Below are 56788 nucleotides of genomic sequence, written 5' to 3' on the forward strand. Positions count from 1 at the left end.
GGCTTCATCCCGCATACGCTGTCGGGCGACGGCGATCCCTGCGACGTGCTGGTCGCCAACACCCGCGCGATCGTGCCGGGCGCCGTCATGAGCGTGCGGCCGGTCGGCGTGCTCTTGATGGAAGACGAGGCCGGCGGCGACGAGAAGATCATCGCGGTGCCGACGTCGAAACTGACGCAGCGCTATGACAAGGTGAAGAACTACGACGACCTTCCCGACATCACGCTGCAGCAGATCCAGCACTTCTTCGAGCACTACAAGGATCTCGAACCCGGCAAATGGGTCAAGGTGCTGCGCTGGGGCGATGCCAACGACGCCCAAAGGTTGATCATCGAAGGCATCGAACGGGCGCAGGGGAAGAAGTAGGCAGCGGAGAGGCGTCGGCTATACTCCTGCCTCATGGTTCGAGACTGCGCAGGGGCGCCTCCTCACCATGAGGTGAGGGAATCCCGATGCGCCGGCTGGTCAGAATTATCCGCAATCTCGCGCTGCTCCTGATCGCTGTTATTGTCATCCTCGCCGGCGTGCTGGCGTTCAACGTCATCAGCCATGGTTCGCGGCAAATTCAGGTGGCGGCGATCCCGCGCGTGGCGGTTGACGCGCAAGCCGTTGCGGCGCGCCTCAGCGAGGCGATCCGCTTCCGCACCATTTCGAGCCACGAAAAGCCCGACCAGCACGCCGAGGCCTTGCGCGGCATGCAGGCGCATATCGAGAAGAGCTTTCCGGCATTCCACGCCGCGGCGAAGCGCGAGATCGTCGGCCAGTACAGCCTGCTCTACACGTGGGAAGGCTCAGACCCCAAGAACTTGGACCCAAAGCTTCCGCCGATCGCGCTGCTCGCGCATCAGGACGTGGTGCCGGTCGCGCCCGGCACCGAGAAGGACTGGCAGCAGCCGCCTTTCGATGGCGTCATTGCCGATGGTTTCATCTGGGGCCGCGGCTCCTGGGATGACAAGGGCAACCTCTATTCGATGCTGGAGGCCGCCGAGACGATGACCAAGGGCGGCTTCCGGCCGAAGCGACCGATCTACTTTGCCTTTGGCCATGATGAGGAAACTGCCGGCACCGCGGGCGCCAAGGGCATCGCGGCGTTGCTGGCCTCGCGCGGCGTCCGCCTCGATTTCGTCGTCGACGAGGGCCTCCTGATCACCGAAGGCATGATCAAGGGCCTCGACAAATCAGCGGCGCTGATCGGCGTTGCCGAAAAGGGCTACGCCACGCTGGTCCTGAACGCGCAGGCAACGCCCGGTCATTCCTCGATGCCGCCGCGCGACACCGCGATCGGCATGCTGAGCGCGGCGCTGGCGCGGCTCGAAGACCATCGCCTGCCGATGTATATCCGCGGCACGGTCGCCGAAATGTTCGACACGCTGGCGCCGGAGATGAACGGCTTCAACCGCGTCGTGCTGTCGAACCTGTGGCTGTTCAAGCCGCTGTTGCTCCGCGAGTTCGAGAAGAACGGCCCGAGCGAGGCGACAATCCGCACCACCACGGCGCTGACGATTTTCAATGCCGGCGACAAGGACAACGTGCTGCCCGGCAACGCCGAAGCCACCGTCAACTTCCGCATGATCCCGGGCGACACCCAGGCCAGCGTCACCGACCACGTGCGCAGCACGATCCGCAACGATCGCATTTCGATCAAACCGTTCCCCGACAACACCGATCCGCCACCCGTGACGGGCACCGCGAGCCCGTCGTTCCAGATGTTCAACCGTACCATCCGCGAGGTTTTTCCGGATGTCATCGTGGCGCCCGGACTGATGGTGGGCGCGACCGATTCGCGCCACTTTGCCGGGATCACCGACAAGATTTTCCGCTTCTCGCCGGTGCGCGCCAATTCCGACGATCTGAAGCGCTTCCACGGCACCAACGAGCGCCTCAGCCTGGAAGGCTATGCCGACATGATCCGGTTTTATCGGCGGCTGATCGAGAACGCGGCGGGGTGACGCGCTCTTTCGTCATTGCGAGCGAAGCGAAGCAATCCATAGCGCAGCATAACGGATAGGTGGATTGCTTCGTCGCCTTGCTCCTCGCAATGACGGAGCAAAAATTGCGCGTCCCTCACACCGCCGGCTTCGGCAGCCCATGAATCGCACACGCTGCGCGCAGCGTGTTCACCAAGAGACACGCCACCGTCATTTGCCCGACGCCGCCCGGCACCGGCGTGATCGCACCGGCGACGTTGAGCGCTTCGGCATAGGCGACGTCGCCGACCAGGCGCGTCTTGCCGTCGGCGGCCGGCAGGCGGTTGATGCCGACGTCGATCACGGTAGCGCCCGGCTTGATCCAGTCGCCGCGCACCATTTCCGGCTTGCCGACGGCCGCATAGACCAGATCGGCGCGGGCGCATGATTGCGCCAGATCGCGCGAGCGCGAATGCGCGATCGTCACCGTCGCGTTTTCATTGAGCAGCAACTGCACCAGGGGACGGCCAACCAGGTTGGAGCGGCCGATCACGATGGCGTTCATGCCCTCGAGCGAGGCATGCACGCTCTTGGTGAGAATAATGCAGCCGAGCGGCGTGCACGGCGACAGCGCGGCAAAGCCGCCGGCGAGGCGCCCGGCATTGTTCGGATGCAGCCCGTCGACATCCTTGGCGGGATCGATCGCATTGATGACGGTCTCGGTATGCAGCGATTTCGGCAGCGGCAATTGCACGAGAATGCCGTGCACAGCGGGATCGCAATTGAGTTGCGCGATCAACGCCAGCAAGTCCGCCTGCGCGACGTCTTCGGGCAGCACGTGCTCGAACGATGCCATGCCGGCTTCCTGGGTCTGCTTGTGCTTGCTGCGGACATAGACCTGGCTCGCCGGGTCGCTGCCGACCAGCACCACCGCGAGCCCCGGAATTATCTGATGCGCGGCCTTGATCCGTGCGACCTCGCCGGCAACGCGGCCGCGGAGCTCTGCTGCAATGATCTTTCCATCGATGATGCGGGCGGTCATCTCAATCCTTCGTATCCGGTTTGACTGCGGTCAGCCTGCGCAAGGAATCGCCGAGCGATTTGGGATCGCCGTCGACGGCGACCTGCTTGAGGCGCGATGTCGTGCCGGACAGGATCCTGACCCTGGCCTTGGGCACGCCGAGCGCCTTTGCCATCAGTTCCGTGACCGCGCGGTTGGCCTCGCCGCCCTCGGCGATGGCGCGAACCCGTACCTTGACCACGGAACGCCCGTTGGCGAGCGTTTCAATCCCGTCGATGTCGTCGCGGCCGCCGCGCGGTGTGACCCGCAGCGCCACACTGATGCCCTCGGTGGAATAACGCCAAGGAACCCTCGAAGCATCCATCAATTCGCGGCGCCCTCGATCAGATGACGTTGGGATAGATGTAGTAGGCGATCACGCGCTGGATGAACATGATGATCAGGATCAGGATGATCGGCGAGATATCGAGGCCGCCCAGACTGGGCAGCATCCGGCGTATCGGCGCCAGCACCGGCTCGGTGATCCGGTACAGGAATTCGGCCACGGCCGCGACGAACTGGTTGCGCGTGTTCACGACATTGAAGGCGATCAGCCAGGACAGGATGGCGGAGGCGATCAAGAGCCAGATATAGAGGTCGAGGACGATGGAGATGATGTCGAGGACAGCGCGCATGATGGAGGGGGCTCGCAGGTGGGGTAACCTGCTAGATATCGGTTCATCCCCCCGCAAACAAGGGAAGTTCCCATCAAAAAGACCCCGGAATCGGCGCTTTAACCGTTCTTGACTTGACCTTGGGCCGGACTGTAAATGGCGCCGATTGTCGGTCGCCTGTTCTCAGTTTGGGCGGCCGCGACGGGGCCATAGCTCAGCTGGGAGAGCGCGTCGTTCGCAATGACGAGGTCGGCGGTTCGATCCCGCCTGGCTCCACCACGCTTCGCCCTTCGGGCTACGCGTGGCGCAGCCACGACGGAGCCTGATGGGCGAAGCGTGGTGCCCGGCATAGCCCGAAGGGCGACGGCGGGCCTGGGCAAGCCTCAATTTCCCCGAAGTAGGTAACCCGCATGAGCGTAGCGACATGCGTGCGCCCCCTAGGCCATTAATCATGGCGTTCTAAGCATCATAGAACCAACCATGCACTAGGAGGTGACCATGCGGCTATCGTCGCTGTTCACGGGATTGCGGCGGCAGAAGCCACCTCGGTCGGAAATTTGGCCAATCCACAATGATCTCGTAGCCGCCGAAACAAGGTTGCGAAAGCTAAGGCGAGGTTTTCAAAGGGTCTCGCGACGCTGGGACCGGCCTATCAAGCTTCGAAAGCTTTATCGCACTGTTACGATTGCGGCGATTGTCGCTACCGCAAGCTTCGCATTGACTTGGTATTTTCTGACCAGTCCGTGGCCACTTATCCCAACGGTCAAACACCTTGCAGCATTTCCAAACTGTGGTGCAACGAGGTTGGTAGGTCTGGCTCCTGCGTACATGCGACAACCCGGATACTGGACTCACAATGATCGGGACGGCGACGGGATCGCATGCGAACCGTACAGACCACCATTACGGCATTAAATAGTGCGGTACCGCTATGAATGCGCTTCACCCTTCGGCTACACGTGGTACCCAGCACAGGCGAAGGGCGACGACGGGCTGTTTCAACACACAGAGTACGTAGCGGGGTCTGCCGGAAAGTCCCGGATATCGCTTCGCTCATCCAACACCCCTCACCTCCCCGTAAACCGCGGCGGCCGCTTCTCCATGAAGCTCGCCACGCCCTCTTTGAAATCGCTGCCCTTGAGCGCGATCTGCATTTCCCGGTTGGCGTCGATGGTGGCTTCGGCGAGCGTCTGGAACGGCACGTCGTAGAGCTGGCGCTTGATCACCGAGATCGCGCTGGGCGAGACGAAATCGGCGAGGTCGCGGGCATAGGCGTAGGTCTGCTCGCGCAACTGATCCGGCGCATAGAGCCGGTTGACCAGGCCGATGCGCAGCGCTTCCTCGCTGGAGACGCGCCGCGAGGACATCAGCAAATCGAGCGCGTTGGCATGGCCGACGATCCGCGGCAGCATCCAGCTGATGCCATGCTCGGCGATCAGCCCGCGGCGCGAGAACGCGGTCGTGAACACGGTGTTGTCGGCGGCAAAGCGCAGATCGCAATACAGCGCATGGACGAGGCCGATGCCGGCGGTGGCGCCGTTGAGCATGCCGATCACGGGCTTTGGAATCGCCGGATAATAAGCGTAGCGCGTCTGCCAGTCGGCGCGCCGGTTCATGTCGAACGGCGTGTTCTCGACGCGCCTGATTTCGTTGGGATCGATCCCCTTCAGCCCTTCCATATCGGCGCCGGCGCAGAACGCGCGACCCGCGCCTGTCAGCACGATGACGCGCACATTGTCATCGGCAGCCGCCGTTTCCATCGCATGGCGCACGTCGCGCTCCATGATCGCTGTCCACGCGTTCATGCGGTCCGGCCGGTTGAGCGTGACGGTCGCGACCTTGTCGCTCACTTCGTACAGAATGTGTTGGTAGGTCACCGCGATCTCCCTGTTGTTTTCTGTTGTTGAATTTCGCGCGCGCGCCTTTTCGGCCACGCCATGCGGACAGATTAGCACATCTGATGATTTTGAAAGGCGTGTGGAGGCGCGGGGAAATTCCGCGTGGCGGCTATTCCGCAGCTGCCGACATGATCGACATCGGCATGCGCTTGAGCCAGCCGGCGATGAATTGCTGCAGCCACGCGCGCTCAGCGACGTCGTGCACCGCGCGATCGGCAAAGTGCGAATGCGGCGCCCGCGCACCCGGCAAATCCATTGTCTCGCAGCGCGTGGTCCAGCGATGCATCATCGCGTAGGTCACGTCGGGGTGAAACTGGAAGCCGAAGGCATGGCCGGACTGGAATGCCTGCACCGGAAAGTCGTCGCCCTCCGCCAGCAATTCGGCGTCGGCCGGCAGCTCGAACCCCTCGCGGTGCCAGTGGTAAACCTGATCCGGCCAGTTCGGGCAGACCGCGTGGCCGGCTTTCGTCGGACGAATCGGGTAGTAGCCGATCTGGGTACGGCCTTGCGGATGGGGTGCTACCGGCGCGCCCAATTGTTTGGCGAGCATCTGGGCGCCGAGGCAGACGCCGAGGAACGGCCGCTGCTCGCGCAGGGGAACCTCGATCCAGTCGATCTCCCGGCGCACATATTCGTCGCCGTCATTGGCGCTCATCGGGCCGCCGAAGATCACCGCGCCGGCATGCAGATCCAGCGTCTCCGGCAGAGGGTCGCCAAACCTCGGGCGGCGAATGTCGAGGGTATGCCCCAGCGCACGCAGCGCGTTGCCGACCCGGCCCGGCGCTGACGTCTCCTGGTGCAGGACGATCAGGACCGGCAGCAGAGGTGGCAGCAGGGTTTCTGGCGCGGCAGCCAGCGCCCTTCGCCCCGGAAAGGGCAGGACGTTTTCGCCATTTTTTCGCGACCGGAACGACATCGACGTGCTCAGGGCCTCAAACCAAAACCATACCTAAGTGAGTATTAATTTCAGGTGAGTTCATGCGGACTTGCAAAAATTTGTAAGCAAATCGCGGGCCAGAGCGTCTGTGAGGCGTATCACGCCGCCTTTTAGCGCTTGCGCAGCTGGAAACGGCAGACCGCCGCCAGAATGAAAGAGCGCGGAAACAGCCGGAGCAGGAACGGCACGATCTTGATGCCGAGACCGGGCAGCACCGCGCGCTTGTTGGCCATCAACCCGTCATAGGCCTGCCTGGCGACATCGGCGGGCATGACGTTGAGGATCGCCGAATCAAATCCGGGCGCGAAGCCGGCTCGGGCCTGGAACTCCGACGGTACCGGGCCGGGACACACCACGGTCACGCGCACGCCACGCGGCGCCAGTTCCGCCCGCATCGCTTCGGTGAACGACAATACATAGGCCTTGGACGCGTAATAGACCGCCATGCCCGGGCCCGGCAGAAAACCCGCGATCGAGCCCAAATTGAGCAGGCCGCCGCGATGGCGGATCAGCTGATCGGCAAACCGCAGCGACAGATCCGTCAGCGCGCGGATGTTGACCGTGATAATGTCGAGCTGATCGGCGCGATCGCGCTGGATCGCCTTGCCGAACACGCCGAAGCCCGCATTGTTGACGACATATTCCACTTCGACGCCGGCCGCCGTCAGTGCGTCGGCAATCTTGTCACCCGCACCCGTTTGGGTGAGATCGCAGGGAATCACGATCGGCGCCGCACCGCCTGCCGCGGTGATTTCAGCCGCCAATGCCGTCAGCCGGTCCGCGCGCCGCGCCACCAGCGCCACACGATGACCCCTGGAAGCAAACACGCGCGCCAGTTCGGCGCCTATGCCCGCCGATGCACCGGTAATCAGCGCCACACGCTCAGTCACGATCGAATACTCTTAAATGAATTACGGAAATGCCGCCCTGCGGCAGAACGAGAGCATAGGCTTGTGGTGCGACGCAAGCCACCCCGCAAGCATATCGCCATGCAAAGGCACGCGCTCGCTGAATCGAAGTCCAGTATTTTCAGGTCTATCGCACGCCGGGATCGCGGGCCGCGCTCCACATTAAAGTTTCGTCATCTGCGGCTAGGCACAGCCCTTACGTTGTCGCGTCGGCCGCCTTCGAAGCGCCCGCGAGGGGCTTGCCTTGAGACTTGCCTTCAGAATTTCCTTGCCGCTCCGCGACACGGTGCTTGAGATCGATCCGGTCGCGCGACGAGACGCCCAGGAGATCTGCGGCGCGCCAGAGCACGTTATCCTCGAACTCGGTGACGTCACCGTCGGCATAGACCATTTCCCACATCATCTCGACGATGCGGAGCCGCCCCTCCTCATTCACCGACCGCATGATGACGCTGGTGAAATGGTAGAGATCGACCGCGTCGCCTTCGACCCGCGTCGCCGAGGCAATCAATCGGTCCGCGGTGCCGGGATCGAGCTCAAAGCGGCTTTCGATCAGGCTGTGCAACTTGCGCTTCTCCAGCGCCGTCGGCTCGCCGTCGAGCGAGACGACATGAACCAGCAGCGCCGTCGCCGCCAGAAGATACCCGGTATCATCGAACGCCCGATCCCGATCCGCATCGGGAGAGACAATGTCGGCGATGAATTGGCGAAGTCCGTCGAGCATCGACACCTCTATGGAACGAAGATTGATAGCGGTTATATGGCGTGGAAAATCAGGCCGCGCAATGCGCGGGGGCTGCCGGGGAAGCATTACGTTTAGGCAATCTGGATATGACGTCGTCATTCCGGGATGGTCCGAAGGACCAGACCCGGAATCTCGAGATTCCGGGTTCGATGCGTTGCATCGCCCCGGAATGACGGACTCACCTCACGGTATTTCGTACACCACGATCTTGTCGGCGATGCCGCGTAGCGCCGCCTGTTTCTGGATCGGCTTGATCGCTTCCCTCTCGAGGATGCCGGCAACCGCAGGCGACTCGATCACCGGACCGGTGATGTGCATCTCCTGCGAGGTCGACAGGCTCTGCACACGGGCGGCGATATTCACGGTCTGGCCGAAATAGTCCTGCCGCTCGTTGAGCATGACGGCAAGACACGGGCCCTCGTGAATGCCGATCTTGACGACGAGGTCCTCGGTGCCGCGCGCAGCATTGAGGGCGTCCATCGCGGAGCGCATGCGCAAGCCCGCAACGATCGCATGTTCGGGCTTGATGAACGTCGCCATCACGGCATCGCCAATCGTTTTGACGACGGCGCCCTTTTCCGACGAGATGATTTCCAGCAGCGCGTGGAAATGCGCGCGCACCAGGTCGAACGCGGCGAGATCGCCGACCCGCTCGTACAAGGCGGTGGATCCTTTCAGATCGGTGAACAGGAAGGTCAGCGACGTGATCTTGAGGCGTTGATCGACGCTGAGATTGTCGGCCTTGAACACGTCGCGGAAGGTCTGGTTCGACAGCATCCGCTTGGCCGTGAGAAACGGCTTCCGCTTGCCGATCAGGTGATGCATCACATCACCCGCGATAAAGACCGTAGGCAACGTCCGCACATCGGCCTGATTGTCGAGCGACAATCGCAGCGGTCCCGGACGCATGGTCCTGGTTCCGCCTGTCGGCGTCGGGGTCTTGTTGTAGACCAGCGACAGCTGCTGGCGTTCCTTGGTCGGCTCGCCCTGAACGTCGATGAACTCAGCCGAATGTGTCACCGGTTCGAACACGATGATGAATTCTTTCGGCAATTGCAGCGACAGCACCGCCTTCTCGCCCGCCGGCAGTTCGAGCGTATCCAGCGTCACTTCGTCGGCCAGCGTCGCGACATCAGCCTCATCGAAATCGATGCCCGAACTCCAGAATATCTGCTTGTAGTATTCCCAGACTGGCAGCGTATTGGGATCGTGCGCGGCGATCCGCCTGACCCGGGGGCTGACGGTAAAGGCCACCTCGACCTGCTCGTCGACCGAGGCCTCGTAACCGCAGGCGCAAAGACCGCAATGGTAGTCGTCCGGACTGAGCGATTTCAGCGTGCTGTGGGCGCCGAGCACGCCGCCGCAACCGGGGCACAACACGTTCCAGGTCAGGTCGAACAATCCAAGCCGCGACGCGTGCAGAAAGCCCGAAATCACCCGCTCTTCGTCAAGCCCGCTCCGCTTCGCAAAATCCAGCACGTTGATGCGGTTGAGCTCATGATCCTGGCCGTTCTCGACCGCAAGCCGGATCGCATCGGCCACCGCGGGATCGGCGGTCTGATTGAGCATGGAAAATTGCGCTTTGACGTCACTCATGATCGCAACCTAGAGCAGATTGGGTGGGCCTCCAAGCGAGGCGTTGAGCCATGCCGCATCACCGCGGCACGATGGCAAACAGCGGTGAGCGGTCCGGCTGGGTCGTCACCACGCCGACCGGCATCACCGGCGCCTTGTCGACCATGCCGACACGGAACGCGCCGATCATCTTGGCCAGCGCCAGCACCGCCTCGACCAGCGCGAAATGCGCGCCGATGCAGACGCGCGCGCCGACGCCGAAGGGCAGATAGGCGAAGCGATCGGGCGGCGTCCCCGTCATGAACCGCGAGGGCACAAACGCGTTCGGATCACGCCAGAGCTTTTCGTGCCGGTGCAGCAGCCACGGCGCGATCAGCACGACGTCGTTTTTCTTCACCGGCATGCCGCCGATCGTATCGGGCCCGGCTGCCGCGCGTATGATCAGGAAAGCGGGCGGGTAAAGCCGCATGGTCTCGTCGACCACCGCGCGGGTGAATTTCAACCGCTCGATCTCAAGCTCGCCATTGACGCTCGCGCCCTGCACCTCGGCCGCAACTTGTTCCTGGGTCGTGGGGTCGAGTGCCAGAAGATAGAGCGACCAGAACAGCGCGGTGGCAGTCGTCTCGTGGCCGGCGAGAATCATGGTCGCGACTTCATCGCCGAGCTGTTCGTCGGTGAAGGCCTCGCCGGTTTCGGGATCGCGCGCCGCGCCCATCAGGTCGAACAGATCGCTCGGCGGGGCGCCTTCGGTCTTGCCGGCGGCGCGGCGCTCGGCCATCAGCATGCCGACAAAGGCCGTCCAGCGCTTGCGGAAGCGGGCGCGCGCGAAATCCTGCGGGCTTGGCCAGCGCGGCGGCAGCAGCATGTCGAGAAAATGCGGCGATGCCAGCCGCTCGCCATACTCCGTCACGAAATTGCGCAAGGCGGCGCCGTGGCGGTCCATACCGAACGAAAACATCGTGCGTCCGGCAATCTCGAGCGTCATCCGCTGCATCGCTTCGCGCAAATCGACCGGCGCATTGCTGGCGGCCCTGAGCTTGGCGATGGTCTGATCGGTTGCCGACAGCATGTGCGGAACCAGCGTCGTCACCGCGCGCGGCGTGAAGGCCGGCGACAGCGTTCGGCGCTGATGTTTCCAGGCGCGTCCCTCGGCGGTCAACAATCCGTCGCCGACCAGCGGCCGCAGCACCCGGAAGCTGGCCGGCGTGCGCGTATAATTCTCGTAATTGTCGACCAGGACATGCCGGATGGCGTCCGGCGTGTTGAGAATGAAAGTGCTGCGCCTGAAGAAACGGCCGCGGACGATGTCCTCTTCATAGGCCCGCTGGCCCCAGCTGCCGATCACGTTCTCGCGGATCGCCTTGATCCGCCGCAGCATCGTCATGTCGTCGGGCGCACGCGGCGGGCTCGGTGGCACCAGCGGCCGCGCGAGCGGCATGTCGTAGGCTTCGGCAATGCTCATAGGCGCCACTTTCGTAGCCCGGATGAGCGAAGCGATATCCGGGATGGTGCCAAAGCCCCGCATATCGCTGCGCTCATGCGGGCCAAAATCTATCCAAGATCTATCTATGTCTCCGATCCCGGCATGACAAAGGCGCCGGCACCGGTAATAGTCGAGAAAACAGCTAATAAGTCAGCTCAGCTACCGCAATCCGGTTTTCCGCTGCCGGCCAGGCCCGCGCCACAATTCGCTCCTGGTTGAACAGCGCCACCACGGCGCGGCCAGCCTCCTCGGCCGGAAGCCGCAAGGTGGTGACCGAATCGGTCGGCACGCCCGGTTTCACGTCCTTGGGCTCCTTGCCGTCGAACAGCACCACGTCGCGCGGCAGGCCGAAATAGCCCCGCGGCCGCGACATCAGCACGACAGCGCCGGCACCGGAATCGGCAGACCCGAGCGGCCGGGCGGCCCGCAAATGCAGGATGTCGGAGGAGCGCGGGAATGGCGAGCGGTAAAAATGCGTCGTGGTCGCGTGCGGCGAGGTCAGCACGATTTCGAGATACCAGCTGGGGTCGACCTGCGCCGGACCCCAGCGGCCATCGGCGCCGGTCTGCGAAGAATGAATCGGCCCGCCATTGCGTTCGCCGGTCTCGGCGGAGACGCGATAGACATCGACCGATGCGCCGGACACCGGACGGTTGGTCTGAACGCCGGTCGGCGTGCCCGTCACCAGCCCGCTCAGCTTGACCTGCGCTTCCGGCACGATGTCGAGACGCGACGGTTCGCGGCCGGCAATGAATTTGTAGATCTCGCGGAACGCGCGCGGATGGTACGCGGTCTCGCGATGATCGATTGCCCCGAGCGCCAGATTGGTTGCACCCTTCAGCGCCGGACCTTCTGTGGTCACGCCGGTTGGCGTGCCCGGCTTGCCGACGAAGCGGCCGTCGGCTTGCGCGAATTTGTCGATGCCGTCGCTGCGCAGCGTCAGAAACGCCGTGCCCGCCGTGACTTCGTTTTCGCCCTCGTTCAGGCCGCGCAGAAAGGGCCCGCGGCCGTTGAACTCGCCGCCGAGGCCGTCGTCCCAGTCATAGACGCCGTGGTTGGGAACGCCGCACAGCACGGCATGGCTGACATCGCCGCCGCCGCCGTTCTTGACATAATTGCGGATCGAATTGCCGCCGCGCGAATTGCCGACCAGCGCGACGCGCGGCGCACCGGTGCGACGCTTCAGTTCCTTGATGGCCTCGGCGAGTTCGCGGCGCTGGTCTTCGGTCGACGAACGGTTCGGCTGCTCCACCTTGTCGTCGCTGCGCGCCAGGGGATCGGTGAAATTGATCGCGAACATCCGCTCGTGCGGCACGCCGTTCGACTCCATCCGCCACAGCGTGGTGATCCAGAGCGCCGCATGATCGCCATTGCCATGCACGAACAGGATCGGCGGAATCTCGGCGGCGGCAGGCACAGCCGGCGCAGCCTGTGCCAACACCTGAAATCCGAAGGGGCCGCCCAGCAAGGATAGCGCGCCGGCGCTTTTCAGGATCGATCGCCGCGATAGGCTCATTTTGTGACCTTCCGTTACTTTTCAGTACTTTAGCTGTGTCCTAGCACCACCGAGGGCGGTGTAACTACTGGACAGGGCAGGGTTTTCGCAGGCATCACTTTAAAATCAAATGGAATCAAACCGGTGACAGGGGACAGGCGGAACGGACCATGACCGACCAGGCGAAGCGCTCGCGTTTTGCCGCCGACAGCATCGCAGCGCCGCTGCGGCACGCGGTGTTCCGGCGGATCTGGCTCGCCAGCCTGGTGTCCAACCTCGGCCTGTTGATCCAGGGCGTCGGCGCGGCCTGGGCGATGACGCAGATGACGTCCTCGGCCGACAAGGTCGCATTGGTGCAAACCGCCCTGATGCTCCCCATCATGCTGATCTCGATGCCGGCCGGCGCCATCGCCGACATGCACGACCGGCGCGTCGTGGCGCTGGTCTCGCTGTCGATCGCACTGGTCGGCGCCACCGCGCTGACCGTGCTGGCGTGGTTCAACCTCGTCACCCCGAATGTGCTGCTGGCGCTGTGCTTCATCGTCGGCTGCGGGATGGCGTTGTTCGGGCCGGCCTGGCAGGCCTCGGTCAGCGAGCAGGTGCCGGCGGAAACGCTGCCGCAGGCCGTCGCGCTCAACGGCATCAGCTATAACATCGCGCGAAGCTTTGGACCGGCGGTCGGCGGCATCGTGGTCGCGACCGCGGGTGCGGTCGCAGCGTTCGCGGTCAACGCGGTGCTCTATCTGCCGCTGATGGTCGTGCTGTTTCTGTGGAACCGCACCCACGAGCCGTCGCGCCTGCCGCGCGAGCGCCTCAACCGCGCGATGGTCTCCGGCGTGCGCTATATCGCCAACTCGCCGTCGATCCGCATCGTGCTGATACGAACATTGGTCACCGGACTGATCGGCGGTTCGGTCTCTGCGCTGATGCCGCTGGTGGCGCGCGATCTGCTGCATGGCGGCGCGCAAACCTACGGCATCATGTTGGGCGCCTTCGGCATGGGCGCCGTTATCGGGGCGCTCAACATCACCGAAGTGCGCAAGCGGCTGAGCGGCGAAGCCGCGGTGCGCGCCTGCGCGATATCGATGGCCGGCGCGATTGCCGCGGTGGCGTTCAGCAAGAACGCGGCGCTGACCGCAGCGGCCCTCGTGCTTGCCGGCGGCGTGTGGATGCTGGCCGTCGCGCTGTTCAACATCGGCGTGCAGCTGTCGGCGCCGCGCTGGGTCGCGGGCCGCTCGCTGGCGGCATTCCAGGCCGCGATCGCCGGCGGCATCGCGGTCGGAAGTTGGGGCTGGGGCCATCTGACGGACTACGCCGGCGTCGAGGCCGCATTGCTGGTCTCCGCAGGCCTGATGCTGGTTTCGCCAATCCTCGGCATCTGGCTGCGCATGCCGCCGGTCGGCGCGCGCAACGAGGCTGCCACCGAGGTGCTGGCCGATCCCGAAGTGCGGCTGTCACTGACCGGACGCAGCGGACCGCTGGTGGTCGAGATCGAATATCGCGTGGCGCAGGACAACGCCCGGCTGTTCCACAATGTGATGCAGGAAGTGCAGCTGAGCCGCCAGCGCAACGGCGCCTATGGCTGGTCGATCGCGCGCGACATCGCCGATCCCGAATTGTGGACCGAACGCTATCACTGCCCGACCTGGCTGGATTATCTGCGCCAGCGCAACCGCGCGACGCAATCCGAACGCGCGTTGCACCAGCGCGCGATCGACTTCCACCTCGGACCCGAGCCGATCCGCGTGCGCCGCATGCTGGAGCGGCCGTTCGGATCGGTGCGCTGGAAGGAAGATACGCCCGACCGCGCCGCCAACGAGGTCTTGCCGGTCGCGACCGTGGCGGGGAGTAGTACGTAGATATCTCAGCTGTCATTCCGGGGCGATGCGCAGCATCGAACCTCAGATGCGCAATTGCGCATCGGGGAATCTCGAGATTCCGGGTCTGCGCTTCGCGCATCCCGGAATGACGGAGATAAAGATTAATTACCGCCCGTGGCTGGCCAGCGTTTGCTGACAGCCCTTGCTGATACGGGCGCGGTTCTGCTGCAGGCATGCCAGCACGACCATGTCGCCGTCATTCATCTGGGCGCGGCAGAAGCGCGAGACGTCGCGGGCGCAGGCGTCATGGCCCGGCTGCTGCTGCGCCGAAGCCGTCGACGTCATGAGAACCAACGGAATAATGAAAAGAAATCTGGTCATCTTAGTTGCCTTCACACACAGCAATAAACGATCCCCGCCTTCTATCGCGTTTTCAGGCGAAAGCCAGCCCGGACCTGGTCCGGCCAAAAACGGTTTGGCGCGGGAAATCGGCGGCCGGCGAACGCAAAAAACGCCTGCGTCGCATCGACGCAAGCGCTTTTCTAGAGAGCCGAGGCGGAATGGGATTATTGCGCGGCGACCTTGCTGGACTTCTGCGCGGCGAAATCGCGGTCCATCACAGCGCGGCAACCGCCGGAGAGGTTGGCGCGATTCTTGACCATGCAGGCGGTGATCTTCGGAATGTTCGGGATTTCGGAGCTGCAGAGGCGGAAGGCATCGCCTGTACACTGCGAGCGCGCCTCTTCGCTGAAGGCATAGCCAGCGGTCGAGGTAACAGCGGAAAGCGAGGCGGCAACGGCCAGCGCAATGCTGACGTTGCGAACGGTGGTGAAGAAAGCGGTCATTTTCGGCTCCCATTGGCGCCGCGGATGCGGGGCCCGTTGTTGATGACCGACCGTGCACTCCGCCCACCATTCCCGCTGTGACGTTCATCACACAGAGATAAGCCCCTAATTTTCCTGAACTCCCGGCGCCGTGTTGGGGAGGCGTTAAGACCTTATTGGCATTAATGGCCCGTTGCGTTGTGTCCCTTGCGTTATGTGGAAAGTGTAGCGATGCGTAATGCGTTAGGCCTGATGCTGGCCACTGTTGTTTCGGCGGCTGTGATCGCCGGTGTTTGGTTCTGGACCTCCTCGCCGCGTGCTGATGCGGCCCCTCAAACTGTCGCCGCCCGCAAGGCCGAGCCGTTGCCGGCCGCCGCCAAGCCGAAGGATGACGTCGAGGTAACGGCGTCGCTCACCAAGCCGGCCCCGCCGCCCGCACCTGCAGCGCCGGTGGCCGCAAAACCGGTTTGCGCCAATCCCGATGCGCTCGGCGTCAGCCGCACGGTCATTATCGACACCACGGGCGGACCGGGCTTCGGCTTCCTGCAATACAAGCAATTCGACTTCCTGACCGAGAAGGAGGTCGTGCTGACCTTCGACGACGGTCCGTGGCCGACCACACCTGCAGTGCTGAAGGCGCTGGCGGACGAATGCACCAAGGCGGTGTTCTTCCCGGTCGGCAAGCACACCACCTATCACCCGGAAATCCTCCGCCAGGTTTACGTAGCCGGGCACACCGTCGGCTCGCACACCTGGTCGCACGCGCATCTCGACAGCAAGAAGATGACGGAAGCGCAGGCCAAGGAAGAGATCGAGAAGGGCTTCAGCGCCGTGAAGATGGCGATCGGCGCTGCACCCGCGCCGTTCTTCCGCTTCCCCGGGCTCGGACACACCCAACCCACGCTGACCTATCTCGGCACGCGAAACATCTCGATGTTCTCGGTCGACGTCGATTCCAACGACTTCAAATCGAGCGGTCCCGATCAGGTGATCCAGAACGTCATGACCAAGCTCGACAAGCAGGGCAAGGGCGTCATCCTGATGCACGATCTGCAGAAGCACACGGCGACCGCCTTGCCGACGCTGCTGCGCCGCCTCAAGGCCGGTGGCTACAAGGTCGTGCTGATGAAGGCCAAGGTGCAGATCGAGACGATGGCCGAGTATGACGCGATGCTGGTCAAGGACCTCAAGGTCCCGACCGTCGCCAGCCGCCCGATCGCCAGCGTGGTGCAGACGGCTCAGGACTAAGGCGATAGCGGCAGCGCCGCCAACGCAATCATCCCAAGCAGCAACGCGCCCCCGGATTGATCCGGGGGCGCGTCTTCTTTTCCAAGGTTACCAGTAGATGCCGTGCCGACGCAGTTCGTTGATGATGCGCGCTTCGTTCCAGTAACGCTTCTTCCGGGGCTTATCGTAGCGCGGACCTTCGTCATACGGCCGACGCGAGTCGGTGTATCGGGGTTCGTCCTTGTATTTCGGCTCATCCCGATATCGCGGTTCGTCTTTAAACCGTGGTTCGTCCTTGTATCGCGGCTCGTCCCTGGTGCGTTCGGGCTTGGGTTCGACGATCGCCGGACGCTCGACATATTTCGGAGCCTCGGTCTTCGGCGCGTCCGCCTTTGGCGCTTCGGCTGCTTGCGGGACTTCCGCCACGCGCGGGGCTTCGGCGGTCTGCGAAATTGTGTTTGCCTTGGCGGCAGGTGCCGGCGCGGTCGTCTGCAGGCCGCTTCCGGCCAGCGAGAGGCTCCGGTTATCCCCTCCTTGCGCGGTGGCAGATGCCAAAACGAACCCTGCGATCAGAATGATTTTGCGCATGATGTGTCTCCCGTTTTTGGTGGCGGGAAAACTAGGCAAGGACCGCGGATCGTTATGTGAGATAGGTCACGCAAGGGCGTGCGACGTGCGGGGTGACAGCATTCGAACCAGTGAGCCCGCAAAACACTACCGGGGCCGTGCTGCGTCGTCGGCCAGTTCCAGGGGATCTTGAGCGGCCTCAAAACGGGGAATGAGGTCGGCGGGAAGTGCAACCAGCTTGGCTGCACGGTTGGCGGACGATCCAAACACGGTGGCTGCCGCGACGTGCTTTGCGAGTTGCGTATAGTCGTTCCAAATCAAATAGAACATCAGCGGTGGCTGCTCTCCATTATCAAGCAATTGGCTGGCACGTTCGCCGGCTCCCTCGGTTAGCCACCATTGGTGCGCCAACGTGACTATCCTTCGAAAATTACGAATCGTGCCGGACTGCTTGCTGGGGTGAACGCCGGACAACTGTGCGCAATGTGTCAACCAATTGAGGCCGGCCAAAATAGCAATCGCAAAATCGGTCGTCGCAGTTCCGGTGAAATCGATCACGGTCTCGTCGTGAGGGCGCTGAAACAAGTAAGCGTTCATCATCTCGATCTGGCGGTCCGCACCGGTCAGCAACTCGAATTGCGGGCTTGGCACCATCGTGACATATCGCATCGCTTCGAGCCGGGTGTGATCCCAAACCGAGCCGATGTCGCCATCCAGATCCGAAAGCGCACGCTTGCAGGCCGGATAGATCAGTTTGCCGTTATCGGCATCATCGAGGTATCGCGGAACGCGGCGGCGTATTTCTTCAAGGATCGCGTGCGATCCACCGACGCGTTCCTGGTCGGCGGACTTCGTCGAAGGCTTTTTCGATTTCCACCAGTCAAACACTGCCTTGCCCTCTGGCCAGGCGAAGAAATCAGGAGCAAAGCCAGATAATAGCAACCGCCATTGGCAAGCCCAAGACCAGGGCAACGGCAATTGTCGATGTGAATGCGGAAAGCAAATTTACCCCCAGTTGCACCTTGCCCGGTTCAGACATGGCTCTACTCCACGGTTCGGAATGGCAAAAAGCCGTCACCGGGACAGCGGAGACGGCTTCTCGCCGCACACTCGTTTCCAGAAGGGACGGACGAAGGGTGCGCCGACATGGTTAATGGAGGGTTAACGGCGCAGCATAGGCAGGGGAAATGCTGCCGCGGCGATTGCTTGCGCCCTACTCAGTCTTGGTTTCAACGAAATACTGGTGCCGCAAACAGGACTCGAACCTGTGACCCCGTCATTACGAATGACGTGCTCTACCAACTGAGCTATTGCGGCGGACCAGACGCAGCGTTCGGCAACTGGGCCGAAAACGCGTGCCACCTGATATCGGGCAGCGCCCGCCTTGGCAAGAAAAACGCTTGCCCCCGCGCCTACTCCCCGCCCCAGCGTGACAAAAATCCCCGCCAGCCGCCGGCCTGGGCCTTGGGCGGGCCGATTTGCTGGGCGAATTCGTCCGGAGGGCCGTCTTCGTCGATTCCCGGATCGTCCGGCGCCCGGACGATGGGAATCACGGCCGGAATCGGCGCCGGAACCGCCTTCGGAATGTCCTGGCGGGCGCGAAACAGCGGCGCGGCAACGGCAGGCGCCGGTTGGGCGGGCGACGGCGCCGGTGCGGGTGACGGCTCAGGCTCCGCGGCAGGGGCCGGTTCCGGTTCGACGCTGGCGGCCGGCGGCGCGTTGTCCTGGGCAGCCGCAGCTGCGGGCGCGGCAACAGGCTCCGGCGCGACGGGCGCTACCGGTTCCGCCGGCTCGCTTTCGACCGGGGCTGCAGCCGGCGGCTCGAGCACGACCGCGCGGCGCGGCGTCGCCAGCATCGCCTCTTCGAACGGCGAGGATTCGATGGCAGGGCCCTTGTCGGACGGCAAGGCCGCGACCGGCGTCTGCCACTGGAAGGCGTCGAGGCGGCCGGTGACCGGCGAGACCGGCCGCCAGCGATCGCTGACATAGCCATCCGCGGTCCAGGCCGGATCGTGCAGCGCGCGCACCGCGCGCAAGGTCCACGCCCGCGCCCGGCCGCTGTCGCCGTGTTCGGTGCGCTCGATCTCCGCCATCAGCAGCGCCACCCGCTGCGTCGGCGCTGTGATGAACGGCGCCAGCGCTTCGCGCGCTTTCGTGAATTCGGAGGCGTCGATCGCGGCGCGCGCGATCGCAAGCGCGCCCTCGATATGGCCGGGCGCTTTCGCCGCCAGCGTTTCGACGCGCACCAGCCGCTGGCGCGCGGAATCGCCGAGCTTCACATGGGCATAGGCGTCGGCCAGATCAGGATGCGGCTGCGCCAGCCACGCGGTTTCGACCAGACGCATCGAACGCCGCACCTGATGCGCCTCGCTTTCGAATTTGCTCGCGAGCACCGCGGCCGGCACCAGCGTCGGCGCCAGCTTGACCGCCTCCATCACGCTCTGACGCGCGAGGTCGCGATCGACCTTCTCCAGTTCAAGCGCGCGCGCCGTCAGCAACACGCCGCGGTGACGACGATAGGTCGCCTTGTCGATCAGTCCCGAGGATTGATTGTTGTCGAGAATGCGGAGCGCGCCGGTCCAGTCGCTCTTGGCGCAGCAGAACCCGAGCACGGCATGCGACGCCCATGACGATGACGGCGACAGTTTCAGCGCTTCCTCGGCGACCATCACCGCCGCGACCGGATCATCCGCGCGCTGCGCCTCGATGAACAGGCCGCGCAGGCCGAGTAGCCGCGTATCCTCGCGCTCGGCCATGGCGTGGAAGGCGCGCTGCGCGCCTTCGCGATCGCCATCGAGCTGCGCCGATTGCGCTTCCAGCAGCAGCGCCAGCGGATCCTGCGCCGCATGGCGCCGCGCGACTTCGGCATGCGCGCGGGCGGCGGTGGAATCGCCGTGACCGATCGCGAGCAATCCCTGCGTGATCGCATGCCGGCCGCGGGCGTGGCGCTTCTCGCGCCGGTTGCGACGCAGGCGCGCCGGCGTGCGCCACAATCCGCGCAGGATCGCCCACAGCATGACAGCCGCAACGATGACGATGCCGAGCCCCGCCACGAACCTCGGCAACGTGGTCGATATTTTCAGATTGCCCGACAACAGCACGACATCGCCGGGCTGCTCGGCTACCCACGACGCGCCGGCCGCACCAAGCGCGATCAACAGCAGAAACAGAATGATCCGGACCATCGGATTCCTTATTGCGCCGGTTTGGCGAGCACGGCCATGGCGTCGGCCGCAAATTGACGGGAGGCGGCCAGCGCGGCATCGCGCGCATCGGCCTTGTCGAGCCAGGCTTGCGCCGGGGCGCGATCGGCCGGCGCCAGCGTTTTCAATTCGCGCCGCGCTTCATTGGCATCGTTGCGCAACGCCGCCGCGGTCGCCCGCGCCACCACCGCGCCGCGATCACTGCCGGCGGTATCGGTGCGTTCGATGCGGACCAGTTTGGCGGCGCCGGCCTGCAACCGCTCGACGATGCCCGAACCGGTCGTGGCGGTGTCCTGCGGCACCGCCGGCGACAATTTCGGCACCAGCGTCAGCAATTCGCCCGAGAGCTTGCTGGCGTTCGGCACGCCAGTGGCCGCGAACGGCTCGAGCGGCTTCAGCGCGTCGGCGTTGGGCGCCAGTGCCTTCGCCGTGGTCAGCGCCGCGGGATAGGGATCGCCGGTTCGGACGAGAACATCGAGCAGGGCCGCCGCCACCACCCGGCGCAGCGGCTGATCGTCGGCAGGTTTCGGATCGACCGGCTTTTCGGCGATCTTGCTGCCCTGCTGCGCGATCTCCGCAGCCTGCGCCCGTACGGCGTTTTCGATCTTCGCGATCTGTTCGTTGATCCCGGAGAGATCAGGTGCGGCTGCGGGAGGACCGTCGGCGCGCGGCGCGGATTTCACCTCGTTAAGCGCGGAAGCAAGTTTTTCGTTTTGCGTGCGCGCGGTTGTGAGTTCGCCGCGCAGCGCGGTGAGTGATTTTTCCAGCGTATCAATCCGCGCCAGGGAAGCGGGATCGGCCACCGGCGCGGCGGGCTTGCTGGTTTTGGTTTCGAGGCCCGCGATACGCCCAGTGAGATTGTCGATCGCGGCATTGAGTTGCGGGGCGGGAGGCGCTGCCGCCGGCTGAACGGCGGGCCAGCCCAGCATCCAGCCGACGCCGATCACGAGCGCGGCCGCCACCGCGCCGGAGACGGGTGCAACGATCCAGGGCGAGACCGGTGCCGGCGCGGGCACCGGTTGCGGCGCCGGTTCCGCCGCAGCCGCCGCGGTTGCAGTCTCGGTGTCGGCCGCCGCAGCCTCAGACGCAGCGGTCTCGGGCGCCGCGTTATCCGCGCTCGTTGCATCGTCTGCTTTCGCGGTCTCGCTGGTCACTTCGGTCGCCTCGAGATCGATCGTCGGCGGCTCGCGCTTAGGCCGCTCCGATTCGGGCAGTGATCCCTGATTTTCGGGCCTGTCGTCGACCATCGCAGCGGTTCCCTTAGCGTGAGTTGCCCTGAACCTATCAGAATCGGGCGGGGTTAGGCCAATCGGGTCCGCAAAGCACGGCTCAAAGCCTCGAACAAGGCATTTTCGTCGGCCTGGGCGGCCGCCGTGACCTGCGTCGCGCCGGCATCGCGCAAGACGGCGGCAACGGCAGCGGAAATGCAGCATTGTGGCAGCGCCAGCGCCGATATTTCGACGCCGCCCGACCGCGCCGCGTTCAAAAAGGCGCGCGCGCTGCGGCGTGAATAGTGCAACACCGCCTCGACCTGGTTCGCCACGAAAGCGTCACATATTTCCTGCGGCAGGCTGGACGCCGGAATCATCCGGTAGGTCGTGTGCGTCACGACGGTAAACCCCTTCTCGCCCAATTCGCCCGCGAGATCGCGCGCGAGATCGGCGCCGGCCAGATAGAGCAGCGTGCTGGCTTTCTTGAGTTGCTTCGATTTCACAGCTCCCAGCACCAGATCGCGCAGCGCACCGGCGTCGCCCCTGGCCGCAATCACCTCGCTGAAACCAGCGTCGCGGGCAGCCGAGGCGGTGTGTTCGCCGACCGCGAACAGCGGCAATTTCAACAGCCGGCTATCGGCCAGATGCGGCGCGATGGCGCGCAGCGCATTGGCTGACGTGACGATGATGGCGCCGTAACGGGCAACGGCATCGTCATGGAACGGCACCGCCTCAAATCGCAGCATCGGCGCCCGGAGCACTTCAAACCCCCTGGCGCGAAGGGCTGTGGCGGTGGCCTCATCGTCCGGATGCGGGCGCGTGACGAGAACGGCCATGCCTCAGATCTCCAAAAATGTCTTGGCGCAACCCTTGGCGCAAGAAAAAGCCTTGGCGCAAAGATTTCGGCTTTAGCCGGCGATTGCACCTAGAGACCTCGTAATGCTACCGGGTTACGGAAGCGTTGTTTTGACCTGACGCGCAAGGGATCAAATTGGATAACGACACGCCGATGCTGGTGCTGGGTATCGAGACCACCTGCGACGAGACCGCGGCGGCGGTGATCGAGCGGGCGAGCGACGGCAGCGGCCGGATCCTGTCCAATATCGTGCGCTCGCAGACCGAGGAGCACGCCCGCTTCGGCGGCGTGGTGCCGGAAATCGCGGCGCGCGCCCATGTCGATCTGCTCGACGGCATTGTCGATAGCGCGATGAAAGAGGCCGGAATCGGCTACACGCAATTGTCGGCGGTCGCGGCCGCCGCGGGGCCCGGCCTGATCGGCGGGGTGATCGTCGGCCTCACCACCGCAAAGGCGATCGCGATGGTGCACGACACGCCGCTGATCGCGGTCAACCATCTCGAGGCCCACGCGCTGACGCCGCGGCTGACTTGCGCGCTGGCGTTTCCCTATTGCCTGTTCCTTGCCTCGGGCGGTCACACCCAGATCGTCGCGGTGGTCGGCGTCGGCAAATATGTCCGGCTCGGCACCACCGTCGACGACGCCATGGGCGAAGCCTTCGACAAGGTCGCAAAGATGCTGTCGCTGCCCTATCCCGGCGGGCCAGAGGTAGAGCGCGCGGCCGCCGGCGGCGATCCAAAGCGATTTGCGTTTCCGCGCCCGATGCTCGGGCGGCCGGATGCGAATTTCTCGCTGTCGGGACTGAAGACCGCCGTGCGCAACGAAGCCAGCCGGATGATGCCGTTGGAGCCGCAGGATGTCAGCGATCTCTGCGCCAGTTTCCAGGCCGCGGTGCTGGAATCCACCGCCGATCGATTGAGCGTCGGCCTGCGGCTGTTCCACGAGCAGTTCGGTCCACCGCGCGCCCTGGTCGCGGCCGGCGGCGTCGCCGCCAATCACGCGATCCGCGACGCCCTGCAGGATGTGGCGGCGAAAGCGCAGACCACGCTGATCATTCCGCCGCCGGCGCTCTGCACCGATAACGGCGCGATGATCGCCTGGGCCGGCGCCGAGCGGATGGCGCTCGGGCTGACCGATACGATGGATGCGCCGCCGCGCGCGCGCTGGCTGCTCGATGCCAATGCCGCCGCACCGGCGGGCTACGCCAACACCAGGGCGGGATTTTAAAGATGCCGTCTGAGAACACCGTCGCGGTGATCGGCGCTGGCGCCTGGGGCACGGCGCTTGCGGCCGTCGCGGCGCGCGCGGGCCGCGATGTCATCCTCTATGCACGCAACGCCGAAAACGCCGCGCAAATGAAGATGGCGCATGCCAATCCGCGGCTGCCGGGCATGCGCCTGGACCAGCGCATCGAAATTACCAACCGCATCGCGGCCGCGGCCGGCGCCCACATTATCCTGATCGCAACGCCCGCGCAGAATTTGCGTGAAGCGGCCCTGGCGCTGGCCCCGCATCTGAAGAAGGCGACGCCGGTTATCGCCACCGCCAAGGGCATCGAGCGCGGCACGCATAAATTCATGACCGAAGTGATCGCGGAAGCCGCCCCCGACGCGATACCTGCGATCCTGTCGGGACCGAGCTTCGCCGACGATGTGGCGCGCGGACTTCCGACCGCCGTGACGCTGGCGGCAAAGGACGAAGCACTGGCAAGCGCGCTGGTGCAGGCGCTCGGCTCATCCACCTTCCGGCCCTATCACACCACGGATATCCGCGGCGTCGAGATCGGCGGGGCGGCGAAGAACGTGCTGGCAATCGCGGCCGGCATCGTTGAAGGACGCAAGCTCGGCGCCTCGGCGCTGGCTGCCTTGACCACGCGCGGCTTCAGCGAACTGGCACGGCTCGGTCGCGCCTGCGGCGCGCGCGCCGAAACCCTGGCGGGGCTTTCCGGATTGGGCGATCTGATCCTGAGCTGCTCCAGCCTGCAATCGCGCAATTTCGCGCTCGGCATCGCGCTCGGACGCGGCGAGCAACCGGCGCGCGACAAGCTTGCGGAGGGCGCATTCACCGCGCCCGTGCTGATCGAGCTGGCGGCTTCGCAAAATGTCGACATGCCGGTATCAAATGCGGTCGCGGCGATCCTGGCCGGCAAGGTGACGATCGATGCCGCGATCGAAGGCCTGCTGACGCGGCCGTTCAAGGCGGAGGAATAGATGGCGTACTGGCTGGTGAAGTCCGAGCCCTCGGTGTGGTCGTGGGATATGCAGGTTGCGAAAGGCGCCAAGGGCGAAGCCTGGACCGGCGTGCGCAATTTCACCGCGCGGCAGAATCTCGTGGCGATGAAAAAAGGCGACCGGGCCTTCTTCTACCACTCCAACGAGGGCAAGGAGATCGTCGGCATCGCGGAGATTATCAAGGAAGCCTATCCCGATCCGACCGACAAGACCGGAAAGTTCGTCTGCGTCGACATCAAGGCCGACAAGCCGCTGAAGACCCCGGTGACGATGGCCGCGATCAAGGCCGACAAGAAACTCGCCGCGATGGCGCTGGTGAAATATTCGCGGCTGTCGGTCCAGCCGGTCACCGCGGACGAATGGAAGATGGTCTGCAAGATGGGCGGATTGTAGGGCCTCGCGTTTGCCGCACAGCGTGGCGGTCAGCGCGTTCACGCCGGTCTTCGACGCGCCAGCGGCGGTATCCAGCGGGTCAGACACAAAATCGCGAAAACAACCCCATGCAAAGTATCGGGATCCCTGCTGGAAGGTAATATAGCACCGCGTCCCGGGACCTTAACCATTCCTTATCCCGTAGTACTCCCCGATTCCTTTTGCAGGAGAAATTTAGCATTTCGGGCGCTAACTCCGCGACGTGCGGCAAGCACGCCAGCGGGAGAGATACGCCTTGAGATCGGGTTCCAGCAGCCTGAACGCGACGCCGCTCGACGACGCGGCGGACGTGCTCGTGACGCCGGCGCTCGAAGCCGAGACCGAGCGGCTGCTGTCCCAGCGCACGCGCGACATCCAGTTCTCTCCCGAAATGATCCGCGCCTACCGCAAGAAGGACTGGCCGCAACGCAGCAAGATTGCGCGCGCCTGGATGGTCTGGGTCGCCGCCATCAGCGTGGCCTTTGTGCCGCTCAGTTACCTTCTCGCTCCCGATTTCCTCATCCTCACCACCGCCATCAGCGGATTGCTGGTTCCGGCGCTGCACGCCTGCGCCTATCTGGTCTGGCGCAAGCCCCGCAGCGCCGCGGTCGAAGGCCTGTCGCTGCTGCTCTTGATGACCAGCGTCATGATGGCGTACGGCGTCATCGCCGTCGCGGCCGGTGGCAGCAATTATGAGCGCTTCCTGATCTGCATCATGTACGTGAACACGATCGCGATCGTGGTGTTCAGCGTCGACTATATCTGGACGCTGGCCCTGATGATCTGCTCCACCGCGATCTTCTTTGGCTTTGAGATCTTCAATCCAGCGACCGAACTCAAGGAGGCGGTCGGGACGTCGATCTTTTATGCGATGGGAATCTATGCGGCGACGATCGCGCGCAAGACACAATCGATCCTTGGGCAAAAAGCCTTCCTGCTGTCCTTGCGCAACCAGTATCGCAGCGACGCCCTGAGGCGCGCCAACCATCAATTGGAAATACTGGCGACGCGCGATCCGCTCACCGGCCTCGGCAACCGCCGTTCGGCGACCGATCTGATCGATCGGCTCTGGCGCGACCCGACGGTTCCGAAAGCCAGTATCGCGTTCATCATGGCCGATATCGACTTGTTCAAACATCTGAACGATACCGCCGGCCACGCCGCTGGCGACGCCTGCATCAGGCGGGTGGCAGATACGATCGAGGAATCGGTCCGGTTGGGCCTGGATGCGGTGTTCCGCTATGGCGGCGAGGAATTCCTCGTCGTTCTCGCGCATGCTACGCCCGATCTGGCCTGGACCATCGCGCAACGCATCCGCAGCGCGGTGGAGGCGCTCGGCATCGTCAATCCCGGAATTCATCCTGCAAACGATTCTGCCAGCGTGGTGACGATCAGCCTCGGCGTTGCGTTCGCGCAGGAAAACGCCGCACCGGAGATGGTCGCCAAATGGGCTGACGACGCCCTCTACGACGCCAAGCGCGGCGGCAGGAATATTGTGTTTTTGTCGAATGCGCATGCTGCCGCGGAGGATGTGCGCGACGCACCGCTCGTCAACGGACAGCCGGCGCAGAAGATTCACGTTCGATAAGAGGCGATCGTAGGGTGGGCAAAGCGAAGCGTGCCCACCATTCAGTTGCAACGATTGGATTAGATGGTGGGCACGGCGCATAGGCGCCTTTGCCCACCCTACGGCAGCCGGCGACTACGCCGCCGCGGCGGCCGTCACCACTTGCGCCAGCAGCGCTTCGCGCTTCGACTGCGAGCGGTAGCCCTTCATCGTCGCCGCGAAGCGTTCGAGGATGCCGTCCTCGAAGGCGGTGACGATGGTGTCGTGGACGTAGCTCTTGCGGCAGATCGCCGGCGTATTCGACAACTCGTCGGCAGCAGCCCGAACCGCCTCCAGCACCTGCTTCTTGCGGCCACGGGCGCTGGCCGCCGGTGAAATCCGCGACAGCGATTCCAGCACCACGGCCGACGCCATCAGGGTGCGGAAATCCTTCAGCGAAATCTTGATGCCGGCGATCTCGCGCAGGAACCCGTTCACCGTCGTGGTCGAGACGGTACGCACGGTGCCGGAATTGTCGCGATACTGGAACATGCGCTTGCCCGGCACGCCGCGCAGGATGCCGATCGCGCGCACGAGCTTGGCCGCGTCGCATTCCTTGCGCACGGCCTTGCCGCCCTTGGCCTTGAAAGTCAGGACGAAGCTGTCGTCTTCCAGCGAGACGTTGGACTTCAGCAGCGTCGTGGCGCCGCGGGTGCCGTTCAATCGCGCGTAGGATTCATTGCCCGGCCGGATCGCGGTGCGCGCGATCAGTTCGATCACCGCCGAGAGCGCGAACTCGCGGGTCGGCTCGTCGCCGGACAGATGCATCGAGACGTTGCGGCGGATCTTCGGCAAGGCCGCGACCAGGCGCGCCAGGCGATGGGCCTTGCGCTGCTCGCGGACCTTTTCCCAATCGGCGTGGTAGCGGTATTGCAGGCGGCCGGCGGCATCGACGCCGACCGCCTGCAGATGCGAGGTCGGATCGGGCGAATAACGCACCTGCTGATAGGCCGGCGGCACCGCCATCGAATTCAGGCGCCGGATGGTGCCGGCGTGGCGAATCGCCGTGCCGTTGGCGCGAACAAATGAATAGGCCTTGCCACGCTTGATGCGGCGGATGGTCAGCTCGTTCTGGTCGCCGAGCTTGAGGCCGAGTTCCTGCGCCAGCGATTCGACCGAAATCTTCGGCTCATGTTTCGCGAGCTTTTCCTTCGGCGAGGGGATTTTGGCGGGCGCCTTCAGCGGCGCTTTCGGCAATTGGCCAAGCGCTTCTGCCAAAGCGACGGCAGGATCAGCGGAATTGGGCCGCGTAGCCTCGAAATTCACCTGATCCATCATGACCGTCGTTGTCCTGCTCCGCCTGTTCGTCCGGTAATGCCGCTTGCTACGGCTTGGTTCCGGCGGGGCCCTGTCACCCCGGAAACGCCATTTAGGGGGTAACGAACCCCTTTGCGAGTCCCGATTCCGGGATTACCGGTTATTAGATACCGGTCATGGGAGCCATTCGCGCGATAACGTTGATTTTGGGTCGCACCAAAACGCGAAAGTGATGGCCGGACGGGGCTGGCAGGGCACCGCGGGAGCGCGGGAACCGACCAAGGTCGCAGATGTTTCCGCCTTGTCCGGGCCCCCTGCGACGCCTAATCATCGTAATAATCAAGACGGCTTGCGACCGCTTACGGGTAGGGCTCGCAATCAGCGGAGGGGAAAATGTCCGAGAAGATTTACGACGTGTCGGCAGACTGGTCGAAGCGCGCTTTCGTCGACGACGCCAAGTATCGCGAGATGTATGCGAGCTCGGTCGCCGACCCCAATGCCTTCTGGGCCGAACAGGGCAAGCGGATCGGCTGGATCAAGCCGTTCCACAAGGTCGAGAACGCCTCCTTCGCTCCCGGCAATATTTCGATCAAATGGTTCGAGGACGGCGTCCTGAACGTCGCCTGGAACTGCATCGACCGCCACCTCGACAAGCGCGGCGACCAGACCGCGATCATCTGGGAGGGCGACGATCCCAATGAGTCCAAACACATCACCTACCGCCAGCTGCACGACGAAGTCTGCAAGATGGCCAACATCCTGCGCACCAGGAACGTCAAGAAGGGCGACCGCGTCACCATCTACCTGCCGATGATCCCGGAAGCGGCGTATGCGATGCTGGCCTGCGCGCGGATCGGCGCCATTCATTCGGTGGTGTTCGGCGGTTTCTCGCCTGAGAGCCTCGCCCAGCGCATCACCGATTGCCAGTCCAAGATCGTCATCACCGCCGACGAAGGCCTGCGCGGCGGCAAGAAGGTGCCGTTGAAGGCCAATGTCGACGCCGCGATTGCCAAGAGCGGCGGCGTCGACTGGGTCGTCGTCGTCAAGCGCACCGGCGGCGCAGTCGACATGAACCCGACCCGCGACTTCTGGTATCACGACGCCGCCAAAATGGTGACGACGGAATGCCCGTGCGAGCCGATGCACGCGGAAGATCCGCTGTTCATCCTGTATACGTCCGGCTCCACCGGCCAGCCCAAGGGCGTGCTGCACACTTCGGGCGGCTATCTCGTCTTCGCGTCGATGACGCATCAATACGTGTTCGACTATCACGACGGCGACATCTACTGGTGCACCGCCGACGTCGGCTGGGTCACCGGCCACAGCTACATCCTCTATGGACCGCTGGCGAACGGCGCGACCACGCTGATGTTCGAAGGCGTGCCGAACTATCCGGACAATTCGCGGTTCTGGAACGTCATCGACAAGCACAAGGTCAACATCTTCTACACCGCGCCGACTGCGATCCGCGCGCTGATGCAGGGCGGCGACGAGCCGGTGAAGAAAACCTCGCGCAAGAGTCTGCGTTTGCTCGGCTCGGTCGGCGAACCCATCAATCCGGAAGCCTGGGAATGGTATCACCGCGTGGTCGGCGACGAGCGTTGCCCGATCGTCGACACCTGGTGGCAGACCGAGACCGGCGGCATTTTGATCACGCCGCTGCCGGGCGCGACAAAACTCAAACCCGGATCGGCAACGCGGCCGTTCTTCGGCGTGGTGCCCGAGATCGTCGATGCCGACGGCAAGGTGCTGGACGGCGAAACCTCCGGCAATCTCTGCATCGCCAAGTCCTGGCCGGGCCAGATGCGCACGGTCTATGGCGACCACGCCCGTTACGAGCAGACCTATTTCTCGACCTACAAGAACAAGTACTTCACCGGCGACGGCTGCCGCCGCGACGCCGACGGCTATTACTGGATCACCGGCCGCGTCGACGACGTCATCAACGTATCAGGCCATCGCATGGGCACTGCCGAAGTCGAAAGCTCGCTGGTGGCGCATGAGGCGGTCTCGGAAGCCGCCGTGGTCGGCTATCCCCACGACATCAAGGGCCAGGGCATCTACGCCTACGTAACGCTGATGAACGGCAAGGAGCCGACCGAAGCGCTGCGCAAGGAACTGGTGGCGTGGGTGCGCAAGGACATCGGGCCGATCGCCTCGCCCGATTTGATCCAGTTCGCCCCGGGCCTGCCGAAGACACGCTCCGGCAAGATCATGCGCCGCATCCTGCGCAAGATCGCCGAGGACGAACCGTCGAGCCTCGGCGATACCTCGACCCTGGCCGATCCCGCCGTGGTCGACGATCTCGTCCACAACCGGCAGAACAAGAAGGGCGCGCCGGCGTAGCGCGCGGCGACTGGCAAGTTGGAGCGCTGTGGCGGCAGGCTCGCTGCACCTCTCCCGCTTGCGGGGGAGGTCGTATCGCATCGAAGATGCGATGCGGGTGGGGGCTCTCTCCACACAATGACTCGCGGATAGACCCCCACCCCGCCCTCCCCCGCAAGCGGGAGAGGGAGCGCAGTACCTTCGCGGTTGCTACGTAACTTCATTACGGTCGAGCCACACTCACCGTCCGAGCGTCTTCCTCTCCGGCAACGTAGTCGGCAGCGGCCGGGGCGCAGGCTGCGGTGCAGAGCCGATGGTCGTCTTGTTGAGGCCACCGCTAGGCGCCATGACCACCGGACTGGGATTCGGCCGCATCGGCGCTGAAGTCGTTGGCGGCAGCCGGCTCGGCAACTGCACCGGCTCCTTGATCCGCACATTGTCACCCGAACCGTGGGGACGGATCACGCTCGGAATCCGCACATCGGGTTTGCCTGCCCCGGATGCGCCGCCAACCGGGTTGTGTCCGGTATGACCGCCGTTCGACGACGGTGGATTGCCGGCCGGCCGGCCGTCGCCGGTACCCGTAACCGGACCCGTCACCGGCGGTTTGCCGTCGCCGTCATGTGGCCGGTGGGCGTGGAGGCAGCGCCGCAGCGCAATGCCGCTGAGCCCGGCGCAGGGATTTTCGGTCACCGGCGGCTTCGGCAACGGATCGGGCCTCGTCGGGAAGACGCACAGATGGCCCACCCGCACCATTCCCGGGCGGCAGTAGTCCGGCAACCGGCAGACGCCATGATCCATGACCGTGCCGCGCGGGCACACCGGTGGGACCACGACGACGACCGGCGGACCATTGTCGATCGGCATGGCGGGACGCGGCGGCAGCGGCGACACAGGGTTGTGGACCGGCAACGGTTTGTATCCGCCGCCCTGCTTTGGACTCACTGGCGGGCAGTCCGGAGCCACCGCGCTCATGACGGCGAGGTTGTTCCAGATGAAATTCCAGTCGATCAAATTCTGCGCCAGGAACCAGGCCGGCCACGGCGAGAAGAAGATGTCGAGGTCGATCCACGGGCCGACCACGTATCCCGGCAACACGATCACGTGATTCCATACACGAGCCTGACGTCGGTGACGTAGGTCGTCTGCGTCAGCAGCACCGGGATCTGCTGCGGCGGCGCCGCGCCGTTGCAGCCTTGTGCAAACTTCTGCGTCTCGACAAAAATCCAGTAGGCGGCACTGTTGAAGTCGACGGTGGAAACCGTCTGGACGTCTTGGTCGGGCAGCATCGGCGCCCAGCCGACCCATTCCGGCGACGTGCGCCAGACAACCCAACCCGGGCTGAACTCCGCACCTGGTGTCCATATCCACCCCATCTGCGCATCCGACACCCAACGTCCGTAGTGGTGGACGATCGCACCCCACGGCGTCTTGTCGTCGTAGTACCAGCCATATTTGCGGGTCTTGACCCAGTTGCAGGGCGGATACGGACGCCATCCCTGCGGCGTCACCGTGGGGATCCACACTTCTCCGTATTTGGCGTGCTGGACAAACCGGCCGTACTGCGTGAGCACGCCGCGGAATTCGTCCTGTATCTTCGCAGCGCTTTGCTGCGGCACAACGTTCGCAGAATTTTGGGCAGATTCCTGCGCGGGCGCTTGCGCGAAAGCTGATGGCGTCGATGCGGAGAACACGAGGACGGCAAGCGCTGCGGCGAACATCGCCGTGAGCATCGTCCTGGTGTTGATCGAGATTTTCCGAGCAATGGTCATGATGATTGCTCCTCACTTCGCGTTCGACGGCGTGCAGGCTTGCGCGACGTTGAAGTTCAACGTCTTCTGCCACACGAAATTGGAATTCTTCATCATCTGGACCATGAACCACGCCGGCCACGGACCGAATCCGATCTGCACATGGACGAACGGCCCGATCAGATAAGGCGGCAGCACGATGACGACGATGCCGTCGACGAATTCGAGCGTGGTGATCCATTTGGTCTGGCGCAGCAGCACCGGGATGCGCTCGACCGGCGCTGTCTGCGTCGCGTCGCAACCCGCGTTGAACTTCGCGGTCTCGACGAAAATCCACTGATCGCTGTTGTTGAACTGATCGGCCGAGATGTTCTGGAAAGCCTGGTCCGGCGGCATCGGCGCCCAGCCCGTCCATTCGGGGCTGGACCGCCACACCACCCATCCGGGGCTGAATTGAGAACCGGGATCCCAGGCCCAGCCGATCTGCTGATCCCAGAACCAGCGGCCATAGTGATGCACGATCTGGCCCCACGGCGTCTTGTCGTCGTAGTACCAGCCATATTGTTTGGTCTTGACCCACTGGCACGGCGGATAGGGATGCCAGCCTTGCGGCGTGACCGTCGGCACCCACACTTCGCCGAAGCGGGCGTGCTGGACGAAACGTCCATACTGCGACAGCACCGCGCGGGCTTCGGCCTGCACCGGTTCGTCGCGAACGTCCTCCCTGACATCGTAGGAGGGTTGCGCCACGGCGGTTGCCGAAAGCGCGAACAGGCCCAGCAGCAATGCGGCCAGCATTCCCGCGAGGCGACCACCGCCGGCGCGGACGCCACGGCGCAGCAAAATAATCTCAACCAATGCTCGCATGAGCCGAACTCCTGCGCCCCGGAAATGGGCCGCAGCCAGTAGCCGCGTCGTCGCGACGCCGCGTTCGGGTTTCCCGGTTTAATTTTTCGTCATGTTCGGGGGCTGGTACCTGGCGACACCGGCGGCGGAGCATTTGGGCAATTCGTGGGTACCCCGCCCGGACCTGGTCGGCTCACGCAATCGTCAGGGCGGCGACCGCTCCCTGGGACGTTTCCTGACAAGTGTTGTTTTCAAGTCATTTACTTTAATTCGAACATTTCCTTTGGTTCCGCCATCGAAACGGGTCTCACGGCCGGCTTGGAAACCATCCGGTTAAGACACGCGGTTAAAAATGCGTGGGTGAGACGGCAAACCCCTATTTCTGATAGGTTTGCGTTGGCATTTGAGGACCCCCTGACGGGGGCGAGTGGGCGGGAGAAATTGATGTCGATGAGGATTGCGGTGGCGCTGGCCGCCACCATCGGTGCGGGCATTTTGATGTCATCGCCGGCAGAAGCGCGGCCGGAGATCGTCGGCGTCCGCGGCGATTACACGCCGGGTACGATCGTCGTGAAGACCAGCGAGCGCCGCCTTTATCTCATTCTCGATCAGGGCCGCGCCGTGCGCTATCCGGTCGGCGTCGGCCGCGCCGGCAAGCAGTGGGAAGGCACCACCCGCATCGACGGCAAGTATCAGAACCCGGCCTGGTCGCCGCCCGCCGAAGTGAAGCGCGACAAGCCGAACATGCCCAACGTCATTCCCGGCGGCTCGCCGAGCAACCCGATGGGCGTCGCGGCAATGACGCTCGCCGGCGGCGAATACGCCATCCACGGCACCAACGCGCCGGGCTCGGTCGGCGGTTTTGTCTCTTATGGCTGCATCCGCATGCTCAACGCTGACATCACCGATTTGTACCAGCGCGTTTCGGTCGGCACGCAGGTGACGGTGACGCGCTAACGACAGCCCTCGTCATTCCGGGATGGTCCGAAGGACCAGACCCGGAATCTCGAGATTCTCAGATGCGCAATTGCGCATCATGGTTCACTCGCTTCGCTCGCGCCCCGGAATGACAAACGGGATAAATCAGCCGCGCAACAGCGCGGCTTTTTCTTTTACTTGCCCACGTTCGCGCACCAGCCGTTGCGGTGGCCGCCGCTGTAGCTGCGCGCATGGCCGGCCGCGAGCAGCGCGGCCGAAACGCTGGTGGTCTTCTTGGTCGCCACGTCGGCCACGACCCGGCCGCTATATTTGTCTGGCCCGATATTTGAGATCGTGACCGCGCCTTCGCGGAGCAGGCCGCGCAACGCGTCGCTCGCGGCTTCCGCCATCTGCAATTCCTGCGGACAGGACGCCTTCAACTCCGGCGCATCGATGCCGCGCAGGCGGACCCGCGTGTTCAGCGCAAGGCCGGCAGACAAATGCACCCGCGCCTCGAACGTGTCGCCGTCGACGGTCCGGATCACGTCGACGGCGTGACGCACATCGGGACTGCCGGCGCTTCTCCAGATCATCTCGGCATCGCGCGCGGCCTGGCTGTCAGCCGTATGCGGAAACGGCCAATGCACCCAATGCCGCAAAGGCAGCATCGTCCCCGCGGCGACGGCGATCACGAACACCCAGGGCAACGCCGCCGAGAACCGGCGTCGCCAGGGACTGCGAGGCACCCTGTAAGTATTTATTCTCTCGTATGGGGACATATTCCCAGAATCTGGCTGAGTCGCGGTATTCCGGCAAGTTACCAAATCGCCTCAGAAGTCCGAGGCGATGCCTTTGCGCTCCCAGTCGCCGTAACGGGTGGGTTCGGGCCCCTTCGGACCCTGCAATTCCTTTTGTGCCGGTTGAGCGGCGTTGGCCTCAGCGGCTTTCCGGCGCGCTTCGGCCTCGGCGAGCGCACGCTGGGCGGCCGGCGTCAGCGGCTTGCGGGCCGCGCCGGGAAGCGCTGCAGACGGTGATGGGGGATCGTCGGTCATGGCAAAATTTCCGGCAAAACTTTCCTCAGGCCCATCTCATCAGAAAACCGATGAACGCAATGCCGGCATCACAATCGTGAAATCCGCGCCCGCGATTCTTACATTTGGCATATTCGCATGCCAAAGGAGTTTTTCATTTCCAAGTTCTTCACTTCGATGGCATGCGCCGAAACCCTGCTCAGCACCTTCCGAGATATTCCTTCTCCATGCCTCCTTCAAGATTCGCAGTTCCTGCCGAAGTTCCCGGTCTCGCGGCGCGGCGTATTGCGGCCGACATTCTCGACGGCGTGCTGCACAAACACCGCACCCTCGACGAGCAGCTCGACGGCGCCGGCGCCCATCCCGGATTGAAATCGCTCGCCGATCGCGACCGCGCGCTGATGCGGCGGCTGGTCGCAACGATTCTGCGGCGGCTCGGCACGCTCGGTCATTTGTTGTCGCGGCTGCTCGATCGCGGCGTTCCGACCGACGCGCCGCGCGCGCAAAGCGCGCTGTTGATCGGCGCCGCGCAGATTCTCTGGATGGACGTGCCCGATCATGCCGCCGTCGACCTGTCGGTGCGGCTGGTGCAATCGGACCGACGCGCCGCGAAATATGCCGGCCTCGTCAATGCCGTGCTGCGGCGTTGTGCGCGCGAAGGCCAGCCGCTGATCGACGAAGTCAAGGCGCAGACGCTGGACATTCCGCCGTGGCTGCTGGCGCGCTGGATCGCAGCCTATGGCGAGACCACCGCGCGCGAGATGGCAATTGCGATCGGCCATGAACCGTCGCTCGACATCACCGTGAAGTCGGACGCGCCGCAATGGGCGACCCGCCTGCACGGCGAAACGCTGCCGACCGGGACGGTGCGCACCCTGTTGCAGGGTTCCGTGACGATGCTGCCCGGTTTCACCGAAGGCCAGTGGTGGGTACAGGACGCCGCCGCCGCACTGCCGGCGCGGCTGTTCGGTGACCTCAACGGCAAGAGCATCGTCGATCTCTGCGCCGCGCCCGGCGGCAAGACCGCCCAGCTCGCACAAGGCGGCGCACGCGTCACCGCGGTCGATCGTTCGGCGCCGCGGATGACGCGGCTGCGCGACAATCTTTCGCGGCTGTCGCTGCAGGCCAACGACGTGGTGGCCGATGGCGCCGAATGGCCGGGCGGCGACGGCACGTTCGACGGCGTCCTGGTCGACGCGCCCTGCACCTCGACCGGCACCATCCGGCGCCATCCCGACGTGGCCTGGCTGCGGCAGGAAACCGACATCGCGGCGCTGAGCGCGTTGCAGGTCCGCTTGCTGAAAAAGGCGGTCGCCCTGCTCAAGCCCGGCGGGACGCTGGTCTATTGCACCTGTTCGCTGGAACCGGAAGAAGGCGAGCAGGCGGTGGCGGCGCTGCTCGCGACCGAATCAGGCGTGCGCCGCGCGCCGGTCGACGCCGGCGAAGTCGCCGGCCTTGCCGAGATCGTCACGGCGGACGGCGATTTGCGTACGCTGCCCTGCCATCTGCCCCACGACGACCCGCGGCTTGGCGGGCTGGATGGATTTTACGCCGCGCGGCTGGTTAAATCCTGATTTTGCACCGGAATTTCGCGACCTTCGGGTGATTCGCGCGCTTTCAAGATGGTGTCTTGGACGCGTTTCCGGATTAAAAGGATTCGCCACAAGATCTCCTCCCATCAAGGTCAGGCGTGTCGGTCGCTCAACGCAGACGCATTACGACGCTGGTCGCGAGCCGCTTTGCGCGGGGCGTGATGGCGCGCGCCAGCGGCAGTACCGTCGGGCTGTCGCGGCTGTGGCCGGGCCGCGCCGACCGTCTGATTATCGCGCCGCATGATTTGCGCACCGCCGACGCCACCCGCGCCGCCGAAATCTATGCCGGCCGCTTCGTGTTCGCCGGCAAGATCGTGACCTGCCACGGCCGCTCGATCTTCGATCTCGAGCCGCCGTCGGAAGATTGGGAAGTGGCGCTGCTCGGCTTCGGCTGGCTGCGCCATCTGCGCGCGGCCGATACCGCGCTGACCCGCGCCAACGCCCGTTCGCTGGTCGACGACTGGATTTCGAATCCGGGCCGCAAGCGGCCGCTCGAGCGCCGCGCCGATGTGCTGGCACGCCGCGTCATCTCGCTGTTGTCGCAGGCCCCGCTGGTGCTCGGCGATACCGACGGCAAATTCTACCGCAAATATCTGCGCGGGCTGACCCGCGAGATCCGCTATCTGCGCTACACCATGCTCGACATCGCCGACGGCGTGCCGCGGGTGCAGGTGCTGATCGCGCTTTGCTACGCCTCGCTGTGCCTCGCCAACCAGGCAAAACATATCCGCTCCGCGAGCCGGCGGCTGTCCGACGAATTGCAGCGGCAGATCCTGCCCGACGGCGGGCACATCTCGCGCAATCCCGGCGCGCTGGTCGAACTGCTCAGCGACATGCTGCCGCTGCGCCAGACCTTTGCCGCGCGCAATATCGCGCCGCCGCCGGCGCTGTTGAACGCGATCGACCGCATGATGCCGATGCTGCGCTTCTTCCGCCATGGCGACGGCGCCTTTGCGCTGTTCAACGGCATGAGCAACGCGCCGAACGATCTGGTGGCGACGCTGCTGGCCTATGACGACACCCACGGCGTGCCGATGGCGCACATGCCGCATACCGGCTTTCAGCGCCTCGATGCCGGCACCACCACCGTCATCATGGACACCGGCGCGCCGCCGCCGCCGAATATCAGCCAGGACGCGCATGCCGGCTGCCTTGCGTTCGAATTGTCCTCCGGGCCGAGCCGGATCGTCGTCAATTGCGGAATGCCGTCGACCGGCCGCGACAATTGGCGCGCCTTTGCGCGCAGCACCGCGGCGCATTCGACCCTGACCTATCACGAGACGTCGTCGTGCCAGTTCGTCGAGATATCGGCGATGAAGCGGCTGTTGCAGGGGGCGCCGGTGACCAGCGGCCCGGCCAATGTGGAGAGCTATCGCGAAGCCGTGGAGAACGGCGATATGCTGACCACATCGCATGACGGCTATCTGCCGCGATTCGGCGTCGTGCACCGCCGCGTGCTGATGATGGCGCCTGACGGCGCGCGGCTCGACGGCGAGGATACGCTGTCGCCGGCACCGGGCTCGCGCTTCAAGGGCAGCGGGACCGACTTTGCCTTGCGGTTTCACCTGCACCCGTCCGTGAAGGCGAGCCGGCTTTCCGACGCCCGCGGCGTCATGCTGGTGCTGCCCAACCGCGACGTCTGGACCTTCGAGGCGCTCGACGACAATGTCGACCTCGAGGACAGCGTGTTCCTGGCCGGCAATGACGGCCCCCGCCGCACCGCCCAGATCGTGATCCGGCAGGATTCCCGGCAGGCAACCTCGATCCGCTGGAATTTTGTGCGCTCCTCGACCTCGGCGGCGGCCACCAACGCCCGCCGCAACGCCAGGCGCGAGCCGGAATTGCCGCTGTAAGCAGCCTTCCATTGACACATGTAAGCTAATTGCTTACATTGGCGATGTGATCCGAACCTTCAAAAGCAAGGCCCTTGCGGAGTTGTGGACCAAGGGCAAGAGTTCGAAAATCGACGCAAAAATGCATAAGCGCATCTTTGCCAGGCTCGACCGTCTTGATGTCGCTGTCCGGGCTGAGGAAATGAACGTTCCTGGCTTCGATTTTCACTCTCTGCACGGCTTCGAACCACGACGCTATTCGGTTCACGTCAATGGACCGTGGTGCATTACGTTCGAATTCGAAGATGGCGAGGCTTGTCGCGTCGATTTCGAGCAATACCATTAGAGGAGCGAAAATGGTCTACGCGGCCAAGCGCAACAAAAACCGCTGCCCCACCCATCCCGGTGCGTTGCTTCGCGATGACGTTATTCCGGCCACCGGCCGTACCAAGGCAGAGATCGCCGGATTGCTCGGGATTTCGCGCCAGCATCTTTACGATATCCTTCAGGAACGAAAGCCGGTGTCCCCTACCGTCGCAGTACGCCTCGGCAAGCTGTTTGGCGACGGCGCTGGAATCTGGACCCGGATGCAGAGCGCTTACGATACCTGGCATGCGGAACAGACCGAAGATGTCAGTCATATTCCGACCATCAAGGCTAAGGCTGCCTGAGGTAAAGCTGGCTGGGACTGGCATGCCAATATCCCCCGTATTTTCCTGAATTCCGGCGTCGGCCGCGGTTTCATGACCGGCAAAACCATGCTACCGGGCTGGCTTACCAGCCAGAAAATCTGCCAGGAAACCTGCAATGACCGACCATCCGCGCCGAGTGACCCGCGCTCTATTGTCCGTTTCCGACAAAACCGGCCTGATTGAATTCGCCCGTGCGCTTGCAGGCCACGGCGTCGATCTGGTCTCCACCGGCGGCACGGCAAAAGCGATCGCTGCGGCAGGGCTGAAGGTCAGCGACGTCTCCGACCTCACCGGTTTCCCCGAAATGATGGATGGCCGGGTCAAGACGCTGCATCCGAAGGTGCATGGCGGCCTGCTCGCGATCCGCGACAACAAGGAACACACTGATGCGATGCAGGCGCACGGCATCGCGCCGATCGATCTGCTGGTTGTCAACCTCTACCCGTTCGAGGCCACCGTCGACAAAGGCGCCGGCTACGAGGATTGCATCGAGAACATCGACATCGGCGGTCCGGCGATGATCCGCGCCGCGGCGAAGAACCACGACGATGTCGCGGTCGTCGTCGAAGCCAGCGATTATCAGGCCGTGCTCGACGAGCTCGCCGCCAACAACGGCGCCACCTCACTAAAACTGCGCCGCCGTCTCGCGGCAAAAGCCTATGCCCGTACCGCGGCCTATGACGCCGCGATCTCGAACTGGTTTGCGCTTCAGTTGAAAGACGACGCACCGGATTTCCGCGCCTTTGGCGGAAAACTGATCCAATCCTTGCGCTACGGCGAGAACCCGCATCAGACCGCGGCGTTCTATGCGACGCCCGACAAGCGGCCCGGCGTTTCGACCTTGCGCCAGCTTCAGGGCAAGGAACTGTCGTACAACAACATCAACGATACCGATGCGGCCTATGAATGCGTCGCCGAGTTCGACCCGGCGCGCACTGCGGCCTGCGTCATCGTCAAGCATGCCAACCCCTGCGGCGTTGCCGAGGGCAGCGATCTGCTCGGCGCTTACAAAAGGGCACTGGCGTGCGATTCGACGTCGGCCTTCGGCGGCATCGTCGCGGTCAACCGCACGCTCGACGCCGACGCTGCACGCGCCATCACCGAAATCTTCACCGAGGTCATCATCGCGCCCGATGCCACGGAAGAAGCCATCGCCGTCGTCGCTGCAAAGAAGAATCTGCGGCTGCTGCTGGTCGGCGGCCTGCCCGATCCGCGCAAGCCGGGTCTTACCGCCAAGACGGTCTCCGGCGGACTTCTGGTGCAAAGCCGCGACAACGCCGTGATCGAAGACATGGCGCTGAAGGTCGCAACCCGGCGCGCGCCCACCGACGCCGAACTGCGCGATCTCAAATTCGCCTTCCGCGTCGCCAAGCACGTCAAGTCCAACACGATTATTTACGCCAAGGATCTCGCCACCGTTGGCATCGGCGCGGGACAAATGAGCCGGGTCGATTCCGCGCGCATCGCCGCCCGCAAGGCGCTGGATGCCGCGGCCGAACTGAAGCTCGCCGAACCGCTGACCAAAGGCTCGGTGGTCGCGTCAGACGCGTTCTTCCCGTTTGCCGACGGCATGCTGGCCTGCATCGAAGCCGGCGCCACCGCGGTGATCCAGCCCGGCGGCTCCATGCGCGACGATGAAGTGATCAAGGCCGCCGACGACCACGGTATCGCCATGGTGTTCACCGGCGTCCGGCATTTCAGGCATTAACTTGTGTCGTCCCGGCGAACGCCGGGACCCATACGCCGCGGCCCCTCGATTTCGAGTGGTCCGAGTTAATACTTCTCGCGAACAATAAGCAGCAGTGGTTATGGGTCCCGGCTCAAGGCCGGGACGACGTGGTGAGGGAGATCGGCAACCTCACCTCTCCCGCACCCGCAACAGCAGCGCCAGCCCTACAACAAAAAACACCACCAGCAGCGCCATCCCCGCTTTCTGGCTCGCGGTCACCGCCGTAACAACGCCGATCAGCAGCGGTCCGACGAACGAGGTGACCTTTCCGGTCAGCGCGAACAGTCCGAAACACTGCGCGATGCGATCTTGCGGCGCGAGCCGAATCAGCAGCGTGCGCGACGCCGCCTGCAGCGGGCCGCCGGCGCCGCCGATCAGGCATCCGAGGATGAGATAGGCGCGCTCCGCAGCACCGGCGAATAATGGTCCGCCGGGCACGGGCGGCGCCACCTTCACGAACAGGATCGAATCCTTGTCCACCAGCAGGATGGCGGCGAGTGCCAGCAGCAGCACCAAGAGGCTGATCGCGATCACGCGCTTCGGCCCCACGCGGTCGTCGAGCTTGCCGCCGAGCCACGCGCCAAACACGCCCGCGATGGCGGCTACGATGCCGAAGGTGCCGATCTGGATCGTGTGCCAGCCGAACGTGCCCGCCGCATAGATGCCGCCGAAGGCGAACAGCGACACCAGCCCGTCGGTATAGATCATGTTGGCGAGCAGGAACGTCGCCAGCGATTTCTGCTTCGGCAATTCGCGCAGCGTCTGCTTCAGCTCGCTCAAACCTTCGCGCAACGCCGCGCGCACCGGAAGCTTTGCCGGATAGTCCGGCGTCAGCAAAAACATCGGCAGCGTGAAGAGCATGAACCACAGCGCCGTCAATGGCCCGGTGATGCGGTCGCCCGCATGCGTCACCGGGTCGAGGCCGAACAGCGGCATGAAGCCGAACAGCGTGCGTCCGGTCTGCGGATTGGCGGCGAGAAAACCGAGCACCAGGATCAGGCTGAGGATACCGCCGACATAGCCGGTAGCCCAGCCGGTGCCGGACAGCCGTCCGATCTTGTCCGGCGGCACCAGCGTGGGCATCATCGCGTTGTTGAACACGGTGGCGAATTCGACGCCGACGCTCGCGATCGCATAACACAGCAGCAGTGTCGGGATGATGCTGGGATCGCCGGGCTTTCCGAACCACATCAGGCTGGAGCCGATCACCAGCAACAAGCCGAATCCCGCGATCCACGGCTTGCGGCGGCCGCTGGCGTCGGCAATCGCGCCCAGGATCGGCGACATCAGCGCAATCATGAGACCTGCGGACGCGGTGGCAAATCCCCACAGCGCCTGCCCGGTCGCCGGATCCGGCGCGACGAAGCCTGCGAAATAGGGGGCGAACACGAAGGTGGTGATCAGCGTGAAATAGGGCTGCGCGGCCCAATCGAAGAAGATCCAGCTGACGACGGCGGCGCGGGGCGGATATTTTCTTGAAGTATCAGCGCCAGCTGCCTGAGGAGCAATCACCGTCATACCCAGGAATTTCCTTCATCGATCACGACAAGGCGTTTTGCCCGTCGAATTCGAACCCATATAGCATGCGATTATCATGCGTGTGCTATTGCCAGGCAGCACACCGGCTCAACTGCGGCGGATTTTGGATGATTTTCTGCACGAATAAGTGGCGTAGCGCGCTGGTGACCATCACCCTTGTCGTTGCATGCAGCACAACGGCGGATGCGCAGGAGCAACGCCGCCTCTATACACCGCCTGACCTTGCCACGGTTCGCGCCGTATCCGCCCAGCACGGCATGGTGGTGGCGCAGGAAAAACTCGCGGCCCGCATCGGCGCCGGCATTTTGCGGCAGGGCGGCAACGCGGTCGACGCCGCGGTCGCGACCGGCTTTGCGCTGGCCGTGACCTATCCACGCGCCGGCAATATCGGCGGCGGCGGCTTTATGGTGATTCATTCCGCCGAGCGCAACGAAGACGTCGCGATCGATTATCGCGAGACCGCGCCGTCCGCTGCCACGCGCGACATGTATCTCGGCGCCGACGGCAAACCCGACACCGACAAATCGCGCAATTCGGCGCTCGGCATCGGCGTGCCCGGCACCGTGGCGGGCCTGGCGCTGGCGCTGGAAAAATACGGCTCCGGCAAATTCACCCTCGCACAGATCATCCAGCCATCGATCGAACTGGCCCGCGACGGTTTTATGGTCGCCGACGACATGGCCGACACCCTCTCCGACATGTATCGCCGGATGGCGCGCTGGCCGAATTCCGCCAAATCTTTCTCCCGTGCCGATGGTGAGCAGCTGCGTGACGGCGACCGGCTGATCCAGCCTGATCTGGCGGCCACGCTGACCGCGATCGCCGAACAGGGCCCGCGCGGCTTCTATGAAGGATCGGTCGCCGAAAAGCTGGCGAAGGCGGTGAGCAGCGCCGGCGGCATCATGACGCCAGACGATCTGAAATCATATCAGGCGCTGCTCCGCGCGCCGGTGCGCGGCAATTACCGCGGCTACGACATCGTCTCGATGCCGCTGCCGTCGTCGGGCGGCACGGTGTTGCTGGAAACGCTGAACATCCTCGAAGGCTTTCCGATGTCCGACATGAAGCAGGGCTCGGCGCCCTCGCTGCATGTCATGATCGAAGCGATGAAGCGCGCCTATGCCGACCGCGCCCGCTATCTCGGTGACCCCGATTTCGTCAACGCGCCAATGCAAGTCCTGCTCGCCAAGGATTATGCGGCGAGGCAACGCGCCAGCATCGATCCCGAACGCGCAACGCCATCGGCCGATGTCTTGAAGATTACCCCGCAACGCGAGGGCAGCAACACCACGCACTATTCGGTTGTCGACAGTCGTGGCAACGCCGTCAGCAACACCTACACCCTGAACTTCCCCTATGGCGTCGGCCTGGTCGCCGACGGCACCGGCGTACTGCTCAACAACGAGCTCGACGATTTCACCGCCGCGCCCGGCGCCTCCAACGCCTTCGGGCTGGTGGGTTTTGAGGCCAATCTGCCCGGCCCGGGCAAGCGGCCGCTCTCGTCGATGTCGCCGACCATCGTGCTGAAGGACGGCAAGCCGGTGCTGGTGACGGGAACACCCGGCGGCAGCCGCATCATTTCGGCGGTGCTGCAGATCGTCGTGAACGCGCTGGATTACAAGATGGATGTTGCGGCTGCCGTGGCGGCGCCGCGCGTGCACCATCAGTGGATGCCCGACGAAGTGCGGGCGGAACGCGGCTTTCCGCAGGAGACGCTCGACGCGCTGAAGGCCAGAGGGCATCAGGTGATCGTGCCGCTCGGCCAGACCTCGGCCAATTCGATTGCGGTTACGCCAAACGGCCTGCTCGGCGCTCCCGATCCGCGCACCCGCGGCGCGGAAGCGGCGGGGCAGTAGGTTCGATGCCAATTTGCTGATTGCCTCGTGAGTGTATCGGGGTAAGGCTTGCTCGGTCGTTCCCTCTCCCCTTGTGGGAGAGGGTTAGGGAGAGGGGTGGCCGCGAGTTCGGTGCTTGTGGCTTACCCCTCACCCCAGCCTTCCCCACAAGGGGGGAGCCACCAAGCTGCGCGTCCCTAACTATGCGTCCCCAACCTGGAGTGCTCCCATGACATCCCTCAAAGGCAAGACGCTGTTCGTATCCGGTGGCAGCCGGGGCATCGGCCTGGCGATCGCGCTGCGCGCCGCACGTGACGGCGCCAATGTTGCGATCGCGGCCAAGACCGCGGAGCCGCACCCAAAACTCAAGGGCACCATCTACACCGCCGCCGACGAGGTGCGCGCTGCCGGCGGCAAGGCGCTGCCGGTGCTGTGCGACATCCGCGACGAAGCGCAAGTGATCGCGGCGATCGACAAGACCGTTGCCGAGTTCGGTGGCATCGACATCTGCGTCAACAATGCCAGCGCCATCAGCCTGACCAATTCGCAGATGACCGACATGAAACGGTTCGACCTGATGATGGGTATCAATACGCGAGGCACCTTCCTGGTGTCGAAATATTGCATCCCGCATCTGAAGAAATCAGCCAACCCTCACATCCTGATGCTGTCGCCGCCGCTCGACATGAAAACGAAATGGTTCGAGCATTCCACCGCCTATACGATGGCCAAATTCGGCATGAGCATGTGCGTGCTCGGGCTGTCAGGTGAATTGAGATCGGCAGGCGTCGCCGTCAACGCGCTGTGGCCGCGCACCACGATCGCGACCGCCGCGGTCGGCAATCTCCTCGGCGGCGACGCGATGATGCGCGCCAGCCGCACGCCTGAAATCATGGGCGACGCCGCTTATGTCATCTTCACCAAACCCTCCCGCGAATTCACGGGGCAGTTCTGCATCGACGACAAGGTGCTCTATGCCAGCGGCGTGCGCGATTTCGAGCCTTACCGGGTCGACAAATCCGTGCCGCTGATGTCGGATTTCTTCGTGCCCGATGACGACGTTCCACCGCCCGGCGTCACTGTGCAGGCGCTGCCCTCGGTTGGCGCGGCGCAGCCGTCGCGGTAGAGGCGATCGGCTGCGGAGCGGCGCGTGGGCTGGCGTAGTTGGATCGCTGTCGGATTGCTGGTGGCCGTGCCGGCAGCGGCTTGCGTCGTCCTCCGTCCCGATCGCGCGATCCGCATCGCCACCGGCGTGGTCGCGCACAGTGTCTGCGCCAAGACCTTCGTATCCGGGCTCGATCCGCAGACCGTGTTCTCGGAAACCATCGAGCGTGCCTCGCTGCGCCGCGTGCGCGCGCTGCTGAAATTCAGGGTCGACCGCACGGCCGGGACGGTCGATGCATCGGCCGCGGGAATGCTCGGCAGCCGCGCTGTCTATCATGAAGGGCTCGGCTGCGTGCTGCGGCACGGAACGAAGGAGCCGTATATCCTCAAGAGCGACATTGACGCATTGAAGGTACCGAAATCGCCGCCGCTGCTGGGCGAGATTGCCGGCCCCGATGTCGTGGCGCCGTCCAATCCCGCATTGAAGGCCGCGCTCGATCACGCCTTCGAGGAGCCGGCCGAGCCGCCGTTCCGGCGCACCAAGGCGGTGGTCGTGGTGCATGACGGCGAGGTGATCGCCGAGCGCTACGCCAGCGGCATCGGCGTCAACACGCCGCTGCTCGGCTTTTCCATGACCAAATCGGTGGTCAATGCCTTGATCGGGGTGCTGACACAGCAAGGCCTTGTCACGCCCTCGATGCCCGCGCCGATACCGGAATGGCGCGGCGATCTCAGGCGCGAGATCGAGGTCGAGCATCTCTTGCGCATGACCACCGGACTGGCGCTCGATGAAACCAGCAGCTTCGGCCGGATGGTCTATCTGCAGGACGACATGGCGGGTTCGGTGGTCAACGCCGCCGTCGTCGCGCCGCCGGGCACGCGCTGGGCCTATTCCAGCCCGACCACGCAATTGTTGGCGCGGATCATCCGCGATGCCGTCGGCGGACCGGAGCAGACCCTGGCGTTTGCCTGGCGCGAATTGTTCAATCCGCTCGGCATGCGCACCGTCACACTCGAATTCGACGCGACAGGCACGCTGCAGGGATCAACCCATATGCTCGCGAGCGCGCGGGACTGGGCGCGGTTCGGGCTGCTGTTTGTCAATGACGGCGTTGTCGGCGGCAAACGCCTGCTGCACGAGGACTGGGTGGATTTCTCGGCCGCCGCGACACTCGACACCGACTATGGCGCCGGGTTCTGGACCAATCGCAGCGAGCATGTACACGCCAAGGAACGCGTGCGGCTCGGAATTCCCCGCGACGCGTTCGGCGCGGCGGGCGATCTTGGCCAGCGCATCGTGATCATCCCGTCGCATCGCCTCGTCGTGGTGCGCCTCGGCGACAGCGTCGATCCGACCGGCGATATCGGCGGGCTCGCGCGATTGGTGAAGGAAGTGATTGCGGTGGTGGGGCCGTGAGTCGTCATTCCGGGATGGTCCGAAGGACCAGACCTCAGGGGCGCAATTGCGCCCTGGGGAATCTCGAGATTCCGGGTTCGATGCTACGCATCGCCCCGGAATGACGACGTCACCTCCCAATCACATACGGCCCGCCCTTTTCCAGCGCGCGCGCATAGGCCGGACGGGCGTGGATGCGTTCGAGGAACGCCATTGCCTTGGGGTGACCGACCTCCAGCCCGCCGCGCGCGGCGGCGGCTTCCAGCGGAAAGCTCATCTGGATGTCGGCGCCCGTGAATTCGCTGCCGGCGAACCATTCGCTTTTCGCCAGTTCGCTCTCCCAGTAATCCATGTGCTGCTTGAGCTGCGGATTGACCAGTGTGGTCAGCGCCGTATTGCAGACCTTGCGCACCAGTGGCCGCAACAGGGCCGGCGCGCGTTTCGGCATCAGCGTGAACAACAGTTTTAGCAGCAGCGGCGACATCGCGGATCCTTCCGCATAGTGCAGCCAATAGGTGTAGCGCAGCCGCTCCGGCGTATTCGGCGCCGGGATCAGTTTGCCATTACCATAAGTGCCTATGATGTATTCGGCGATCGCGCCTGATTCCGCGATGGTGTTGCCGTTGTCGGTGATGACGGGCGACTTGCCGAGCGGGTGAATGGCGCGCAGCTCTTTCGGCGCGCGCATGTCGCCCTGGCGTTGATAGCGCACGATCTCGTAGGGCACGGCGAGCTCTTCGAGCAGCCACAGCACGCGCTGCGATCGGGAATTGTTGAGATGGTGCACCGTCAGCATAGCCGCTCCCCAAATTGAACGCCGCGTTGGTGCCAGCCGGGCACGGGAAAGTCGAGATGGCTTCAAGACGGGTTATGGGCTTTGACAGGCATAATTTACCCGGGTAATATCCAAGTAGAATCGAGGAACAGCCGTGAATCCCACACCGGATGCCGCCTACATCGCTTTTGAAGGAGACCGCTGCGTCGGATCGGGCGATCTGCACGAGGTCGCCCGTTCCGCCAGGCAAGCGCTCGGGCAGCAGCCGCAGGCCTCGATCCTGATTTTCAACGGCAGGACCAGCGCGCTGGTCGATGTCGACTTCCGCGGCTCGGTCGACGACGTCGTGGCGCGGATTCCGCTGCCGGAGCCACCGGCCACCGATGAAGATACCGCCCTAGCCGCCCCGCGTGGTCCCGGCCGCCCGAAACTCGGCGTGGTCGCGCGCGAGATCACGCTGTTGCCGCGGCATTGGGACTGGCTGGCGCAGCAAAAGGGTGGCGCCTCGGTCGCAATCCGGAAACTGGTCGACGAGGCGCGCCGCAACAACGAGGGCAGCGATCGCATCCGCCTCGCGCAGGAGGCCGCCTATCGTTTCATGTCGACCATGGCCGGCAACCGGCCGCATTTCGAGGAAGCGATCCGCGCGCTGTTCGCGGGTGATGCACCCCGCTTCGAGCAATTGATCGCCGAATGGCCCGCGGATGTGCGGGACCATGCTGCAAGGCTGGCAGTTCCGGCATTTCATCGCGAAGCTTGAGACGAAGTCCGGTTGATCCGGCTGATCGGACCCGCTAGGTTGATTGAAATGATAGGGATCATATAAGAACCATCCGAGGGAGACCGCCGTGAGCCCAAATCCGCAATTCTTGTTCGATTTCGGCAGCCCCAACGCCTTCCTCAGCCACGAGGCGATCCCGGCGATCGAAAAGCGGACCGGCGCGAAATTCGAATATGTCCCGGTGCTGCTCGGCGGCATCTTCAAGGCCACCAATAACAAGTCGCCGGCCGAAACGCTCGCCGGCGTCAAGAACAAGCGCGAGTTCCACGCGATCGAGACCGAACGCTTCGTCAAGCGCTTTGGCGTCAAGCCCTACACCTGGAATCCATTTTTTCCCGTCAACACGCTGAACCTGATGCGATCAGCGGTCGCCGCGCAAATGGAAGGCGTGTTCGAGAAGTACGTCGAAGCTGCGTTTCATCACATGTGGGTCGAGCCGAAGAAGATGGACGATCCGGAAGTCGCGGCGAAGGCGCTGGCCTCCTCCGGCCTCGATGCAGGCAAGCTTTTGGCCCGCTCACAGGACGCGGATGTAAAGGCAAAGCTGATCGAGAACACGCAAGCCGCGGTCGAGCGCGGTGCATTCGGTTCGCCGACGTTCTTCGTCGGCAAGGAGATGTTCTTCGGCAAGGAACAGTTGCGCGAAGTCGAGGAGATGATTTCGGGCAGTTGACGACGCAGTCGTCATCCCGGGGCGCGAAGCGAACCCGGGATCTCGAGATTCCCCGGTGCGCAATTTGCGCACCTGAGGTCTGGTCCTTCGGACCATCCCGGAATGACGGCGACACAGAATCAGCGGAGTTCACCAATGCAAAAACGCAACGCAACTGTGGCCGTGATCGGCGCCGGCGACTACATCGGCGGCGAAATTGCCAAGAAATTCGCTTCCGAAGGCTTCACCGTGTTCGCCGGAAGGCGTGACGGCGCCAAGCTGGAGCCGCTGAAGAAGGAGATCGAGGCAGCAGGCGGGTCGGTCGTGGCGCGCTCGCTCGATGCGCGCAAGGAGGACGAGGTCGCCGCCTTCCTCAACGACGCCGACCAGCACGCGCCGCTGGAGGTCTGCATTTTCAATGTCGGCGCCAACGTCAATTTCCCGATTCTTGAAACCACCGACCGCGTGTTTCGAAAGGTCTGGGAAATGGCCTGCTGGGCCGGCTTCCTGGCGGGCCGCGAATCGGCGCGGCTGATGCTGCCGCGCGGCCAGGGCAACATCTTCTTCACCGGCGCTACCGCGAGCCTGCGCGGCGGCAGCGGTTTTGCTGCCTTTGCCAGCGCCAAATTCGGCCTGCGCGCGGTGGCGCAATCGATGGCGCGGGAGCTCGGCCCCAAAAACATCCATGTTGCGCATCTGGTCATCGATTCCGGCGTCGATACCGCCTGGGTGCGCGAGCGCCGCGAACAGCTCTGGGGCAAGGAAGCCCTCAACAATCCGGATTTGCTGATGCCGCCGGCCTCGGTCGCGGCGTCCTATTGGCAGCTCTACCAGCAGCCGCGCAGCGCCTGGACGTTCGAGCTGGAGATTCGTCCGTTCGGGGAGAAGTGGTAGGACGCTCTTTCCGTCATGGCCGGGCAAAAGCGCGAAGCGCGTCTTGGCTGGACACCCCGGCCATCCACGTCTTCATTGCTGCCATCCGAATAAAGACGTGGATGCCCGGATCAAGTCCGGGCATGACAGAGTGAGTTCTGTACGGGAGACTGAACAATGCGCATTCTCGTGGTCGGCGCCGGCGCCATCGGCGGATATTTCGGCGGCAGGCTGCTTCAGGCCGGGCGCGACGTGACGTTTCTGGTGCGGCCGAAGCGGGCCTCTGAACTCGCCTCCGCCGGCCTCGTCATCAAGAGCCCTGCCGGCGACGTTACGCTGAAGAATCCGCCGACGGTGCAGGCCGACAGGCTCAGCGAAAAATTCGACGTGGTGCTGCTGAGCTGCAAGGCGTTCGACCTCGAGGACGCGATCAAGTCCTTTGCGCCGGCGGTTGGCCCAGATACCTCGATCATCCCGCTGCTCAACGGCATGCTGCACTTGAACGTGCTCGACGAAAGATTTGGCGCGGAGCGCGTGCTGGGCGGCCTCTGCGCGATTGCCGCGACGCTCAACGAGGCGCGCGAGGTGGTGCAGCTGGCGCCGATGCAGTCGCTCAATTTCGGCGAACGCGACGGCAAGATGTCGGATCGCGTCCGTGCGATCTCTGAAATCTTCACCAGCGGCAACATTGGCGCTGTGGCCAGCGAACACATCATGCAGGACATGTGGGAGAAGTGGGTATTCCTCGCCTCATTGGCGGCCTCGACCTGCCTGATGCGCACTTCAGTGGGCAACATCCTGGCGGTGACGGGCGGCAAGGATTTCCTGCTCGGCATGCTCGATGAATGCAGCGCGGTCGCAACAGCGGAAAGCTTTGCCCCCGGTGGACCGTTCTTCCAGCGCACCCGTGGTTTGTTGACCGCGGAAGGCTCGCCCATGACCGCGTCGATGTTCCGCGACGTCAAGGCGGGATTCCCGGTCGAAGCCGATCACGTCATCGGCGATCTCGTCGCTCGTGCCGACGCCGCGAAAATTCCGGTGCCAAAACTGCGCATCGCCTACACCCATCTCAAGGCGTATGAGAAGCAGCGGGGGTGAGGCGCGCGAGCACCGCCATCTAAATTTATTGTCGTCCCGGCGAAGGCCCTAGGCCATGCACACATCTTTTCGAGTCAAAAAATTGACTCTTGATCAAGGACTTAGTCGCTACAGGGTGACGAAATTTCGCGAGTGCAGCTCAGCAAAAATGCATCATTTCTCTGCGTTCTTGCGCCAAGTCGTTGAGAAGACTCCAGAAGATGTGTGCATGGCCTAGGGCGAAGGCCGGGACCCATACGCCGCGGCCTGTCGGCGGGAACGCTGACGTTGGACGCCTTCTAAAACAATTAGTGTCACGGGGTATGGGTCACGGCCTTCGCCGGGACGACGGTTAGAGGTGCGCCAGATAATGCGCCAGCGCTTCGATCTCTTCTTCGCTGAGGGAATAGGCGACACTCGCCATCGCCGCCATGCCGCCGCCGGACCGCACCCCTGACTTGTAGTCGTGCAGCGCCTTCGCGAGATAATCCTGACGCTGCCCGGCGACGCGGGCGACCGCCTTGGTGCCGGCGTAATTGTCGAGGTGACACGATGCGCAACGCCCGCCCGCAGCCGCCTGCGCGCCCTTCTTCGACAGATCCGGATTGTCGTCGGGCTGCTTTGCCTGCGGCGGCGGGAGCTGCGCGAAATAGGCGCCGAGATTGCGGATGTCCTCGTTGTTGAGCTGCTCGACGATCGGCTGCATCTGCTCGTTCTTGCGGGCACCAGCGCGGTAGAACACCAACTGCCACTGGATGAACATGTCCGGCTGCGCCGCCAGCGAGGGAATGTTTTCCATCTGCGAGATGCCGTTCTCGCCGTGACAGCCGACGCACAATTCGGCCTTCGCCTTGCCGGCGGCGATATCGGCGGCATGGGTGGGGCCGCAGATCATCATTGCTGCTAGCAGGCTTCCAGTAAACGCAAGTCGCATCATAGCTCTCCCGTCGTCATGGCCGGGCTCGACCCGGCCATCCATCTCTCTTCAAGAAATTTTGCGTTGATGGATGCCCGGATCAAGTCCGGGCATGACGAGCATGTTCCATTCCAAAACGCGAAGCTGCGGCCACTCGTTCCCGAGCAACCGCAGCCCCTGATCGTCTCGTCTCCTGTTTGACGCGTTTTCTTCACGCGAACCGGTATCCACTTCGCTCGAAAACGCTATGCGCCTTACTTCTTGGCGTAGCTGATGCGATAGATCGCACCGGCCCAGTCGTCGGCGATCAGCAAGGAGCCGTCCTTGGCCAGGATGATATCGGCGGGACGGCCGAGATAGCCCTGGTCGCCTTCGAGCCAGCCGGATGCAAAGATTTCCTGCTTGGCGTTCTTGCCGTCGGGACCGACGATGACGCGCTTGATCCGCGCGCCCTGGTACTTTTTCCGGTTCCAGGAGCCGTGTTCGGCGATGAAGATGTTGTTCTTGTACTCGGCGGGGAATTGATCGCCGGTGTAGAACTTCATGCCGAGCGGCGCCACATGCGCGCCGAGATTGAGCACGGGCGGGGTGAACTCCGAGCACTTGTGTCCCATCGCGAATTTCGGATCCGGCATATTGCCCTGGTGGCAATAGGGATAGCCGAAATGCTCGCCGATCTTCGAGATCATGTTGAGCTTGTCGCTCGGCATGTCGTCGCTGATCCAGTCACGGGCGTTTTCCGTGAACCAGAGCCGCCCGGTGCGCGGATCGACGTCGCCGCCGACGCTGTTGCGGACGCCGAGCGCCCAGATTTCCGCATTGCCGGTCTTGGGATCGACGCGGCGGATCTGCGAGACGCTGGTCGGCGGAATGCCGATGTTGAAGGGAGGTCCGAACGGCAGATAGAACCAGCCCTCCTTGTCGACCGCGATGTATTTCCAGCCATGCGCGGCGTAGGACGGCATGTCGTCATACACCACCTTGCCGGCGCCGAGATTGTCGATATTGGCTTCGGCGTTGTCGTAGCGGATCAGCTTGTCGACCGCGATGACGTAGAGCGCGCCGTCGCGGAACGCGAGGCCGGTGGGCATGTTGAGGCCCTTGAGGATGGTCTTGACCTCCTTCTTGCCGCCATTGTCCTTGATCGCATAGACGTTGCCGAGGCCGAACGAACCGACGAACAGCGTGCCCTTGTCGCCCCACGCCATCTGCCGCGCCGCAAGCACGCCCGAGGCGTAGACCTCGATCTTGAAGCCCGCCGGCAATTTGATCTTCGGGATCAGCTTGGCGAGTTCGGCGTCGGTCGCGCCAGTCGGCGGGCCGGACGGCGGCGCCTGCCCCTTCTGCGCCTCGGTCTCGTCGCCGAGAAACCAGTCGGGCGGCGGGTTGGTCCAGAATTCCTTGGTGCCGGATTCGTATTTCTTGAGCGGCTTCTGTTGCGCGTTGGCCTGGCTGGCCCCCGCGACAACGAGGATCGCCGTGAGCGCAAGAATAGATTGATGGAAAGCCGATTTCATCGCGTCACTCCCTATGCAGCCTTGGGGGCTGCGCCTGTTATTATTTTGAACGTTCGAGAGGCGAACTTGGTCTGGTGAGGTGGACTAGACCGTAAAATGGTAGCACATCCATTGCAGGAGAGAAGCGTAGGCTGCGCTGCCCTGTCAGACGGAAATAGATTGCGAAGAAATTTTTTCGGATTTTTTTCAAAGGACGCGCTGCACCGCAATATTCGTTTGAAGCCAGCGCCGCGGCCGGATCGAACGGTACGCGTCCCGATCGGCGGGCTTCCACAAAACAGGCAGATCGTGCGCGCGTTCGTGCTCGGTGGGACAGGCCTGACCGGCTCTGCCGTGGGTGCGGCAACCCGTTGGTTGGGGCATCAATTGTTCGGTCTGGGGCGATCTGGCGTGTCCGCGAAAAAGCTTGGTCAATTTGGCGCGATGCGATTGCCCGCGACGTCGGATCGCCGGAATCGTGGTCCACCTCGCGCGCGACCGTCCCGTTACCTTCTTCGCGTTACCGACAGCACGGCGGTGCCGTGGTTGTTGCGGTAGAGCAGATCGTAAAGACCGGGAATGCCGATCACGGCGTCGTTGACGAAGACGAACAATTCTTCCTTGCCGTTGGGCGCAATCGTCGGCGTGATATTGAACTGGATGATGTCGTCATAGGGGTCGGGCTCGTAGGAGTCCTCCTCGCCGCCGACATTGCCAAAGCGCAGCACGATGCGGAACCAGTCCTTGGATAATTCCCGCCGCATCGGCAGCAATAGCGAGAGATAGACACGCTCGTACCATTGCGGCCGCTCTTTGCTGGAAAAGCCCCCGACCGGCGTGCCGATGCGGGCAAGGCCATTGAACCATTGCTTGTCTTCGCCGTTTTTGCCGCCGGGTTGAATGGTCACATAATAGCGGCCGCGATGCTGCAGCAGGATGCCCGTCGCCTTGCACAAATCCGACGCCTTGAATTCGACGCGCGCGGTCTGGTTGACGGCCAGCACCGCAGGTTTCGGATCGGTATCGCGATGCACACAGGTATATCCAGCCATGTCCCAGCCGTCGTAAGCAAGATGACTGACAAGCGCAAATCCGAGATAGACGAACACCGCCGCGAAGAAGCCTGGTGCGATCCTTTGTTTCAAAGTGTCCTGGATGCGGATGTAAAGCGGGCTGCTGCGCAGATCATAAATCCAGTTGTCAGGCAGGCCCGATGGGGCTTCCGCCGACTTTCGCCAGATCGAGGCCATCAGGTTCGACGTGCGGGCTGCGATCTTCGAGGACAGAACCAGCAGGCCTGTGACCAGGACAGCGATGAAGGCGAACCAGCCCGGCGCGCGCGCGTAACCGTCGATCCAGGTCGTCGCAAAGTCCGGCAGAAATCCGCCGACAAAGCGCACGAGGTGGGACACCCAGCGGATCGGACTGGTATATTCATCGTAGCGTTGCGCGCTGCTGATGAGCGGGAAGACGAGCAGCCAAAGCGTCGCGCCGACGGTGGCGAAATAGGTGATGCGGCGTAGCCAGACCCAGTTCCAGACATGCTCCTGCGCCAGCGCGCGTTGCGCCGCGGCGGCGCTCGTCTCAAAGGGTTGTGTGGCGGGCGCGATGCTGAACTTGTCGGGCGCGACGATCTCGCCGTCCTCCTTGACGACGTCGTAATATGGCGGCAGGCCGACCGGCGCGTAGCCATGCGCGTTGTTCTCGATGCGCCTGAAGACGCTTTCGTGAATCTTGGCGCTGATGACGTCGACCTCGTCCTCTTCCAGCTTCTTCGGATAGAAGGCCGGCACCAGCTTGCGCGGTCCATAGCGGTAATATCCGCCAATCCCCTTGCGCGGATCGTACAGCCGTCCGTCCTTGTCTCGCTTCGAGATCGCGTTCTTGAATGTATCGGGATCGGCAATCATGTGGTCGGGGCTCGGCGGCTGGCCCGCATAATCCGACTTGAATTTGAGCCCGCAGCGTTGCGCCTCGGTGATCATCCAGACGAAGGGGATGTGGGCCAGCGCATCGTCGGGATAGCCCCCGCCGACATTGGTATGCACGCCGGCGAACCAGACCTGGCTGATACGTTCGTCCTTGATGAAGCGCTTTGCTGTGGGATCCGCCACCGCCGCGCCGCCATTGGTGCCGGCGGTTTCGTCCCAGAGCTGCGGGTGGAAGGTGGTGCGTTCCTCGTCGAGCGCCAGCGCCTGGCAAGCGCGCGCGACGCTCGCGGACAGATGCTTGCCCGGCAGCTCGAGCCGCCAGAGATATTTATGAATGCCGCGGGTCATTTCGTCGACCGGCATGCCGTAGGCGGCAACCGTGTCCCAAACGCCGATGAACCTGACCTTGACGTTCCTGCGAACCTCCCTGGGCGGGTAGTGCGGACCGAACTTGTTGCGGAACCACTGGTAGGGCGCTTCCAGCCTCAGATCATGATAGCGGTCCCGGCGATAGGCGCGGTAGGCCGCACTCGCGAGACTATGCAGTTCGGCTTCGTTATCGGCTTTGACCAGCCCCTGGCTGTCGATCAGCCCCATCAGGATCCGGATGGTGAAGGCACCGCGGCTGAAGCCGAAGCCGAACAGTTCGTCGTCCTTGTCGCGATAATTCCGGCAGGCAAACTTGTAGAGCGCGATGACGTTGCGGCGCAGGCCGAGACCGAATGCGCCGCCGAGGATCGCCATCGGCTTGAACGAGGAGGTGCCGACGCCGTCGTCATAGAACGCGACCTGGTCGTTGCCGGAAAGATCCAGCGCCTCGAACGTGCGCCAAACATTGGTGCGCCAGACTTTGGCCGCGGAATTACCGGTGCCGTCGGACAGCAGAATGATTTTTCGGCTCATGGGACATGCCTCGCCCGCGGCATGAAAGGAACATGCAACCTAGGGTACTAAAGATTGCCACGTTCTCTTCGAATAGAGAAGCATACCGCGGGCAGGGCGCCGCCCGTCAATACGGCGGCTCGTCATAGACGGGCTTGCCGTCGATCAGCAGGCGCTTGATCGCCGCCTGGCCGGAAGGCGTCACGGCCGCAACCACCTCCAGCCGTGCCTTTTCGGTCGTCTCGATCTTCTTGCCCTCGCCCTGCGGCACGAAATAGCTCTCGAGCCCATATTTCACGAGGGCGGCGCGGATTCCGGGCTTGCAGACCCTGAGCCCCTGCTCGTTGGGCGGGCAGACCGATCCCGCGTCCACCGTGCCCAGAATGACGATATCGGCGCCGGACACTGCCGGCCGCTCGGATGCGATCGCGACCGCCCTCGCCTTGCCGGTCTCGTCGGGCCGCAGGGTGACGAATACTTTTTGTCCCCGTGTGAAGGCGTTCGTTGACTCCTTCGGCAGGTCGATCGACGAGATTCGGTAATCGAGAACGACATAATCGCCGCGAAACAGGTCGCGCGGGTCGACGGGCACGATCTCGAGCCGGACTTCCCGGCCGTTTCGCAATATTTCCGCGCGTTGATAGACCATCGCGAGGATCAGTCCGCAGAGCAGCAGCGCGGCGAGGATGTAGCGCGGAAGCAACGGCACGCGCCCGATCAGGCTGTCGACGGTACTCATCAGGCCGCACTCCCTGAGGGTTGCTCGTTGGCACGTCTTGACCAGCTTGCGAGTTTGCGCGCCCCCAAGGCGAGGCCCAGCAGCACCACGCCGGCGGCAAGAAAGAACAGGGACTGGTCGAGCAATGTGCCGACCGTGCGCCAGAGCAGGATCAATATCGAAACGCCGAACACCGCGTAGCCGACCACGACAAATGTCCGCAAGCCGACCAGCAGGCCGCCTGCGATCAAGGCCACCGCAC

At 63.9% G+C, this 56788-nt stretch carries 54 protein-coding genes and 2 tRNA genes (2 of these 56 cut by a window edge); 24 read left to right on the forward strand and 32 right to left on the reverse strand.

The features are described from left to right. Both ppa and JQ567_RS01280 read left to right on the forward strand, forming a co-directional pair. On the forward strand, positions 1 to 366 hold the 3' portion of the coding sequence (ppa, locus tag JQ567_RS01275; protein ID WP_212035740.1) for an inorganic diphosphatase. 168 nt of this gene lie to the left of the window's left edge; only the last 366 of its 534 coding nucleotides appear in the window; its start codon lies beyond the left edge, outside the window; it ends in the stop codon at positions 364 to 366. 86 nt (positions 367 to 452) lie between these two features. After that, positions 453 to 1949: a M20 family peptidase gene (locus tag JQ567_RS01280; RefSeq protein WP_212437118.1), complete on the forward strand. Its 1497-nt coding sequence runs from the start codon at positions 453 to 455 to the stop codon at positions 1947 to 1949. Between the two features lie 115 nt (positions 1950 to 2064). Here JQ567_RS01280 and folD read toward each other — a convergent pair whose 3' ends face one another. From folD to JQ567_RS01295, 3 genes are read right to left on the reverse strand one after another with little or no spacing between them, the layout of a single operon-like run. Next, on the reverse strand, positions 2065 to 2949 hold the full coding sequence (folD, locus tag JQ567_RS01285) for a bifunctional methylenetetrahydrofolate dehydrogenase/methenyltetrahydrofolate cyclohydrolase FolD (RefSeq protein WP_212437119.1): 885 nt from the start codon (positions 2947 to 2949) through the stop codon (positions 2065 to 2067). Between the two features lies 1 nt (position 2950). Continuing rightward, complete coding sequence (locus JQ567_RS01290) at positions 2951 to 3292, reverse strand: DUF167 domain-containing protein (RefSeq protein ID WP_212437120.1); 342 nt, start codon at positions 3290 to 3292, stop codon at positions 2951 to 2953. Between the two features lie 19 nt (positions 3293 to 3311). Continuing rightward, positions 3312 to 3602: a YggT family protein gene (locus JQ567_RS01295; protein ID WP_192739394.1), complete on the reverse strand. Its 291-nt coding sequence runs from the start codon at positions 3600 to 3602 to the stop codon at positions 3312 to 3314. Between the two features lie 182 nt (positions 3603 to 3784). Here JQ567_RS01295 and JQ567_RS01300 point away from each other — a divergent pair. After that, positions 3785 to 3860 (forward strand) — tRNA-Ala (locus JQ567_RS01300). 219 nt (positions 3861 to 4079) lie between these two features. Next, entirely contained in the window at positions 4080 to 4496 is a 417-nt protein-coding gene (locus JQ567_RS38540; RefSeq protein ID WP_212437121.1) for an excalibur calcium-binding domain-containing protein, read from the forward strand. 152 nt (positions 4497 to 4648) lie between these two features. On the opposite strand, the gene JQ567_RS01310 is transcribed toward JQ567_RS38540, so the two are convergent. The 7 genes from JQ567_RS01310 to JQ567_RS01340 all read right to left on the reverse strand — a co-directional run bounded on the left by JQ567_RS01310 (position 4649) and on the right by JQ567_RS01340 (position 12643). Further along, a complete protein-coding gene (locus tag JQ567_RS01310; protein ID WP_212437122.1) occupies positions 4649 to 5458 on the reverse strand; it encodes an enoyl-CoA hydratase in 810 nt (269 codons plus the stop codon). Positions 5459 to 5588: 130 nt separating this feature from the next. Beyond that, complete coding sequence (locus tag JQ567_RS01315) at positions 5589 to 6395, reverse strand: glutamine amidotransferase (RefSeq protein WP_212437123.1); 807 nt, start codon at positions 6393 to 6395, stop codon at positions 5589 to 5591. 131 nt (positions 6396 to 6526) lie between these two features. After that, on the reverse strand, positions 6527 to 7306 hold the full coding sequence (locus tag JQ567_RS01320; RefSeq protein ID WP_212437124.1) for an SDR family oxidoreductase: 780 nt from the start codon (positions 7304 to 7306) through the stop codon (positions 6527 to 6529). Positions 7307 to 7520: 214 nt separating this feature from the next. Then, entirely contained in the window at positions 7521 to 8048 is a 528-nt protein-coding gene (locus tag JQ567_RS01325; RefSeq protein ID WP_212437125.1) for a TerB family tellurite resistance protein, read from the reverse strand. 204 nt (positions 8049 to 8252) lie between these two features. Beyond that, positions 8253 to 9665 carry an adenylate/guanylate cyclase domain-containing protein gene (locus tag JQ567_RS01330; protein ID WP_212437126.1) on the reverse strand — a complete coding sequence of 471 codons (1413 nt, stop codon included), beginning with the start codon at positions 9663 to 9665 and terminating at the stop codon, positions 8253 to 8255. 58 nt (positions 9666 to 9723) lie between these two features. Continuing rightward, a complete protein-coding gene (locus JQ567_RS01335) occupies positions 9724 to 11106 on the reverse strand; it encodes a cytochrome P450 (protein WP_212437127.1) in 1383 nt (460 codons plus the stop codon). A gap of 163 nt (positions 11107 to 11269) precedes the next feature. Further along, complete coding sequence (locus JQ567_RS01340; RefSeq protein WP_212437128.1) at positions 11270 to 12643, reverse strand: hydrolase; 1374 nt, start codon at positions 12641 to 12643, stop codon at positions 11270 to 11272. A 149-nt stretch (positions 12644 to 12792) separates the two neighbouring features. On the opposite strand from JQ567_RS01340, the gene JQ567_RS01345 reads away from it, so the two are divergent. After that, complete coding sequence (locus tag JQ567_RS01345; protein ID WP_212437129.1) at positions 12793 to 14481, forward strand: MFS transporter; 1689 nt, start codon at positions 12793 to 12795, stop codon at positions 14479 to 14481. Between the two features lie 126 nt (positions 14482 to 14607). Here JQ567_RS01345 and JQ567_RS01350 read toward each other — a convergent pair whose 3' ends face one another. Together JQ567_RS01350 and JQ567_RS01355 are read right to left on the reverse strand one after the other, a co-directional pair. Beyond that, positions 14608 to 14823, reverse strand: coding sequence for a hypothetical protein (locus tag JQ567_RS01350; RefSeq protein WP_212437130.1), 216 nt, complete (start codon positions 14821 to 14823; stop codon positions 14608 to 14610). A gap of 185 nt (positions 14824 to 15008) precedes the next feature. After that, positions 15009 to 15287 (reverse strand): hypothetical protein, encoded by a 279-nt coding sequence (locus JQ567_RS01355; RefSeq protein ID WP_212437131.1) that lies wholly within the window; start codon positions 15285 to 15287, stop codon positions 15009 to 15011. Positions 15288 to 15497: 210 nt separating this feature from the next. Between JQ567_RS01355 and JQ567_RS01360 the strand changes: the two genes are divergently transcribed. Further along, a complete protein-coding gene (locus tag JQ567_RS01360) occupies positions 15498 to 16514 on the forward strand; it encodes a polysaccharide deacetylase family protein (RefSeq protein WP_212437132.1) in 1017 nt (338 codons plus the stop codon). Between the two features lie 87 nt (positions 16515 to 16601). On the opposite strand, the gene JQ567_RS01365 is transcribed toward JQ567_RS01360, so the two are convergent. The 7 genes from JQ567_RS01365 to JQ567_RS01390 all read right to left on the reverse strand — a co-directional run bounded on the left by JQ567_RS01365 (position 16602) and on the right by JQ567_RS01390 (position 22310). Then, positions 16602 to 17081, reverse strand: a complete 480-nt coding sequence (locus JQ567_RS01365; protein ID WP_212437133.1) for a hypothetical protein — start codon at positions 17079 to 17081, stop codon at positions 16602 to 16604. Between the two features lie 126 nt (positions 17082 to 17207). Beyond that, the gene (locus tag JQ567_RS01370; RefSeq protein WP_212437134.1) at positions 17208 to 17948 is read right to left on the reverse strand and encodes a hypothetical protein; all 741 of its coding nucleotides are present in this window, start codon (positions 17946 to 17948) and stop codon (positions 17208 to 17210) included. Positions 17949 to 17976: 28 nt separating this feature from the next. Beyond that, complete coding sequence (locus JQ567_RS38545; protein ID WP_283813455.1) at positions 17977 to 18099, reverse strand: hypothetical protein; 123 nt, start codon at positions 18097 to 18099, stop codon at positions 17977 to 17979. Positions 18100 to 18301: 202 nt separating this feature from the next. After that, a tRNA-Thr gene (locus tag JQ567_RS01375) sits at positions 18302 to 18377 on the reverse strand. 95 nt (positions 18378 to 18472) lie between these two features. Beyond that, the gene (locus JQ567_RS01380) at positions 18473 to 20245 is read right to left on the reverse strand and encodes a heme biosynthesis protein HemY (RefSeq protein WP_212437135.1); all 1773 of its coding nucleotides are present in this window, start codon (positions 20243 to 20245) and stop codon (positions 18473 to 18475) included. 8 nt (positions 20246 to 20253) lie between these two features. Continuing rightward, positions 20254 to 21510 carry a COG4223 family protein gene (locus tag JQ567_RS01385; protein WP_212437136.1) on the reverse strand — a complete coding sequence of 419 codons (1257 nt, stop codon included), beginning with the start codon at positions 21508 to 21510 and terminating at the stop codon, positions 20254 to 20256. 53 nt (positions 21511 to 21563) lie between these two features. Next, a complete protein-coding gene (locus tag JQ567_RS01390; protein WP_212437137.1) occupies positions 21564 to 22310 on the reverse strand; it encodes a uroporphyrinogen-III synthase in 747 nt (248 codons plus the stop codon). A gap of 173 nt (positions 22311 to 22483) precedes the next feature. Here JQ567_RS01390 and tsaD point away from each other — a divergent pair, with 173 nt between their 5' ends. The 4 genes from tsaD (at position 22484) to JQ567_RS01410 (ending at position 26560) form a co-directional block, all read left to right on the forward strand. Further along, on the forward strand, positions 22484 to 23557 hold the full coding sequence (gene tsaD, locus JQ567_RS01395; protein ID WP_212437190.1) for a tRNA (adenosine(37)-N6)-threonylcarbamoyltransferase complex transferase subunit TsaD: 1074 nt from the start codon (positions 22484 to 22486) through the stop codon (positions 23555 to 23557). A gap of 2 nt (positions 23558 to 23559) precedes the next feature. Beyond that, a complete protein-coding gene (locus JQ567_RS01400) occupies positions 23560 to 24540 on the forward strand; it encodes an NAD(P)H-dependent glycerol-3-phosphate dehydrogenase (protein WP_212389471.1) in 981 nt (326 codons plus the stop codon). Continuing rightward, the gene (locus tag JQ567_RS01405) at positions 24541 to 24954 is read left to right on the forward strand and encodes an EVE domain-containing protein (protein WP_212210296.1); all 414 of its coding nucleotides are present in this window, start codon (positions 24541 to 24543) and stop codon (positions 24952 to 24954) included. 274 nt (positions 24955 to 25228) lie between these two features. Beyond that, on the forward strand, positions 25229 to 26560 hold the full coding sequence (locus JQ567_RS01410) for a diguanylate cyclase (RefSeq protein WP_212437138.1): 1332 nt from the start codon (positions 25229 to 25231) through the stop codon (positions 26558 to 26560). A 114-nt stretch (positions 26561 to 26674) separates the two neighbouring features. Here the strand turns inward: JQ567_RS01410 and JQ567_RS01415 are convergent, their stop codons facing one another. Continuing rightward, the gene (locus JQ567_RS01415; RefSeq protein ID WP_212437139.1) at positions 26675 to 27856 is read right to left on the reverse strand and encodes a DNA topoisomerase IB; all 1182 of its coding nucleotides are present in this window, start codon (positions 27854 to 27856) and stop codon (positions 26675 to 26677) included. A 372-nt stretch (positions 27857 to 28228) separates the two neighbouring features. Here JQ567_RS01415 and acs point away from each other — a divergent pair, with 372 nt between their 5' ends. Continuing rightward, positions 28229 to 30181, forward strand: a complete 1953-nt coding sequence (gene acs, locus JQ567_RS01420; protein WP_212437140.1) for an acetate--CoA ligase — start codon at positions 28229 to 28231, stop codon at positions 30179 to 30181. Positions 30182 to 30400: 219 nt separating this feature from the next. Here acs and JQ567_RS01425 read toward each other — a convergent pair whose 3' ends face one another. From JQ567_RS01425 to JQ567_RS01435, 3 genes are read right to left on the reverse strand one after another with little or no spacing between them, the layout of a single operon-like run. Next, on the reverse strand, positions 30401 to 31258 hold the full coding sequence (locus JQ567_RS01425; protein ID WP_212437141.1) for a hypothetical protein: 858 nt from the start codon (positions 31256 to 31258) through the stop codon (positions 30401 to 30403). A gap of 2 nt (positions 31259 to 31260) precedes the next feature. Then, complete coding sequence (locus JQ567_RS01430; RefSeq protein ID WP_212437142.1) at positions 31261 to 31932, reverse strand: DUF6600 domain-containing protein; 672 nt, start codon at positions 31930 to 31932, stop codon at positions 31261 to 31263. A gap of 12 nt (positions 31933 to 31944) precedes the next feature. Continuing rightward, on the reverse strand, positions 31945 to 32778 hold the full coding sequence (locus JQ567_RS01435) for a DUF6600 domain-containing protein (RefSeq protein WP_212437143.1): 834 nt from the start codon (positions 32776 to 32778) through the stop codon (positions 31945 to 31947). Between the two features lie 423 nt (positions 32779 to 33201). On the opposite strand from JQ567_RS01435, the gene JQ567_RS01440 reads away from it, so the two are divergent. After that, on the forward strand, positions 33202 to 33714 hold the full coding sequence (locus tag JQ567_RS01440) for a L,D-transpeptidase (RefSeq protein ID WP_212437144.1): 513 nt from the start codon (positions 33202 to 33204) through the stop codon (positions 33712 to 33714). Positions 33715 to 33869: 155 nt separating this feature from the next. Here JQ567_RS01440 and JQ567_RS01445 read toward each other — a convergent pair whose 3' ends face one another. Together JQ567_RS01445 and JQ567_RS01450 are read right to left on the reverse strand one after the other, a co-directional pair. Next, a complete protein-coding gene (locus tag JQ567_RS01445) occupies positions 33870 to 34454 on the reverse strand; it encodes a thermonuclease family protein (RefSeq protein ID WP_212437145.1) in 585 nt (194 codons plus the stop codon). Between the two features lie 51 nt (positions 34455 to 34505). Beyond that, positions 34506 to 34727 (reverse strand): DUF1674 domain-containing protein, encoded by a 222-nt coding sequence (locus JQ567_RS01450; RefSeq protein WP_212437146.1) that lies wholly within the window; start codon positions 34725 to 34727, stop codon positions 34506 to 34508. Between the two features lie 206 nt (positions 34728 to 34933). Here JQ567_RS01450 and JQ567_RS01455 point away from each other — a divergent pair, with 206 nt between their 5' ends. From JQ567_RS01455 to purH, 5 genes are all read left to right on the forward strand, one after another. Next, entirely contained in the window at positions 34934 to 36280 is a 1347-nt protein-coding gene (locus tag JQ567_RS01455; protein WP_212437147.1) for an RsmB/NOP family class I SAM-dependent RNA methyltransferase, read from the forward strand. 116 nt (positions 36281 to 36396) lie between these two features. Next, positions 36397 to 38151: a heparinase II/III family protein gene (locus JQ567_RS01460; RefSeq protein ID WP_212437148.1), complete on the forward strand. Its 1755-nt coding sequence runs from the start codon at positions 36397 to 36399 to the stop codon at positions 38149 to 38151. Positions 38152 to 38197: 46 nt separating this feature from the next. Next, positions 38198 to 38476, forward strand: a complete 279-nt coding sequence (locus JQ567_RS01465) for a type II toxin-antitoxin system RelE/ParE family toxin (protein ID WP_212437149.1) — start codon at positions 38198 to 38200, stop codon at positions 38474 to 38476. Positions 38477 to 38486: 10 nt separating this feature from the next. Next, complete coding sequence (locus JQ567_RS01470; protein ID WP_212437150.1) at positions 38487 to 38801, forward strand: HigA family addiction module antitoxin; 315 nt, start codon at positions 38487 to 38489, stop codon at positions 38799 to 38801. A gap of 136 nt (positions 38802 to 38937) precedes the next feature. Further along, positions 38938 to 40530, forward strand: a complete 1593-nt coding sequence (gene purH / locus JQ567_RS01475; RefSeq protein WP_212437151.1) for a bifunctional phosphoribosylaminoimidazolecarboxamide formyltransferase/IMP cyclohydrolase — start codon at positions 38938 to 38940, stop codon at positions 40528 to 40530. A gap of 150 nt (positions 40531 to 40680) precedes the next feature. Here the strand turns inward: purH and JQ567_RS01480 are convergent, their stop codons facing one another. Further along, complete coding sequence (locus tag JQ567_RS01480) at positions 40681 to 42069, reverse strand: MFS transporter (RefSeq protein WP_212437152.1); 1389 nt, start codon at positions 42067 to 42069, stop codon at positions 40681 to 40683. Positions 42070 to 42197: 128 nt separating this feature from the next. On the opposite strand from JQ567_RS01480, the gene ggt reads away from it, so the two are divergent. The 3 genes from ggt (at position 42198) to JQ567_RS01495 (ending at position 46446) form a co-directional block, all read left to right on the forward strand. Next, entirely contained in the window at positions 42198 to 43946 is a 1749-nt protein-coding gene (ggt, locus tag JQ567_RS01485) for a gamma-glutamyltransferase (RefSeq protein ID WP_212437153.1), read from the forward strand. Between the two features lie 208 nt (positions 43947 to 44154). After that, entirely contained in the window at positions 44155 to 45051 is an 897-nt protein-coding gene (locus JQ567_RS01490; protein ID WP_212437154.1) for an NAD(P)-dependent oxidoreductase, read from the forward strand. Positions 45052 to 45075: 24 nt separating this feature from the next. Next, positions 45076 to 46446, forward strand: coding sequence for a serine hydrolase (locus JQ567_RS01495; RefSeq protein WP_212437155.1), 1371 nt, complete (start codon positions 45076 to 45078; stop codon positions 46444 to 46446). Positions 46447 to 46555: 109 nt separating this feature from the next. Here the strand turns inward: JQ567_RS01495 and JQ567_RS01500 are convergent, their stop codons facing one another. Continuing rightward, the gene (locus JQ567_RS01500) at positions 46556 to 47221 is read right to left on the reverse strand and encodes a glutathione S-transferase family protein (RefSeq protein WP_212437156.1); all 666 of its coding nucleotides are present in this window, start codon (positions 47219 to 47221) and stop codon (positions 46556 to 46558) included. A 133-nt stretch (positions 47222 to 47354) separates the two neighbouring features. Between JQ567_RS01500 and JQ567_RS01505 the strand changes: the two genes are divergently transcribed. The 4 genes from JQ567_RS01505 (at position 47355) to panE (ending at position 50604) form a co-directional block, all read left to right on the forward strand. Further along, on the forward strand, positions 47355 to 47960 hold the full coding sequence (locus tag JQ567_RS01505; RefSeq protein ID WP_212437157.1) for a DUF2239 family protein: 606 nt from the start codon (positions 47355 to 47357) through the stop codon (positions 47958 to 47960). Positions 47961 to 48048: 88 nt separating this feature from the next. After that, the gene (locus JQ567_RS01510) at positions 48049 to 48654 is read left to right on the forward strand and encodes a 2-hydroxychromene-2-carboxylate isomerase (protein ID WP_212437158.1); all 606 of its coding nucleotides are present in this window, start codon (positions 48049 to 48051) and stop codon (positions 48652 to 48654) included. Between the two features lie 135 nt (positions 48655 to 48789). Next, on the forward strand, positions 48790 to 49527 hold the full coding sequence (locus JQ567_RS01515) for an SDR family oxidoreductase (RefSeq protein WP_212437159.1): 738 nt from the start codon (positions 48790 to 48792) through the stop codon (positions 49525 to 49527). A 156-nt stretch (positions 49528 to 49683) separates the two neighbouring features. Then, positions 49684 to 50604 (forward strand): 2-dehydropantoate 2-reductase, encoded by a 921-nt coding sequence (panE, locus tag JQ567_RS01520; protein WP_212437160.1) that lies wholly within the window; start codon positions 49684 to 49686, stop codon positions 50602 to 50604. Between the two features lie 331 nt (positions 50605 to 50935). On the opposite strand, the gene JQ567_RS01525 is transcribed toward panE, so the two are convergent. The 5 genes from JQ567_RS01525 to JQ567_RS01545 form a co-directional block, all read right to left on the reverse strand. Continuing rightward, complete coding sequence (locus JQ567_RS01525; protein WP_212437161.1) at positions 50936 to 51517, reverse strand: cytochrome c; 582 nt, start codon at positions 51515 to 51517, stop codon at positions 50936 to 50938. A 236-nt stretch (positions 51518 to 51753) separates the two neighbouring features. Beyond that, the gene (locus JQ567_RS01530; protein WP_212437162.1) at positions 51754 to 53016 is read right to left on the reverse strand and encodes a sorbosone dehydrogenase family protein; all 1263 of its coding nucleotides are present in this window, start codon (positions 53014 to 53016) and stop codon (positions 51754 to 51756) included. Positions 53017 to 53501: 485 nt separating this feature from the next. After that, positions 53502 to 55829 (reverse strand): DUF2235 domain-containing protein, encoded by a 2328-nt coding sequence (locus JQ567_RS01535; protein WP_212437163.1) that lies wholly within the window; start codon positions 55827 to 55829, stop codon positions 53502 to 53504. Between the two features lie 106 nt (positions 55830 to 55935). Next, positions 55936 to 56547 (reverse strand): GDYXXLXY domain-containing protein, encoded by a 612-nt coding sequence (locus tag JQ567_RS01540; RefSeq protein ID WP_212437164.1) that lies wholly within the window; start codon positions 56545 to 56547, stop codon positions 55936 to 55938. Next, positions 56547 to 56788, reverse strand: partial view of a DUF2157 domain-containing protein gene (locus JQ567_RS01545; RefSeq protein ID WP_212437165.1) — the end only. The gene runs 1045 nt beyond the window's last position; only the last 242 of its 1287 coding nucleotides appear in the window; its start codon lies off the right edge, out of view; the stop codon is at positions 56547 to 56549. The genes JQ567_RS01540 and JQ567_RS01545 overlap by 1 nt, the downstream gene beginning before the upstream one ends.

It is taken from the genome of Bradyrhizobium sp. AUGA SZCCT0431, assembly GCF_018131065.1.
GTDB lineage: Bacteria > Pseudomonadota > Alphaproteobacteria > Rhizobiales > Xanthobacteraceae > Bradyrhizobium.

What these genes read in the sequence shown, in the direction of transcription:
- JQ567_RS01440 (WP_212437144.1), top strand. Translation starts at nt 33,202, where the DNA reads ATGTCGATGAGGATTGCGGTGGCGCTGGCCGCCACCATCGGTGCGGGC.
- JQ567_RS01335 (WP_212437127.1), bottom strand. Translation starts at nt 11,106, where the DNA reads ATGAGCATTGCCGAAGCCTACGACATGCCGCTCGCGCGGCCGCTGGTG.
- JQ567_RS01295 (WP_192739394.1), bottom strand. Translation starts at nt 3,602, where the DNA reads ATGCGCGCTGTCCTCGACATCATCTCCATCGTCCTCGACCTCTATATC.
- JQ567_RS01515 (WP_212437159.1), top strand. Translation starts at nt 48,790, where the DNA reads ATGCAAAAACGCAACGCAACTGTGGCCGTGATCGGCGCCGGCGACTAC.
- JQ567_RS01365 (WP_212437133.1), bottom strand. Translation starts at nt 17,081, where the DNA reads ATGCGCAAAATCATTCTGATCGCAGGGTTCGTTTTGGCATCTGCCACC.
- JQ567_RS01480 (WP_212437152.1), bottom strand. Translation starts at nt 42,069, where the DNA reads ATGACGGTGATTGCTCCTCAGGCAGCTGGCGCTGATACTTCAAGAAAA.
- JQ567_RS01360 (WP_212437132.1), top strand. Translation starts at nt 15,498, where the DNA reads ATGCGTAATGCGTTAGGCCTGATGCTGGCCACTGTTGTTTCGGCGGCT.
- JQ567_RS01455 (WP_212437147.1), top strand. Translation starts at nt 34,934, where the DNA reads ATGCCTCCTTCAAGATTCGCAGTTCCTGCCGAAGTTCCCGGTCTCGCG.
- JQ567_RS01355 (WP_212437131.1), bottom strand. Translation starts at nt 15,287, where the DNA reads ATGACCGCTTTCTTCACCACCGTTCGCAACGTCAGCATTGCGCTGGCC.
- JQ567_RS01290 (WP_212437120.1), bottom strand. Translation starts at nt 3,292, where the DNA reads ATGGATGCTTCGAGGGTTCCTTGGCGTTATTCCACCGAGGGCATCAGT.
- JQ567_RS38540 (WP_212437121.1), top strand. Translation starts at nt 4,080, where the DNA reads ATGCGGCTATCGTCGCTGTTCACGGGATTGCGGCGGCAGAAGCCACCT.
- tsaD (WP_212437190.1), top strand. Translation starts at nt 22,484, where the DNA reads ATGCTGGTGCTGGGTATCGAGACCACCTGCGACGAGACCGCGGCGGCG.
- JQ567_RS01400 (WP_212389471.1), top strand. Translation starts at nt 23,560, where the DNA reads ATGCCGTCTGAGAACACCGTCGCGGTGATCGGCGCTGGCGCCTGGGGC.
- JQ567_RS01430 (WP_212437142.1), bottom strand. Translation starts at nt 31,932, where the DNA reads ATGACCATTGCTCGGAAAATCTCGATCAACACCAGGACGATGCTCACG.
- JQ567_RS01315 (WP_212437123.1), bottom strand. Translation starts at nt 6,395, where the DNA reads ATGTCGTTCCGGTCGCGAAAAAATGGCGAAAACGTCCTGCCCTTTCCG.
- JQ567_RS01415 (WP_212437139.1), bottom strand. Translation starts at nt 27,856, where the DNA reads ATGATGGATCAGGTGAATTTCGAGGCTACGCGGCCCAATTCCGCTGAT.
- ggt (WP_212437153.1), top strand. Translation starts at nt 42,198, where the DNA reads ATGATTTTCTGCACGAATAAGTGGCGTAGCGCGCTGGTGACCATCACC.
- JQ567_RS01405 (WP_212210296.1), top strand. Translation starts at nt 24,541, where the DNA reads ATGGCGTACTGGCTGGTGAAGTCCGAGCCCTCGGTGTGGTCGTGGGAT.
- JQ567_RS01385 (WP_212437136.1), bottom strand. Translation starts at nt 21,510, where the DNA reads ATGGTCGACGACAGGCCCGAAAATCAGGGATCACTGCCCGAATCGGAG.
- JQ567_RS01350 (WP_212437130.1), bottom strand. Translation starts at nt 14,823, where the DNA reads ATGACCAGATTTCTTTTCATTATTCCGTTGGTTCTCATGACGTCGACG.
- panE (WP_212437160.1), top strand. Translation starts at nt 49,684, where the DNA reads ATGCGCATTCTCGTGGTCGGCGCCGGCGCCATCGGCGGATATTTCGGC.
- JQ567_RS01540 (WP_212437164.1), bottom strand. Translation starts at nt 56,547, where the DNA reads ATGAGTACCGTCGACAGCCTGATCGGGCGCGTGCCGTTGCTTCCGCGC.
- JQ567_RS01445 (WP_212437145.1), bottom strand. Translation starts at nt 34,454, where the DNA reads ATGTCCCCATACGAGAGAATAAATACTTACAGGGTGCCTCGCAGTCCC.
- JQ567_RS01435 (WP_212437143.1), bottom strand. Translation starts at nt 32,778, where the DNA reads ATGCGAGCATTGGTTGAGATTATTTTGCTGCGCCGTGGCGTCCGCGCC.
- JQ567_RS01500 (WP_212437156.1), bottom strand. Translation starts at nt 47,221, where the DNA reads ATGCTGACGGTGCACCATCTCAACAATTCCCGATCGCAGCGCGTGCTG.
- purH (WP_212437151.1), top strand. Translation starts at nt 38,938, where the DNA reads ATGACCGACCATCCGCGCCGAGTGACCCGCGCTCTATTGTCCGTTTCC.
- JQ567_RS01535 (WP_212437163.1), bottom strand. Translation starts at nt 55,829, where the DNA reads ATGAGCCGAAAAATCATTCTGCTGTCCGACGGCACCGGTAATTCCGCG.
- JQ567_RS01325 (WP_212437125.1), bottom strand. Translation starts at nt 8,048, where the DNA reads ATGCTCGACGGACTTCGCCAATTCATCGCCGACATTGTCTCTCCCGAT.
- JQ567_RS38545 (WP_283813455.1), bottom strand. Translation starts at nt 18,099, where the DNA reads ATGTCTGAACCGGGCAAGGTGCAACTGGGGGTAAATTTGCTTTCCGCA.
- JQ567_RS01345 (WP_212437129.1), top strand. Translation starts at nt 12,793, where the DNA reads ATGACCGACCAGGCGAAGCGCTCGCGTTTTGCCGCCGACAGCATCGCA.
- JQ567_RS01280 (WP_212437118.1), top strand. Translation starts at nt 453, where the DNA reads ATGCGCCGGCTGGTCAGAATTATCCGCAATCTCGCGCTGCTCCTGATC.
- JQ567_RS01450 (WP_212437146.1), bottom strand. Translation starts at nt 34,727, where the DNA reads ATGACCGACGATCCCCCATCACCGTCTGCAGCGCTTCCCGGCGCGGCC.
- JQ567_RS01530 (WP_212437162.1), bottom strand. Translation starts at nt 53,016, where the DNA reads ATGAAATCGGCTTTCCATCAATCTATTCTTGCGCTCACGGCGATCCTC.
- JQ567_RS01470 (WP_212437150.1), top strand. Translation starts at nt 38,487, where the DNA reads ATGGTCTACGCGGCCAAGCGCAACAAAAACCGCTGCCCCACCCATCCC.
- acs (WP_212437140.1), top strand. Translation starts at nt 28,229, where the DNA reads ATGTCCGAGAAGATTTACGACGTGTCGGCAGACTGGTCGAAGCGCGCT.
- folD (WP_212437119.1), bottom strand. Translation starts at nt 2,949, where the DNA reads ATGACCGCCCGCATCATCGATGGAAAGATCATTGCAGCAGAGCTCCGC.
- JQ567_RS01490 (WP_212437154.1), top strand. Translation starts at nt 44,155, where the DNA reads ATGACATCCCTCAAAGGCAAGACGCTGTTCGTATCCGGTGGCAGCCGG.
- JQ567_RS01330 (WP_212437126.1), bottom strand. Translation starts at nt 9,665, where the DNA reads ATGAGTGACGTCAAAGCGCAATTTTCCATGCTCAATCAGACCGCCGAT.
- JQ567_RS01390 (WP_212437137.1), bottom strand. Translation starts at nt 22,310, where the DNA reads ATGGCCGTTCTCGTCACGCGCCCGCATCCGGACGATGAGGCCACCGCC.
- JQ567_RS01340 (WP_212437128.1), bottom strand. Translation starts at nt 12,643, where the DNA reads ATGAGCCTATCGCGGCGATCGATCCTGAAAAGCGCCGGCGCGCTATCC.
- JQ567_RS01525 (WP_212437161.1), bottom strand. Translation starts at nt 51,517, where the DNA reads ATGCGACTTGCGTTTACTGGAAGCCTGCTAGCAGCAATGATGATCTGC.
- JQ567_RS01380 (WP_212437135.1), bottom strand. Translation starts at nt 20,245, where the DNA reads ATGGTCCGGATCATTCTGTTTCTGCTGTTGATCGCGCTTGGTGCGGCC.